Source organism: Xenorhabdus griffiniae, from assembly GCF_037265215.1.
GTDB classification, from domain to species: domain Bacteria; phylum Pseudomonadota; class Gammaproteobacteria; order Enterobacterales; family Enterobacteriaceae; genus Xenorhabdus; species Xenorhabdus griffiniae.
Genome location: NZ_CP147737.1, coordinates 3,526,866 through 3,584,536 on the forward strand (window position 1 = coordinate 3,526,866; position 57,671 = coordinate 3,584,536).

At 43.7% G+C, this 57,671-nt stretch carries 51 protein-coding genes, 1 other RNA gene and 1 pseudogene (2 of these 53 cut by a window edge); 25 read left to right on the plus strand and 28 right to left on the minus strand.

Annotated elements, in window-relative coordinates:
* The 4 genes from WDV75_RS15785 to WDV75_RS15800 form a co-directional block, all read left to right on the plus strand.
* Positions 1-1,307 carry the 3' end of a toxin VasX gene (locus WDV75_RS15785; protein WP_273570434.1) on the plus strand. 1,822 nt of this gene lie to the left of the window's left edge, so only the last 1,307 of its 3,129 coding nucleotides appear in the window; its start codon lies beyond the left edge, outside the window; its stop codon occupies positions 1,305-1,307.
* The gene (locus WDV75_RS15790) at positions 1,308-1,616 is read left to right on the plus strand and encodes a hypothetical protein (protein WP_338860108.1); all 309 of its coding nucleotides are present in this window, start codon (positions 1,308-1,310) and stop codon (positions 1,614-1,616) included. It begins immediately after the preceding gene.
* Between the two features lie 49 nt (positions 1,617-1,665).
* Positions 1,666-2,328, plus strand: coding sequence for a hypothetical protein (locus WDV75_RS15795; RefSeq protein WP_338860110.1), 663 nt, complete (start codon positions 1,666-1,668; stop codon positions 2,326-2,328).
* Between the two features lie 153 nt (positions 2,329-2,481).
* Entirely contained in the window at positions 2,482-3,420 is a 939-nt protein-coding gene (locus WDV75_RS15800) for a hypothetical protein (protein WP_273570856.1), read from the plus strand.
* A 328-nt stretch (positions 3,421-3,748) separates the two neighbouring features.
* Here WDV75_RS15800 and gcvP read toward each other — a convergent pair whose 3' ends face one another.
* The 7 genes from gcvP to WDV75_RS15835 all read right to left on the minus strand — a co-directional run bounded on the left by gcvP (position 3,749) and on the right by WDV75_RS15835 (position 13,092).
* Positions 3,749-6,625: an aminomethyl-transferring glycine dehydrogenase gene (gcvP, locus tag WDV75_RS15805; RefSeq protein ID WP_273570854.1), complete on the minus strand. Its 2,877-nt coding sequence runs from the start codon at positions 6,623-6,625 to the stop codon at positions 3,749-3,751.
* Positions 6,626-6,768: 143 nt separating this feature from the next.
* Positions 6,769-7,161 carry a glycine cleavage system protein GcvH gene (gene gcvH / locus WDV75_RS15810; protein ID WP_273570853.1) on the minus strand — a complete coding sequence of 131 codons (393 nt, stop codon included), beginning with the start codon at positions 7,159-7,161 and terminating at the stop codon, positions 6,769-6,771.
* 22 nt (positions 7,162-7,183) lie between these two features.
* Positions 7,184-8,281, minus strand: a complete 1,098-nt coding sequence (gene gcvT / locus WDV75_RS15815; protein WP_189760608.1) for a glycine cleavage system aminomethyltransferase GcvT — start codon at positions 8,279-8,281, stop codon at positions 7,184-7,186.
* A gap of 373 nt (positions 8,282-8,654) precedes the next feature.
* Entirely contained in the window at positions 8,655-9,887 is a 1,233-nt protein-coding gene (ubiI, locus tag WDV75_RS15820) for an FAD-dependent 2-octaprenylphenol hydroxylase (protein ID WP_273570850.1), read from the minus strand.
* 13 nt (positions 9,888-9,900) lie between these two features.
* Positions 9,901-11,091 (minus strand): 2-octaprenyl-6-methoxyphenyl hydroxylase, encoded by a 1,191-nt coding sequence (gene ubiH / locus WDV75_RS15825; protein ID WP_273570848.1) that lies wholly within the window; start codon positions 11,089-11,091, stop codon positions 9,901-9,903.
* A 24-nt stretch (positions 11,092-11,115) separates the two neighbouring features.
* Positions 11,116-12,420: a Xaa-Pro aminopeptidase gene (gene pepP, locus WDV75_RS15830; RefSeq protein ID WP_273570847.1), complete on the minus strand. Its 1,305-nt coding sequence runs from the start codon at positions 12,418-12,420 to the stop codon at positions 11,116-11,118.
* 84 nt (positions 12,421-12,504) lie between these two features.
* Positions 12,505-13,092, minus strand: a complete 588-nt coding sequence (locus WDV75_RS15835; RefSeq protein ID WP_273570845.1) for a YecA family protein — start codon at positions 13,090-13,092, stop codon at positions 12,505-12,507.
* Between the two features lie 423 nt (positions 13,093-13,515).
* Between WDV75_RS15835 and zapA the strand changes: the two genes are divergently transcribed.
* The 3 genes from zapA (at position 13,516) to WDV75_RS15850 (ending at position 14,799) form a co-directional block, all read left to right on the plus strand.
* Positions 13,516-13,821, plus strand: a complete 306-nt coding sequence (gene zapA / locus WDV75_RS15840; protein WP_189760613.1) for a cell division protein ZapA — start codon at positions 13,516-13,518, stop codon at positions 13,819-13,821.
* Positions 13,822-13,966: 145 nt separating this feature from the next.
* A non-coding RNA gene (gene ssrS, locus WDV75_RS15845) (6S RNA) lies at positions 13,967-14,149 on the plus strand.
* A gap of 53 nt (positions 14,150-14,202) precedes the next feature.
* Positions 14,203-14,799 (plus strand): 5-formyltetrahydrofolate cyclo-ligase, encoded by a 597-nt coding sequence (locus tag WDV75_RS15850; protein ID WP_273570842.1) that lies wholly within the window; start codon positions 14,203-14,205, stop codon positions 14,797-14,799.
* Positions 14,800-14,897: 98 nt separating this feature from the next.
* Here the strand turns inward: WDV75_RS15850 and serA are convergent, their stop codons facing one another.
* Both serA and rpiA read right to left on the minus strand, forming a co-directional pair.
* The gene (serA, locus tag WDV75_RS15855) at positions 14,898-16,139 is read right to left on the minus strand and encodes a phosphoglycerate dehydrogenase (RefSeq protein ID WP_273570840.1); all 1,242 of its coding nucleotides are present in this window, start codon (positions 16,137-16,139) and stop codon (positions 14,898-14,900) included.
* A 270-nt stretch (positions 16,140-16,409) separates the two neighbouring features.
* Complete coding sequence (rpiA, locus tag WDV75_RS15860) at positions 16,410-17,069, minus strand: ribose-5-phosphate isomerase RpiA (RefSeq protein ID WP_273570838.1); 660 nt, start codon at positions 17,067-17,069, stop codon at positions 16,410-16,412.
* Between the two features lie 163 nt (positions 17,070-17,232).
* On the opposite strand from rpiA, the gene WDV75_RS15865 reads away from it, so the two are divergent.
* Positions 17,233-18,138, plus strand: coding sequence for a LysR family transcriptional regulator ArgP (locus WDV75_RS15865; protein WP_273570837.1), 906 nt, complete (start codon positions 17,233-17,235; stop codon positions 18,136-18,138).
* Here WDV75_RS15865 and WDV75_RS15870 read toward each other — a convergent pair.
* The 5 genes from WDV75_RS15870 to acnB form a co-directional block, all read right to left on the minus strand.
* On the minus strand, positions 18,135-18,869 hold the full coding sequence (locus WDV75_RS15870) for an oxidative stress defense protein (protein WP_273570835.1): 735 nt from the start codon (positions 18,867-18,869) through the stop codon (positions 18,135-18,137). The genes WDV75_RS15865 and WDV75_RS15870 overlap by 4 nt on opposite strands.
* Before the next feature lie 69 nt (positions 18,870-18,938).
* Entirely contained in the window at positions 18,939-19,355 is a 417-nt protein-coding gene (locus WDV75_RS15875; protein WP_273570833.1) for a LysE family transporter, read from the minus strand.
* A gap of 138 nt (positions 19,356-19,493) precedes the next feature.
* Positions 19,494-20,366, minus strand: a complete 873-nt coding sequence (mscS, locus tag WDV75_RS15880; protein WP_273570832.1) for a small-conductance mechanosensitive channel MscS — start codon at positions 20,364-20,366, stop codon at positions 19,494-19,496.
* Positions 20,367-20,534: 168 nt separating this feature from the next.
* Positions 20,535-20,906 carry a YacL family protein gene (locus WDV75_RS15885; protein ID WP_189761029.1) on the minus strand — a complete coding sequence of 124 codons (372 nt, stop codon included), beginning with the start codon at positions 20,904-20,906 and terminating at the stop codon, positions 20,535-20,537.
* 298 nt (positions 20,907-21,204) lie between these two features.
* Entirely contained in the window at positions 21,205-23,802 is a 2,598-nt protein-coding gene (gene acnB / locus WDV75_RS15890; protein WP_273570831.1) for a bifunctional aconitate hydratase 2/2-methylisocitrate dehydratase, read from the minus strand.
* Between the two features lie 303 nt (positions 23,803-24,105).
* Between acnB and WDV75_RS15895 the strand changes: the two genes are divergently transcribed.
* Positions 24,106-24,789 carry a GNAT family N-acetyltransferase gene (locus WDV75_RS15895; protein ID WP_273570830.1) on the plus strand — a complete coding sequence of 228 codons (684 nt, stop codon included), beginning with the start codon at positions 24,106-24,108 and terminating at the stop codon, positions 24,787-24,789.
* Between the two features lie 162 nt (positions 24,790-24,951).
* Here the strand turns inward: WDV75_RS15895 and lpdA are convergent, their stop codons facing one another.
* The 6 genes from lpdA to ampD form a co-directional block, all read right to left on the minus strand.
* Positions 24,952-26,379 (minus strand): dihydrolipoyl dehydrogenase, encoded by a 1,428-nt coding sequence (lpdA, locus tag WDV75_RS15900; RefSeq protein WP_189761024.1) that lies wholly within the window; start codon positions 26,377-26,379, stop codon positions 24,952-24,954.
* A gap of 203 nt (positions 26,380-26,582) precedes the next feature.
* Complete coding sequence (gene aceF, locus WDV75_RS15905) at positions 26,583-28,427, minus strand: pyruvate dehydrogenase complex dihydrolipoyllysine-residue acetyltransferase (RefSeq protein ID WP_273570827.1); 1,845 nt, start codon at positions 28,425-28,427, stop codon at positions 26,583-26,585.
* 13 nt (positions 28,428-28,440) lie between these two features.
* Complete coding sequence (gene aceE, locus WDV75_RS15910; protein ID WP_273570825.1) at positions 28,441-31,104, minus strand: pyruvate dehydrogenase (acetyl-transferring), homodimeric type; 2,664 nt, start codon at positions 31,102-31,104, stop codon at positions 28,441-28,443.
* A gap of 238 nt (positions 31,105-31,342) precedes the next feature.
* Positions 31,343-32,107, minus strand: coding sequence for a pyruvate dehydrogenase complex transcriptional repressor PdhR (gene pdhR / locus WDV75_RS15915; RefSeq protein WP_099131626.1), 765 nt, complete (start codon positions 32,105-32,107; stop codon positions 31,343-31,345).
* Between the two features lie 361 nt (positions 32,108-32,468).
* Positions 32,469-33,323, minus strand: a complete 855-nt coding sequence (gene ampE / locus WDV75_RS15920; protein ID WP_273570821.1) for a beta-lactamase regulator AmpE — start codon at positions 33,321-33,323, stop codon at positions 32,469-32,471.
* Positions 33,320-33,871, minus strand: a complete 552-nt coding sequence (gene ampD, locus WDV75_RS15925; protein WP_273570819.1) for a 1,6-anhydro-N-acetylmuramyl-L-alanine amidase AmpD — start codon at positions 33,869-33,871, stop codon at positions 33,320-33,322. The genes ampE and ampD overlap by 4 nt, the downstream gene beginning before the upstream one ends.
* 337 nt (positions 33,872-34,208) lie before the next feature.
* Between ampD and ppdD the strand changes: the two genes are divergently transcribed.
* From ppdD to yacG, 6 genes are all read left to right on the plus strand, one after another.
* Entirely contained in the window at positions 34,209-34,631 is a 423-nt protein-coding gene (gene ppdD, locus WDV75_RS15930) for a prepilin peptidase-dependent pilin (RefSeq protein WP_273570817.1), read from the plus strand.
* Between the two features lie 179 nt (positions 34,632-34,810).
* The gene (gspE, locus tag WDV75_RS15935) at positions 34,811-36,310 is read left to right on the plus strand and encodes a type II secretion system protein GspE (protein WP_273570816.1); all 1,500 of its coding nucleotides are present in this window, start codon (positions 34,811-34,813) and stop codon (positions 36,308-36,310) included.
* Between the two features lie 50 nt (positions 36,311-36,360).
* Positions 36,361-37,506 (plus strand): protein transport protein HofC, encoded by a 1,146-nt coding sequence (gene hofC / locus WDV75_RS15940; RefSeq protein WP_338861208.1) that lies wholly within the window; start codon positions 36,361-36,363, stop codon positions 37,504-37,506.
* A gap of 132 nt (positions 37,507-37,638) precedes the next feature.
* Positions 37,639-38,262: a dephospho-CoA kinase gene (gene coaE, locus WDV75_RS15945; protein WP_273570812.1), complete on the plus strand. Its 624-nt coding sequence runs from the start codon at positions 37,639-37,641 to the stop codon at positions 38,260-38,262.
* Positions 38,255-39,013, plus strand: a complete 759-nt coding sequence (gene zapD / locus WDV75_RS15950; protein WP_273570810.1) for a cell division protein ZapD — start codon at positions 38,255-38,257, stop codon at positions 39,011-39,013. Before coaE ends, zapD begins: the two co-directional genes overlap by 8 nt.
* Before the next feature lie 186 nt (positions 39,014-39,199).
* Positions 39,200-39,406 carry a DNA gyrase inhibitor YacG gene (gene yacG, locus WDV75_RS15955; RefSeq protein WP_189760658.1) on the plus strand — a complete coding sequence of 69 codons (207 nt, stop codon included), beginning with the start codon at positions 39,200-39,202 and terminating at the stop codon, positions 39,404-39,406.
* A gap of 205 nt (positions 39,407-39,611) precedes the next feature.
* On the opposite strand, the gene mutT is transcribed toward yacG, so the two are convergent.
* Positions 39,612-40,016: an 8-oxo-dGTP diphosphatase MutT gene (gene mutT, locus WDV75_RS15960; protein ID WP_273570807.1), complete on the minus strand. Its 405-nt coding sequence runs from the start codon at positions 40,014-40,016 to the stop codon at positions 39,612-39,614.
* Between the two features lie 230 nt (positions 40,017-40,246).
* On the opposite strand from mutT, the gene WDV75_RS15965 reads away from it, so the two are divergent.
* From WDV75_RS15965 to WDV75_RS15980, 4 genes are all read left to right on the plus strand, one after another.
* On the plus strand, positions 40,247-41,824 hold the full coding sequence (locus tag WDV75_RS15965) for an ATP-binding cassette domain-containing protein (RefSeq protein WP_273570805.1): 1,578 nt from the start codon (positions 40,247-40,249) through the stop codon (positions 41,822-41,824).
* 88 nt (positions 41,825-41,912) lie between these two features.
* On the plus strand, positions 41,913-42,080 hold the full coding sequence (locus WDV75_RS15970) for a hypothetical protein (protein ID WP_338860121.1): 168 nt from the start codon (positions 41,913-41,915) through the stop codon (positions 42,078-42,080).
* A gap of 11 nt (positions 42,081-42,091) precedes the next feature.
* Positions 42,092-46,711: an RHS repeat-associated core domain-containing protein gene (locus tag WDV75_RS15975; protein WP_338860123.1), complete on the plus strand. Its 4,620-nt coding sequence runs from the start codon at positions 42,092-42,094 to the stop codon at positions 46,709-46,711.
* A 14-nt stretch (positions 46,712-46,725) separates the two neighbouring features.
* Positions 46,726-47,262, plus strand: a complete 537-nt coding sequence (locus WDV75_RS15980; protein ID WP_273570429.1) for a hypothetical protein — start codon at positions 46,726-46,728, stop codon at positions 47,260-47,262.
* A gap of 69 nt (positions 47,263-47,331) precedes the next feature.
* Here WDV75_RS15980 and WDV75_RS15985 read toward each other — a convergent pair whose 3' ends face one another.
* A complete protein-coding gene (locus WDV75_RS15985) occupies positions 47,332-47,652 on the minus strand; it encodes a SymE family type I addiction module toxin (protein ID WP_273570428.1) in 321 nt (106 codons plus the stop codon).
* A gap of 97 nt (positions 47,653-47,749) precedes the next feature.
* A complete protein-coding gene (locus WDV75_RS15990) occupies positions 47,750-47,998 on the minus strand; it encodes a helix-turn-helix domain-containing protein (RefSeq protein ID WP_273570427.1) in 249 nt (82 codons plus the stop codon).
* Positions 47,999-48,151: 153 nt separating this feature from the next.
* On the opposite strand from WDV75_RS15990, the pseudogene WDV75_RS15995 reads away from it, so the two are divergent.
* Together WDV75_RS15995 and WDV75_RS16000 are read left to right on the plus strand one after the other, a co-directional pair.
* Positions 48,152-48,874, plus strand: a pseudogene (locus WDV75_RS15995) (RHS repeat-associated core domain-containing protein); the annotation flags it as partial.
* Complete coding sequence (locus tag WDV75_RS16000) at positions 48,871-49,287, plus strand: hypothetical protein (RefSeq protein ID WP_273570426.1); 417 nt, start codon at positions 48,871-48,873, stop codon at positions 49,285-49,287. The pseudogene WDV75_RS15995 and the gene WDV75_RS16000, both read left to right, overlap by 4 nt.
* Positions 49,288-49,354: 67 nt before the next feature.
* On the opposite strand, the gene WDV75_RS22180 is transcribed toward WDV75_RS16000, so the two are convergent.
* On the minus strand, positions 49,355-49,699 hold the full coding sequence (locus tag WDV75_RS22180; protein ID WP_422399069.1) for a SymE family type I addiction module toxin: 345 nt from the start codon (positions 49,697-49,699) through the stop codon (positions 49,355-49,357).
* Positions 49,700-50,131: 432 nt separating this feature from the next.
* On the opposite strand from WDV75_RS22180, the gene WDV75_RS16010 reads away from it, so the two are divergent.
* The 3 genes from WDV75_RS16010 to WDV75_RS16020 all read left to right on the plus strand — a co-directional run bounded on the left by WDV75_RS16010 (position 50,132) and on the right by WDV75_RS16020 (position 51,608).
* Positions 50,132-50,389: a hypothetical protein gene (locus tag WDV75_RS16010; protein ID WP_273570425.1), complete on the plus strand. Its 258-nt coding sequence runs from the start codon at positions 50,132-50,134 to the stop codon at positions 50,387-50,389.
* A 206-nt stretch (positions 50,390-50,595) separates the two neighbouring features.
* Entirely contained in the window at positions 50,596-50,925 is a 330-nt protein-coding gene (locus tag WDV75_RS16015) for a hypothetical protein (protein ID WP_338860127.1), read from the plus strand.
* Between the two features lie 104 nt (positions 50,926-51,029).
* Positions 51,030-51,608 carry a DUF4291 domain-containing protein gene (locus WDV75_RS16020; protein ID WP_273570423.1) on the plus strand — a complete coding sequence of 193 codons (579 nt, stop codon included), beginning with the start codon at positions 51,030-51,032 and terminating at the stop codon, positions 51,606-51,608.
* A 404-nt stretch (positions 51,609-52,012) separates the two neighbouring features.
* On the opposite strand, the gene secA is transcribed toward WDV75_RS16020, so the two are convergent.
* Positions 52,013-54,721: a preprotein translocase subunit SecA gene (gene secA / locus WDV75_RS16025; RefSeq protein ID WP_273570422.1), complete on the minus strand. Its 2,709-nt coding sequence runs from the start codon at positions 54,719-54,721 to the stop codon at positions 52,013-52,015.
* 87 nt (positions 54,722-54,808) lie between these two features.
* Positions 54,809-55,351: a secA translation cis-regulator SecM gene (gene secM / locus WDV75_RS16030; RefSeq protein ID WP_273570421.1), complete on the minus strand. Its 543-nt coding sequence runs from the start codon at positions 55,349-55,351 to the stop codon at positions 54,809-54,811.
* A 37-nt stretch (positions 55,352-55,388) separates the two neighbouring features.
* On the opposite strand from secM, the gene WDV75_RS16035 reads away from it, so the two are divergent.
* Entirely contained in the window at positions 55,389-55,925 is a 537-nt protein-coding gene (locus WDV75_RS16035) for a DUF721 domain-containing protein (RefSeq protein ID WP_189758518.1), read from the plus strand.
* Between the two features lie 104 nt (positions 55,926-56,029).
* On the opposite strand, the gene lpxC is transcribed toward WDV75_RS16035, so the two are convergent.
* Both lpxC and ftsZ read right to left on the minus strand, forming a co-directional pair.
* Positions 56,030-56,947, minus strand: coding sequence for a UDP-3-O-acyl-N-acetylglucosamine deacetylase (gene lpxC, locus WDV75_RS16040; RefSeq protein WP_189758519.1), 918 nt, complete (start codon positions 56,945-56,947; stop codon positions 56,030-56,032).
* 99 nt (positions 56,948-57,046) lie between these two features.
* A protein-coding gene (ftsZ, locus tag WDV75_RS16045; protein WP_189758520.1) for a cell division protein FtsZ crosses the window boundary here: on the minus strand, positions 57,047-57,671 show its 3' portion. 539 nt of this gene lie beyond the right edge of the window; only the last 625 of its 1,164 coding nucleotides appear in the window; its start codon lies beyond the right edge, outside the window; it ends in the stop codon at positions 57,047-57,049.

Consider the following 57,671-nt stretch of genomic DNA (forward strand, 5'->3'; position numbering starts at 1 on the left):
CAAATCGGATTAAAAATTACACTGGAAATTTGAAACTAAAAATACCGACCATTAAGGTTAACCGCCCCAAATTCAATATTAAGTTTCTGCAACATTATGACAAACCTCTTGGTATTGTACTGGATAGCAGTCTAAGTGGATTTGATCTGATCATGAAAAGTCATACATTCTATACCTTATTGACACAATCTGGTTTTGATAGAAATGATCCATGGAAAGCGAATCGAAAAATTGTGTACTTAGCTTTTACCTACCTAAATACAATACTGGGTATGGCAATTGCGGCACGAAGTTTTTCTGAATTTATTGGTAAGGGATTTGCAAAAGCAGAAGCACTAGCGAGAAAAATCAATCATCCAGCGGCAGAAGCACTATTAGGCGCTGCATCACGCAGGCTTATGTTAAATAGTTCTCATATAAAACTGCTGGCAAAGGGTGCGGTCGGGGTAACTGGAGTTTTAAGTGGGGCGCTTTCTTACTACGATGCTTATTATGCTAGCGCTTTAGGTAGTCATAAGGAAGCATATGCACATGTTGCTATTGGTACTGGCACGTTAATGATAACTGCTGGATTTTTGGGGCCATCATTTTTGGGGACAGGTGCTGGAGCAGCCGGAGCAGGAGCATTTTTTACCGGTATGATATGGGCTGGAATTCTAGGTATGCTAGCAAGCATTGTCTATTTATTTTTCTTTGGCAAGAGTCAATTGGAATATTTATTAATGAATTGCTTTTGGGGAAATGGGAATAAATATTCATTTTTGGAAATGGGCTTAAAAAGACCTAATGATATAGCCGATCAGTTTAAAGAAACTTACCAAATGAGTGATAAAGTAATTAATGCATTTAAAGTAGAACATCAAGAATTTTTGAATTTTTTTACTAGACCAATATTAAAAAAAGGAAGTAATAAAAAAGGAAAGATGGTTTATCATTTTATGTTACCAAATTTTCAATGGGAAAGATCAGAGTTGGTTTATCATGTATTACCATCATCTGCTGTTACTTCCAGAAATGATCACACCATTTATTTAAATGAGCGTTATTATGCCAACGCTAAGCAGAGATTTGATAAGTTAATGGAAAAAACCCTCTCTGAGATAATTTATAAAAATGAAAATCCTATTGATGAAAATGGAATGCTTACTCTGACATTAGAAATAGAAGAAATATATGCTCAATATTTCACAATTTTTTGGTACTACATGCCTAAAGAAAATGATATTTCACCCTTGCGTTATCAGTGGGGAGAAGAGCCAACAGTTGAGAATGCAATTTATGGATATTTTGATGAGAAGGTTCGTTAAATGATAAATTTAATAAAAAAATGGTTAACTAAAAAAACTGAAACTAAAGTAAATCATGATGCCAGAATTAGCAGACTATCAACAGTGTGTGATCCTATTTTGGATGAAGACATCGGCATACTAGATAAAGGGCAAATAAAAACAGAGGGTTTTATTGATTTAATTGATGATAAAAAATGTGAAATCCGATATGGTAGAGGTAGTTTTCGTGAAAAAGTTTTTCTTTCTTCTTTAGCTAGTTTTTTATTGGTTTTTTGGTTTTTTGTTTTTTTGTTTTTTTGTTTTTTTGTTTTTTTGTTTTTTTGTTGATAATTATATTACTGAATGGAAAGTTAATGAAGGTTTTTATTTAAGAGGTGTGAGTTATGCTAAAAGAGATTATGGTGAGAAATTTTATTTAAAACCTGACATTCCAGATTATGTTAAAAAATATGAATATATTGCCGATGCAAAGAGTATTTCTTTTCCTCAATATTTGAGGATACGTTATACAGATAGTGGTTTTTATAGTAAATCGACTATTCGAAAGGATTTATTACTAGATAGTGGTTTTTTTCTGTTTTTTGTTACAATTATTTTAACTCATCTAGGATTATTATTTTCAATACATAAAATACCCCCTCTTATTATTGATAGGAAAAAACAACTTTTTTATACCTGGCGAAAGGGGAAAATGTATGTTGCGCGTTATTCACAAGTCGATGTTGTCCATCTCTATGATGTTCTTTATCTAAGGGTATATGGATTAGACGAGAATAACAAGTTGGTTATTTATTCTTTTGAACCTGAAATTCCCTATTTACCGGATGATATAATCAGTAAGAAATATTTATTGGCTTTTGTTGCAAAATATCTGATACAAGGAAAAAAATCTGTTAGCTCAGTAGACTTTGAGCGTCGACCATTAATATTTCCCTTACGTAAAAATCCCAAACCAGCAGATTGGGAGACTCAGATTACGGCTATTTTAGCTGAATTGGATAGGCTTGGGCCACCGAAAGGAGCTACTGATCCGAAATAATATCTGAAAAAATATTAATATAGTAAATTATATTTTTATTCCATAAAAAATGGCATCGAATAATATTATAATCATCTCGATGCTATTTCTTAATTTTCAAATATTATATTGTAAATTGTTACTTTATTAGATTGTTATATGAGATTATTTTTTATGAAAAAGGATAACATAATTAGATTATCACGATTGTCGGCTGTTTGCGATCCATTCCTAGATGAAGACATCGGCATACTAGATAAAGAGCAAATAAAAACAGAGGGTTTTATTGATTTAATTGATGATAAAAAATGTGAAATCCGATATGGAAGCAGTAATTATCGCGAAAAGATTTTACTTGCTTCTTTAGCCGGTTTTTTATTGGGATTTTGTTTTTTTATTGATGATTTCATTAATACATGGAAAGTCAATGAGGGATTTTACTTAAGAGCCGTTAATTATGCTAAGAGAGATTATGGAGATAAATTTTATTTAAATCCTAACCGTCCTGATTATGTTGAAAAATATAAATATATTGCTGATGCAAAGAATATTTCTTTTTCTCAATATTTTCATATTCGTTATATGGACAATGGTTTTTATGAAAAATCCAGAGTGCGAAAAAACTTATTACTAGATGGTGGTTTTTTCCTCTTTTCTATTACAATGATTTTAATTCATTTATGGGTATGGTCTTTAATTCGTAAACTATCTCCTCTTGTAATTGATCGGGAAAAGCAACTGTTTTATACCTGGCATAGGGGAAAAATGTATGTTGCACGTTACTCACAAGTCGATGTTGTTAATCTCTATGATGTTCTGTATTTAAGAGTTTATGGATTTGACAAAAATAATAAACTAATGATTTATGCTTTTGAACCCCGTATTCCTAACCTGATAGATGACATAATCAGCAAAAAGTATTTATTGGCTTTTGTTGCAAAATATCTGATACAAGGGAAAAACTCCGTCAGTTCAGTAAATTTTGAACGACCTTCATCAATATTTTTTTCACATAAAAATCCCAAACCAGCAGATTGGGAGACTCAGATTACGGCTATTTTAGCTGAATTGGATAGGCTTGGCCCACCGAAAGGAGCTACTGATTCGAAATAATAGCCAGAAAAAATATTAATATAGTAAATTATATTTTTCATTCCATAAAAACAGCATCGAAGAATGTTCAAATCATCTCGATGCTAATTTTAAATTTATATTGTGAATAACTAACCTCAACTTTATTTAAGAATAGAAATATCATAGTCGCGTAGATTTAATTTTTTCAACTTGAAGATATAAGTAATTAATCTTGATACTCCCTCCAACAAAAAGTAATATCCAATGATAGCACTGGAAATAAAGGCATTTAGATTTATATATAAAAAAGCAGTGTCAGAAATATTTCTGACACTGCTTTCGTTGAGTCTCGTTAATTTATTTATAACTAACGATAATCTTCAATTGGCGCACAAGAGCAATGTAAATTACGATCACCGTAAACATCATCAAGACGTTTAACTGTCGGCCAATATTTATTGGCTTTCGTTTCCGCCGTTGGGAAAACGGCAACTTCACGGCTATATGCATGATCCCAATCAGAAACCAGTTCAGCCTGAACGTGTGGCGCATTAACCAATGGATTGTCTTCCAAAGGCCATTCTCCACTTGCCACTTTGCTGATCTCTTGCCGAATTGCCAGCATTGCATCAATAAAGCGATCAATTTCAACTTTACTCTCTGATTCCGTTGGTTCAACCATCAGAGTTCCCGCAACCGGGAATGACATGGTTGGTGCATGGAAACCATAGTCAATCAAACGCTTGGCGATATCCATCTCGCTGATGCCGAATTCTTCTTTCAGTGGACGAATGTCCAGAATACATTCGTGAGCAACATAGCCATTACGTCCGGTATAGAGGATCTCATAAGCCCCTTTCAGGCGGCTTGCAATGTAGTTGGCATTCAAGATCGCAACCTGGCTGGCTTGTTTCAGCCCTTGTGCTCCCATCATGCGAATATACATCCAGCTAATCGGCAGGATAGAGGCACTACCAAACGGTGCTGCGGATACCGCACCTAATGTCGTAACTTCATCCATTTCCACTACGGAATGGCCCGGCACAAATGGCGCAAGATGTTTTTTCACGCCAATTGGCCCCATGCCTGGACCACCGCCGCCGTGTGGGATACAGAAGGTTTTATGCAAGTTCAGATGCGAAACATCTGCGCCAATAAAGCCCGGTGTAGTAATACCCACTTGTGCGTTCATGTTCGCGCCATCAAGGTAAACCTGACCACCGTTTTGGTGAATAATTTCGCAAATCTCACGGATGGTTTCTTCATAAACACCGTGAGTTGATGGGTAAGTCACCATGATACAAGCAAGATTGTCACTGTGTTTTTCTGCTTTTTCACGCAAATCAGCCAGATCGATGTTGCCTTCTTTATCACAGTTCACAACAATCACCGTCATACCCGCCATATGAGCAGATGCCGGGTTTGTACCATGCGCAGAGCTTGGAATTAAGCAAATATGGCGATGTTGTTCTCCACGGCTGGCGTAATAGCGACGAATTGCCAGCAGGCCCGCATATTCTCCTTGTGCGCCAGAATTAGGCTGCATACAGAATGCGTCATATCCGGTCAGCAATACCAGCCAATGGGAAAGCTGGCTGATCATCTGGTGATAACCCTGGGCTTGTTCTGGCGGGCAGAAAGGATGCATATCGGTAAATTCAGGCCAGGTAATCGGCATGATCTCCGCTGCTGCATTCAGCTTCATGGTGCATGAACCCAACGGGATCATGGCTTGATTCAGCGCCAGATCTTTACGCTCCAGACTGTGCATATAACGCATCATGTCGGTTTCACTGTGGTAACGACGGAAATTATCATGTGTTAAAATGTCGTCATTACGCAACATGGCGGCTGGAATAGATTGGCTGCCTGTCGCAACTTCACGATCAAGAGCATCAATATCCAGGACTGAATCAGAACCTGTTATCACTTGATACAGGGTTAATAGATCATCACGGCTGGTTTTTTCACTCAAGGATACACCGACAGCACCAAGAATATCAGTACGTAAGTTAATCTGTGCCTTAGCCGCTCTTGCCAGTACCTGAGCCTTATCTGACACCTCAATCGCTAATGTATCAAACCATGTCTTATGACGTAGTGTGATACCCGCCTTTTGCAAACCAACAGCCAGAATATCTGTCAATCGGTAAATACGGTTGGCAATGCGCTTCAAACCTTCAGAACCGTGATAAACAGCGTACATTCCCGCAATATTGGCCAGTAAAACTTGCGAGGTACAAATATTGGAATTCGCTTTTTCACGGCGAATATGCTGTTCGCGGGTTTGCATCGCCATACGCAATGCTCTGTTACCCGCAGCATCACGGGAAACACCGATAATACGGCCCGGCATAGAACGTTTGAATTCATCTCTGCACGCAAAGAAGGCGGCATGAGGGCCGCCATATCCCATCGGTACACCAAAACGCTGTGCAGAACCAAATACAATATCAGCACCTTGTTTACCCGGCGCGGTCAATATGACCAATGCCATGAAATCCGCGGCAACGCTGACAATGATTTTACGCTCTTTCAGTTTTGCAATCAGGTCACTGTAATCATGGACTTCACCCGTCGTTCCCGTTTGTTGCAGCAGGACACCAAAGATCCCTTCCAGTTCCAGTGCTTTTTCTGCTTTATCAACAATGACTTCAAATCCAAATGTTTCAGCACGGGTACGCACTACATCCAACGTTTGTGGGTGAATATCATCTGCCACAAAGAAACGTTCAGCGCTTTTCAGCTTGCTGATCCGCTTTGCCATTGCCATCGCTTCTGCGGCAGCTGTTGCTTCATCCAGTAGTGAAGCTGAAGCAAGATCTAAGCCTGTCAGGTCAATGGTGACTTGCTGAAAGTTCAACAAGGCTTCTAAGCGGCCTTGAGAAACTTCCGGTTGATAAGGGGTATATGCGGTATACCAGCCCGGATTTTCCAGCAAATTACGCAAAATCACGGGAGGAAGAATGGCGGGTGAGTAACCCATACCAATATACGATTGATAGCGCTGATTCTGATTTGCTATCGCTTTCAATTCAGCCAATGCCTGTTGTTCAGTCACTCCCTCACCAAGCGCAGGAGGCTCTGATAATGCGATATCACGGGGAACGATTTTATCGGTCAGATCATCAAGAGAATTTGCACCTATTATCGCCAGCATCTCTGTTTGCTGTTCAGCTGAAGAACCAATGTGGCGACGAATGAATTCACCTTGGTGTTCAAGTTGGATTAATGTCTGAGTCATTGATGATAATTTCCTGAAACTAGCTATGCCTTTTATCTTTCAAGTTACCGTCTTGTTGTCTATCACTTGAAATCTATTGGCTATAAAAAAACAGCACAAAAAAACGCCCCATTCACAATGTGATATGGGGCGATTCAAAATAATTACTCGTCTTCTTCCAAGAGTGACCGATAACTTTCGGCATCAAGCAAATTAGCGAGTTCACTCTCATCAGCTATTTTAACGCGGAACAACCAACCTTCGTTATAGGGTTCACTGTTCACCAACTCGGGAGAATTTTCCAGATCAGGGTTAACCGCAATAATCTTACCACTCACCGGTGCGTAGATATCAGAAGCCGCTTTGACTGACTCTACAACAGCACAATCATCGCCACTATTTACTTCTGTGCCTATTTCCGGCAAATCAACAAATACCATATCGCCCAATAACTTCTGGGCATGTTCGGTAATACCTACGGTATATTCACCATTGCCTTCCGAGCGAACCCACTCATGTGATTCTGTATATTTCAATTCTACTGGTACATGACTCATCGTTGCCTTCTCCTTGTTTTTATCACTCTACAAGTGGTTTTCCCATCCGCACAAAACCCGGTTTAACAACCTGTACGGGCATTTCTCGATTACGGATCTGGACAACCGCCTGTTCACCAATACCTTGCGGTACACGTGCAAGGGCTATACTAAATCCTAAGGTTGGGGAGAATGTTCCACTGGTAATCACGCCTGAACGCATTTCACCGGAATCATCAGTGAAGTTGACCGTTAAGCCACCACGTAATACTCCCTTTTCACGCATGACCAGTCCAACCAACTGATCAGTACCCGTTTCGCGTTGTCTTTCCAATGCTTCACGACCAATGAAGTGGCGATCTTCCGGTTTCCAAGCAATTGTCCATCCCATGTTGGCGGCCAGAGGTGAAACAGTTTCATCCATTTCTTGACCATAAAGGTTCATGCCCGCTTCAAGACGCAATGTGTCACGCGCTCCCAATCCAGTCGGTTTCACGCCTACTGCTAACAACTGTTGCCAAAAATCTGCCGCTTGTTCTTTAGGCAGTGCAATTTCATAACCTGCTTCACCGGTATAACCCGTCGTTGCAATAAATAGATTTCCCGATTGGACGCCAAAGAAAGGTTTCATACCCGTTACCGCTTGCTTCTGCGCATCACTTAACAATGATTGCACTTTGGCTTGCGCGTTTGGCCCCTGGACAGCAATCAGAGCCAAATCATCACGTACGGTAACTTCAACGTCATATTTCTCAGCATGTTGGTAAATCCATGCCAGGTCTTTCTCGCGGGTCGCCGAATTCACAACCATGCGATAAGCATTATCAGTGAAAAAATAGACAATGAGATCATCAATGACGCCGCCAGATGCATTTAGCATTGCGGTATATAATGCCTTGCCCTGTTCGGTGAGTTTGGCAATGTCATTGGCCAGAAGATAGCGGAGAAAATCACGGCAATCTGGACCGTGTAGATCCACAATTGTCATATGGGAAACGTCGAACATACCAGCATCAGCACGCACTGTATGATGTTCGTCAATTTGTGAACCATAGTGCAGGGGCATCATCCAGCCATGAAAATCTACCATGCGTGCTCCGCATGCCAGATGTTGATCATATAGTGGGGTGTGTTTTGACATTATTTCCCTCTTTACATTCTTGACATGAAAACATTCGTGACCTGAAAAAACATACGGCGCATTAACCGGCAGGTGTTGGATCATGAAGCAAAGAAGCGGTTAATCACGCAAACGATACCTTGGGATCAGAAGTTATCACTGAAATAGGAAATGAACCATAAAATAAATTAGCTGCATTGCCGCAGCAATCCGAAATGGCACGGATTGCCATGCAGAATTTTTGTCTGATTTATTGCACAAAAATACTCAAAATTTTTAACAAATAGCCAAAAAACAATCTTTTTAGGTTGAAAAAAGGCTAAAGTGTGAAGTAAATCGACTTAACACACTTTAGCCTGATATGAGAAAAACTAATTCTAATTCATAGGCTGAATTAGATTTTTTCAACCGAAGCGGTTTGGGCGATCAGCCAATCAGGAAGGTCATTAAGACCCATGGCATGACGAAGCAATTGCGGCTTCATTCCCGGTAAGTGATCAGCCAGTGTTAATCCAATTCCACGCAATAATTTTTTAGCGGGGTTATTGCCATCAAATAGCTGACGAAAACCCTGCATACCTGCAAGCATGACCGCAGCACTGTGTTTACGGCGACGTTCATAACGTCCCAAATAGAGATATTGACCGATGTCTTTTCCTTGCTGGTTTAAGCGGCTCAATTCACCTATCAGTTCTGCCACATCCATAAATCCAAGATTAACACCCTGACCAGCCAGTGGGTGGATAGTGTGTGCCGCGTCGCCTAATAGCGCCAATCGGTGAGCAGCAAAATTGCGGGCATAACGCCCCGTTAATGGGATAGTTTGTCGATCACTGACCAGTTCACATTGACCAAGACGCATATCAAATGTCGCGCTTAATTGCCGATTAAACAGTGTCGGTTCCATAGATTTGCGCTGTTGCGCAGATTCAGCCGGCTGTGACCACACAATCGAACATAAGTGAGGATCTGGCAGTGGCAGGAAAGCCAGTATTCCATCACCGTGGAAAACTTGGCGTGCAACACCTTCATGAGGCTGCTCAGTCCGAATTGTCGCGACCAAGGCATGGTGTTCATAATCCCAGAAAGTCAGCGGAATATCCGCATGTTGACGCAACCAAGAGTGGGCACCGTCTGCACCAATGACCAGGCGTGAAGTCAGCATTCTTCCATCGGATAATGTGATAAAGGCTTCGTTTTCTCCCCAGGCAACGTTCTTAAGGGAAGATGGGGTGAAGATCATGACATCTGGCAAATTTTCCGCACGTTGCCAGAGCGCTTGCCGGATCACATGGTTTTCGATGATATGCCCCAGATGAGTCAAGCCATTTTCCGCCGCATTAAACTCAATACGCCCGAAACTGTCCCGATCCCAAACGTCCATTCCCTGATATGAACTGGCTCGCATTGCAAGAATATCTTGCCAGACACCAAGGTGGGTGAGTAATCGTTCACTGGCTGCATTGATGGCTGAAACACGTAACGCATATTCATCATTGATACCAAATGGCTTTGTCGGTGGGTGCTCTTCTACCATCGCGATGCGCAAGCCACTACCTTGTAAACCACAAGCCAGCGCAAGGCCAACCATTCCGCCCCCTGCGATCACCACATCAAATGATTGCATTTTTTCTTTCCTCTTAATCTGCCAATGGTGACTGTGCAACCCAACCTAATGTTTGGCGGGCAAAAAGATCCCGCATTGGGGATAATCTTTCCATGGTCTTCAAGCCAAGATTACGCCCTATTTTTAACGGTAAGTAGTCATTAGCGAATAACCTGACCAGCCCATCCGTGAGTCCAATGGTCGTTTCACGATCTGCCTGACGCTGTTGCTGATACTGTGCCAGTACCTGATAGGAGCCAATATCCTGTCCAGAAGTGGCCGCTATTGAAATGACTTGTGCCAAAGCCATCACATCACGCATCCCTAAGTTAAAGCCCTGTCCAGCGATCGGATGCAAAGTTTGGGATGCATTACCTACCAGCGCCAGACGGTGGCTAATTTGCCTGCTGGCTGTCGATAATGCTAAGGGATAACTATGTCGTTGACCGGTTTCCAGCATTTTCCCCAAACGCCAGCCAAATGCTTTTTGCAGCTGTTGGAGAAATTCATGCTGGCTCCAGTTATTGACGTCTGACTGTTTTTCCAGTGGGTGACACCATACCAGTGAACTACGCCCTTCCGACATAGGTAACAACGCCAATGGGCCATATTGGGTAAAACGCTCGAATGCCCTTCCTCGAGGATGTTCAGAAGTCAGGACATTAGCAATAATGGCTGTCTGCTCATAAGATCGCCGTTTGAACGGTATATTACACGCCTGGGCTATTGCCGAGTGACTACCATCCGCAGCGACCAGTAATTCTCCTGTCAGCTTTTCGCCATTATTCAGCGAAACCACTACAGAATTTTCCAAACGCTCAATGGAATTCACTTTAGCCGGACAGTAAAGTTTAATATTTGGAGATTGTTTTAATAACTCAAAAAGATGAATTCCAGCATCATGCAATTCAATCACATTGCCTAATGCCGAGATATCATAGTCGCTGGCGCGAATGTTGGTGAAACCGCTATTACCACGGTCGCTAACATGAACGTGAGTTATTGGGGTAACACAATGTTGCAGTGCAGGCCAAATACCGACCTGTTGCAAGCGCTGACATGTACCATAAGCCAAGGCTATAGCCCTTGCATCAAAACCAGGATGCTCCCTGGTTGGTTCTGCTGCTTCAATCAAGGAGACTTGTAATTGCCCCCGACTCAGCGAGGCAATAGTCAGAGCCAATGTCGCTCCCGTCATGCCTCCGCCCACAATAATCACGTTCATTATCACTTCCTGATTACTTTAACCTTACTGTGCCATCAGAGCTTCTATCTCATCGGGATCTTTCACGACAGATTCAGTCAGGTTTTCATTTCCTGTTTCCGTTATCACAATGTCATCTTCAATACGAATACCGATACCACGGTATTCCGGCGGGACATCCGCATCGGGTGCAATGTAAAGCCCCGGCTCTACAGTCAGCACCATGCCAGGTTGCAAAATACGATCGCGATCAACACCGTAATCGCCGACATCGTGCACATCCAGCCCCAACCAATGACTCAAACCATGCATGAAAAATTGACGGTAAGCATTGGTTTCGATCAATTGTTCGACTTCACCATGCATAATGCCTAATCTTACCAATCCTTTCACCATGACACGTACAACCTGCCCCGTGACCTCGCTGATAGTGACACCAGGTCTGTACAATTCCAGGGAAAGGTTAATGGCTTCCAAAACAATGTCGTAGATTTCACGTTGAGGGCGCGTAAATTTGCCATTTACCGGAAATGTCCGTGTAATGTCGCCGGCATATCCCTCATACTCACACCCCGCATCGATTAACACTAAATCGCCATCTTTCATGCGACGTTCATTTTCAGTGTAATGCAGAATACAAGCGTTATCTCCCGCGCCAACTATCGTGTTATAAGCAGGATAACGCGCCCCCTGACGGGTGAATTCGTGGTGAATTTCGGCTTCCAGCTGGTATTCAAACATACCAGGATGGCAAGCCTGCATCGCCCTGATATGCGCCTGAGCACTGATTTCCCCCGCTTTGCGCATGATTTCTAATTCAACGTCTGACTTAAACAGACGCATTTCATGCAGCCACGGGCGCCAATCTGCCATGATCATTGGTGCCTTGAAGTTACGGCGGCTGTTTTTACGCAATTTATCCAACGCACTAAAGACGATGTTATCGGCGTACTCAAATTCGCCCTGGGCGTGATAGACCACTTCCAAGCCATTCAATAATAAATAGAGTTGTTCATCGAGATCATCAAATGGTAAGGCGCGATCCACCCCCAATTTTTCCAATGCAGCTTCTTGTCCAAGACGACGACCAAACCAAATTTCCGCAGTCAAATCGCGAACACGATTAAACAACACACTGTGATTGTGGGTTTCATCGCTTTTAATCAGTATTAGAACCGCTTCCGGTTCACTGAAACCGGTCAGATACAGAAAATCACTGTGCTGACGGTAGGGATATTCACTATCTGAATTACGTGTCGCAGGCAACGCCGAAAATATAATGGCCGCACTGGCCGGTGCCATTTTTGACAATAATGCCTGTCGACGGGATAAATATTCTTGTTTAGTCATACCCTCTCCTGCAAAATTCCATATTATTAGTTGGGATACCCCTCATCTTTCAAAGCTTGAAATTTATAGGGTGAATACCGCCAATCAGTGCAATGTTGGTTTTTCATTTTTTGCACTGTCCGCGGTTTTAGGTGTCGCAAACGCGATATAACAGAGTTGAACCGCAACACGTACATATTCTAGAACTTCTTCAAGGGCTTGAGAGAGTTCTTCCTGATCTTCGTCTTCATCATAGCCCAACATGCCAATGTTACGTAAATCGGTGATAACTTCCTGAATTTCTGGCTTTTCTGTTAATTTGGGATTGGCTACACCCAAGCCGAGCAGAAAGTGGTTAACCCATCCCGCCAATGCTTCTGCACATTCAAAAACCCCCGCCTCTTCATCAGGCAGCAACAGATTGAACGAGAAACTACTGTCATCCAGCAATTCAAACGTCGTTTCGTACAATTCCCTAAGCGGCAAAGCCAAAACCTGAGAAAATGCCAGGCCATCATTCGCAAGATCATGCACCAGTGTCTGCCAGCTACTATCGTGATTACCGCCATGATTTCCACCACATAGTAACCCACTGATTAAGCCATGCATTTCTGCTGCTGTCAGGGCGATGGACTGTTGATGCAAAATTTCATCAAATGATTGATAATTAGGTAATGAGTTTTGTATAGACATGTATATTGATCATCGTTGGCGATATAAGTTCATGCTATGCTACCATCAAGGGGAGTCGCTATACCAGACAGCACACACCGATATATCCCCAACCGATTTCGAGATGCCGCGTGATAGCAAGGGCACAAATCCCCAAAACATAGGTACTTTATATCTATAACTAATTGACTGGGATAAGTGAACATTGCCCAAAAGCAGCAACTTGAAGAGGAAGGGGAAAAGAGGGGCTTTTGGTATTGTACGGTAATGATTGGTGTCGGCCTTGTTTTATACCATAATTTACTTTATACCCCATCGATTTCAAATTACAGCTCTGGCAACAAAGCCGCAATTTGAGAGATAAGGGATATATATACCAATCTAACTTCAAGATGCGTATATCAACATCAAGGTATCGGCACAATAATAAATCAGGAAGGTGTCATGTCTGCACAACCAGTAGATATTCAGATTTTTGGGCGGTCATTACGTGTCAATTGTCCAACAGAGCAGGTTGAAGCGTTGCAAGCTGCTGCTGAGGAACTTGAAGAGCGTTTGCATAACCTTAAAGAACGCACCAGAGTCACTAACACTGAGCAACTGGTTTTTATTGTGGCACTGAATGTCTGTCACGAGTTGGCACAGGAGAAGATGAAAACCCGTGATTATGCTTACAATATGGAACAAAAAATAAAAATGCTCCAGCAATCCATTGAAAAGGCACTGTTAGAGCAAGGTAAAGTTACCTGATACTCCATCCATCAGCTGAATCTTATTGATAAATCAGGCAGTAGTCACTATAGATTAATATAAGCAGTTGCTTTCTTCGTTTAGTTCCATACAATAGGCTTCATAGCGTTGCTTAAAGCCTATTTAGGTGATTTAAGCAGCAAAAATTTCTCTGAGGTGTTCGTGAGCAGGGAAGTCCCCTGAGCCGATATTTCATCTCTATAGAATGTGGTGCTACGTTTCTTGTGAGCATGCTTGGCTAGCCAAGAAGCCTAATAGCAACGACGCTGCGTTCACCTTGAACCAAGGGTTCAAGGGTTACCACCTGTAACGGCATCTTGGAGAACCCCCGCTTTTTATCTGTTTTGTATCCTTTTCTGCGTTAATTAACAGGCAGGTATCATGCAATCAGATTCTTCTCTTACTCTGCGTCAATCCATTAGAAAAAAAATTCGGCAGCTACGTCAAAATCTATCCCCTGAACAACAATCGCAATTTGCCCAGCAAGCCATTAAACAGGCTATGATTCACCCTAAGATCCAGCAAGCTGATAAAATTGCCCTCTATCTCTCCTTTGACGGGGAATTAGATACACGTCCGCTGATTCAACAACTTTGGCAGCAAAACAAACAGGTCTATTTGCCAATATTGCATCCTTTCAACCGGAATCACCTGCTGTTTCTCCGTTATTGCGCTGATACGCCTCTTATTCATAACCGCTTTAATATCGAAGAGCCTCAGTTGGATGTCCGGCAGGTTTTACCCATCGCTGAACTTGATGTCATGTTTATTCCTCTGGTCGCTTTCGATTGCACAGGGCAACGCTTAGGGATGGGCGGTGGTTTCTACGACAGAACCCTCGCGAAATGGCAACAACAGAATTTTTATCCGATTGGATTAGCCCACAATTTTCAGTTAGTTGAGAATCTACCTAGCGAGAGTTGGGATATTCCTCTGCCAGAGATCATTACACCAGACAAAGTATGGCAATGGATATAAATGAAGACGCTATTCAGTGAGTAACAGGGGCTATTGTGCTTTCAATAACCCCTTATTTTTAATGCGTCTTGCCTTTCTTTTAACCAGCCATTATAGCCTTAGTAAAGCAAGCGAGAACGGATCGTGCCCGGTAAGGCTCTCAGTTTCTGCAAAACCAATTCAGCCTGAGCTGAATTCTGCGTCGTAATATCAATCACCACATAACCAATACCACTGTCAGTCCGCAGATATTGGGCATCAATATTGATTTCTTGTTCAGTGAATACTTGGTTAATACTGGTCAAGATACCGGGGCGGTTTTCATGGATATGCAGTAATCGGTTAGTATCCTTGGCATGAACAGGGAGCGAGACTTCAGGAAAATTAACCGCTGATAAGGTAGAACCATTGTCAGAATATTTGACCAGTTTCCCAGAAACTTCATAACCGATATTTTGCTGGGCTTCTTGTGTCGATCCCCCAATATGTGGTGTCAACAATACGTTATCAAACTGGCTTAATGGGGAGATAAAAGGATCATTATTTGTTGCGGGTTCATGAGGAAAAACATCAATCGCCGCACCAGAAAGATGCCCTGTTTCCAACGCGTTGCTGAGTGCATCAATATCGACCACTGTGCCGCGTGATGCATTGATCAAAATTGAACCTGGTTTCATCAATTCCAGTTCTGCTGCACCAATCATATTTTTGGTTGAGGCGGTTTCAGGAACATGCAGGCTCACGACATCACTCATATTCAGCAATTCAGACAAATGATGAACTTGCTGTGCATTACCTAAGGGCAATTTATTTTCAATATCATAGAAATAGACATTCAGGCCAATATTTTCAGCCAAAATGCCAAGCTGTGTACCAATATGCCCGTAACCAATAATGCCTAATTTTTTCCCGCGCGCTTCGTAGCAGCCTTTTGCCTGCTTATCCCATATCCCATTATGGGCTTTGGCATTCGCTTCAGGAATACGACGTAACAGCAACAGCAACTCACCCAATACCATTTCAGCGACCGAACGCGTATTGGAAAAAGGCGCATTAAATACCGGAATACCACGTTTTGCCGCGGCTTTCAGGTCAACCTGGTTAGTACCAATACAAAAACACCCAACAGCAACCAGCTTTTCCGCTGCGGCGAAAATCTCTTCGGTCAATTGGGTGCGGGAACGAATGCCGACAAATCGGGCATCACGGATCGCTGCTTTCAATTCTTCAGGTTCTAATGCCCCTTTGTGATATTCAATATTGCTGTACCCTGCCGCTTTTAGGCTATCTACTGCACTTTGGTGAACACCTTCCAGCAGCAGAAATTTAATTTTGTCCTTTTCTAAAGATACCTTAACCATTTGCCCGCCCTAGTTGTACTTACTTTCATAATGCATATCGACGCCACCAAAATAACAAAAAAAACGGTAACGGCAATACAATCGATTGCTTATATTACAGAATAAGCAACAGTAAATAAGTTGTTATGCAAAGTAAAATAATTCGTTACGGGGAATGATCAGCATTTTGAGGTTTTTTTAGACGAAAAAGTGATATATCTCACTAAATTTTCTATTTTGAATAAATATAAAAATATTTTTAGGGCAGGTTATTCTGCCCTCAATAAATGATTATTCAGTGAGCGTCTTAACGCCATCCGCAGTACCTACCAGTACCACATTAGCGCCTCGATTAGCAAAAAGCCCCACCGTTACCACGCCTGCTATCCCATTGATTTTATCTTCTAACGCAGTGGGATCGACAATCGAAAGATTGTGAACATCCAGAATATGGTTACCATTGTCTGTCACAACGTTTTCACGATAAACCGGTGTTCCGCCCAATTTCACCAGCTCACGAGCCACATAAGCCCGTGCCATTGGGATGACTTCAACTGGCAGAGGAAACTTGCCTAATACATCGACTTGCTTAGACGAATCAATAATACAGATAAATTTCTTCGCAACCGCCGCGATGATTTTTTCCCTGGTTAACGCTGCGCCGCCACCTTTGATCATCTGCATTTGACCATTAATTTCATCAGCACCATCAACATAAATATCCAACGTGTCGACGTCATTGCAGTCAAACACAGGGATACCGAGAGCTTTTAGTCTCTCAGTCGATGCGTCTGAACTCGATACGGCACCTTCAATTTTATCTTTGATGGTGCCTAACGCATCAATAAAATGCGCTGCGGTAGAACCTGTACCAACACCAACAATTGTGCCTGGTTTAACATATTCCAATGCTGCCCAACCTACTGCTTTTTTCAGTTCGTCCTGAGTCATATTGATCACAGCCTATAATCAGTTACAAGGAAAAATCTGACGGCTAGTATAAACAATATTGGCTCACCTCATGAAAAAATATGGCATAGTGCTGGTTAGGCCACATAATGGTTTTTATTGAGCTGTAACACAAAAAGTGCAAACACGGAGAATCTTATTTTCAATGAAACGTCCTGATTACCGGTCATTGCAAGCATTAGATGCAGTGATCAAAGAGCGTGGTTTCGAGCGGGCAGCGCAAAAACTTTGTATTACTCAATCAGCGGTATCTCAGAGAATCAAGCAATTAGAAAATATGTTTGGTCAGCCACTATTGGTACGCACTGTTCCTCCCCACCCTACAGAGCAAGGGCAAAAGCTGCTTGCGCTATTACATCAGGTGGAACTGCTGGAAGCACAATGGCTTGGTGATGAAAATAGCAATGAGATCCCGTTACTGCTTTCCCTTGCTGTTAATGCGGACAGCCTGGCGACGTGGCTTTTACCGGCTCTCCATCCTGTTTTATCCGATTTACCCATTCGGCTAAATATTCAGGTGGAAGATGAAACCCGAACTCAAGAGCGATTGCGGCGTGGTGAAGTTGTCGGGGCGATTAGTATTCAATCCCAACCTCTGCCAAGTTGTTTAGTTGATAAATTAGGTGCCTTGGATTACCTGTTTGTCGCCTCTCCAGAGTTTGCAAACCGTTTTTTCCCGAATGGCGTCACGCGTTCGGCATTACTGAAAGCCCCTGCGGTTGCATTCGACCATTTAGATGATATGCATCAAGCATTTTTACAACAGAACTTCGATTTATCACCGGGAAGTGTGCCCTGTCATATCGTGAATTCTTCCGAAGCATTTGTTCAACTGGCAAAACAAGGTTCGACTTGTTGCATGATCCCACATTTGCAAATCAACAAGGAACTAAAAGCTGGTGAATTAATCGATCTAACACCAGGTCTATGCCAACGCCGTATGCTTTATTGGCATCGTTTTGCGCCTGAAAGTGGAACGATGAGAAAAGTTACTGACGCCCTGCTAAAACGAGGACGCCAGATGTTACGTCAGGAAGATGAAATTCATTAACGCTGTAATTCAAAAACAGCATCGACGTGATCTAAAAACTCAATACTCTGTGGTTCGTAAGTTTCACTGGCAGAGCCAGAAGCGGGTGCTGCCAACAGATCTGTCTGATATTTCAGACGGTTCATTGGGATAGGCACTGCTTCAGGCGCACGGTAACTAATGCTATATACAGGGCCTAACTTACTGTTGAACCCTTTTGCCAATGTAGTTGCCTGTTGAATAGCATTCTCGATGGCTTTTTGTCTGGCTTCATCACGATAACGTTGCGGATTGCTGACACCAAACTGAACCGAGTTAATTTCATTCAATCCTGCTTTCAGGGCACCATCCAATAAGACATTCAGTTGCTCCAGCTTGTGAACTTTCACTTCAACTGAACGCGACGCCCGATAACCTGTAATACTCGATTTTCCACTCTTTTGATCATATTGATATTCTGGTTGGGTACGCAAGTTAGCCGCATCAATGTCTTTCTTTTCGATGCCACTGTTTTTCAGAAAATCAAAATATTTCGCAACACGTTCATCGACTTTTTTCTTTGCTTCTGCTGCACTTTTTTGCGTTTCACTCACATGGATTACCAAAGTAGCCATATCTGGCGTCGCTTTAACTATCGCGTTACCAGAGGTGGAAATATGTGGAATAGAGAGTGAGTCAGCGGCAGAAGCTGCCATGAAAGACAGGCTTCCTAAAGCCATCATTGCAGCCAATACCAGTGATTTACGTTTCACAAGGCCTCCTAAAGTTACATGAGTAAGGTGCTTTCAGAAACATTAGCACACTATCTATAGAGAAGTAATCTATGGAGAAATATTATAATTAATAAAAAATCTATATCCTTGCTGAATTAAGTTCCAGGCGATATACCACATCACACAGCCAACGAAGATATTGATGATCCGTTGTGCTCTGGGCCGATTAAGCACAGGTGCAAACCACGCAGACAAGAATGACAAGGCAAAAAACCAGCTGATCGAAGCCATTACCGCTCCGGTGGTAAACCACGGCCGAAGCTCGGCTGACAATTGTCCCAGCAAAGCACTGCCACCAAATATCCCCGCGATGATGAGCAAAGAATCACTGGTGGAGCATAATGTTGCGCTCATTAAATGGAACTGCTTCCTGCTCCCTTGCTGCATAACAAATACATTTTGTGGCCCAAGTGGAAGGATCATTGCAGCACTAAGAAAAAACCCCTGAATAAATGTTGAGAACATGCAAAGATTCCTAATAATTATTCAATTAGTTGCGATATCAATGCATATTAAACAAGATAATGCATTAGTAAAAATGAATGATTCTAATACATCATTAGGAAAAGTGATGTGGGAAATGCCCACATCACGATATCTTGATTATTCGTCTACCTTCTTCTGTAAGGCACTATTTTGCTGATGCAGATAAACATCCATTTGCGGGAAAGGAATGCCGATATTGTGTTTATCTAAGGCACGCTTAAAGTTTTCCATCAAATCCCAATAGACATTCCAGGCATCACCATTGGTGGTCCACACACGTACAACAAAGTTCAATGACGAAGGCGCCATTTCATGCAGGCGGATGGTGACACCTTTTTCATGTTGGATGCGTTTATCTTCTTGAATCACATCACCCAATACTCTTTTGACTTCATCAATATCTGCATCATATGCAACCCCCACCATAATCTGGGTACGACGGTCAGGTTCACGGGTGGTATTAATAATATTGTCTGCAATAATTTTACCGTTGGGGATCACAACGATACGGCCATCTGCCGTGCGCAGTGTTGTCGAGAAAATCTGTACTTGCATGACAGTTCCCTCCACCGCACCAATGCTAACATATTCGCCAGTACGAAGCGGGCGAAAAACTACCAACAAAACACCGGCAGCAAAATTAGACAGTGAACCTTGTAAGGCCAGACCTACCGCCAAACCTGCGGCACCGATAACTGCAATCACGGATGCAGTCTGAATACCTAATTTCCCAAGAACAGCAATAATCGTAAATGCTATGATGGCGTAACGAATAATCGCGGAGAGGAAATCAGAAATGGTGGTATCAATGCCACGCAGTGACATAACACGCTTAACTGCTTTATTAACCAACTTGGCAACAAATAAACCAACGATAAGAATCAAAATGGCAGATACAATGTTTACCGCATACTGGATCAGTAGATCCTGATTGTTGGTAAACCAGTTTGCCGCTTTATCAATCTCATGTGACAGATTGATCTTTTCCATACAAAGCCCACCGTTATTGTTGGAACCTATCGCCATTCAGTGCCGTTATGCACAACGAACGCCACTAGCAGGTGTAGGCTCCTGTTCAAAAAAAGCTACTATCACAACACAAGAATGTAATGGAATATAGATTATGGCAGAAAGCCTTTATTGCTTGAACACGAATACTTACATTTTATTTTTTTGCAAAATGAATTCTCTGTAATCAGCTAGCATACCGATAAAATCGTCTGTCCCACAAAAAGCCAGACTCTCGTCATCGTAGTAACTCATTCCTTCTTCTATAACCTCTGTATCAAATTGAAGTTGATTAGCCCTGATCATGATCTCATCTTCACTCATCAATAGCGTATATTCATGACCAGCCAACTGCCACTGGCGTTCACTCCCTTTAATCTCTTGCAAAGCCACAATGATTTTATCCAATACCCGCAAATCGCCTTTCACTTCTTCATTCAACCAATGACCGATGACTTCATGATCCATTGAAAAAGATGTTGTTACCTGGCCGGTAATATCCTGCATAAATTCATATTCCATCATATACCCCCTCACCTACTATTTTTACAGATGCCAAATAATTTCATTGGGATTTTATACCAATCTAACTTCAAGATGTGTGTGATTTCTCTCCCCGCGAAGCTGGGAAAAATCAGGTTTCATATCGTGTTGTAAATTGCAACTTGAAGCTTAATGTGTATAAGCAGTTCTGCGGCCTCCACCTCTGAAGCAGTCCACAAACTGAAATAAAAACTACTACGAAATTGTTATAAAACGGTAGGCAGAAAAACAAAAAAAGGGGAAGCATTTGCCTCCCCATGCATTGCAATATACGTTTTTATACTGCGGTTTGGAAGATCACATCTTCCGCTTTTTCTGTGTATTGATTCAATTGATCAAAATTGAGGTAGCGATAAGTATCGGCTGCGGTTTCATCGACTTTATCTATGAACTGCAAATACTCTTCTGGCGTTGGCAAACGCCCCAACAGTGAAGCTACAGCCGCCAACTCCGCTGAAGCAAGGTAAACATTTGCACCGGAACCCAGGCGGTTAGGGAAGTTACGGGTAGAAGTGGATACCACTGTTGCCCCATCCGCCACCCGCGCCTGATTCCCCATGCACAATGAACAACCCGGGATCTCAATACGCGCCCCGCTCTTGCCGAAAATGCTGTAATAACCTTCTTCCGTCAATTGGGCGGCGTCCATCTTAGTCGGAGGAGCAACCCATAAGCGAGTCGGTAACTGACCTTTATGCTGATCCAGCAATTTACCCGCCGCACGGAAATGACCAATATTAGTCATGCAAGAACCAATGAAAACTTCGTCAATTTTGCTGTTAGCCACTTCAGATAACAGACGTGCATCATCAGGATCATTAGGTGCGCATAAAATAGGCTCTTTAATGTCTGCCAGATCGATCTCAATCACGGCTGCATATTCAGCATCTGCGTCCGCTGCCAACAATTGCGGATCTTTCAGCCAGTTTTCCATGCCAATAATACGGCGTTCCAATGTCCGGCGATCACCATAACCTTCCGCAATCATCCATTTCAGCAAGACGACGTTAGACTGCAAGTATTCAATGATTGGCGCCTTATCCAGCTTGATGGTACATCCTGCCGCAGAACGTTCCGCAGAGGCATCAGCCAACTCAAATGCCTGCTCGACTTTGAGCTCAGGCAAACCTTCAATTTCAAGAATACGGCCAGAGAAGATGTTTTTCTTGCCTTTCTTCTCAACAGTCAGCAAACCTTGTTGAATTGCATAATAAGGAATGGCATGAACCAGATCACGCAAGGTTATTCCTGGTTGCATTTTCCCTTTAAAACGAACCAGTACGGATTCTGGCATATCCAACGGCATGACACCCGTAGCCGCAGCAAATGCCACCAGACCTGAACCAGCCGGGAAAGAAATGCCAATGGGGAAACGGGTATGGGAATCTCCGCCTGTACCTACCGTATCTGGCAATAACATACGGTTCAACCATGAGTGAATAATGCCATCTCCCGGACGCAACGATACGCCACCACGGTTCATAATGAAATCAGGCAAAGTATGGTGCGTCGTCACATCAACCGGTTTTGGATAGGCGGCAGTATGACAGAATGATTGCATGACCAGATCCGCAGAGAAACCCAGGCAGGCCAAATCTTTCAATTCATCCCGCGTCATTGGCCCTGTCGTATCCTGGGAACCGACAGAAGTCATCTTAGGTTCACAATATTCTCCTGGGCGAATGCCACTTTTACCGCAGGCACGGCCTACCATTTTCTGTGCCAATGAGAAGCCTCGATCACTTTTCGCAACCGCTTTTGCCTGACGGAATACGTCACTGTGTGGTAAACCCAATGATTCACGCGCCTTGCCAGTCAAACCACGACCGATAATCAATGGAATACGGCCACCGGCACGTACTTCATCAATCAATACATCGGTTTTCAGGGTAAAAGTAGCCAATAACTCATTGGTTTCGTGATGGCGGATTTCACCTTTATAGGGATAGATATCAATCACATCTCCCATATTTAGCTTGGCAACATCCACTTCAATGGGCAACGCCCCCGCATCTTCCATGGTGTTAAAGAAAATGGGGGCAATTTTTCCACCCAAGACCACACCTGCACCACGTTTATTAGGGACAAACGGAATATCCTCTCCCATAAACCACAATACGGAGTTCGTTGCCGATTTACGGGAAGATCCCGTACCAACAACATCGCCAACGTAGGCCAATGGATAACCTTTCTTGCTCAGGGCTTCGATTTGCTTAATCGGGCCTACAACACCAGCTTGATCAGGCTCAATACCTTCACGGGCATTTTTGAGCATTGCCAATGCATGTAGAGGGATATCAGGACGTGACCACGCATCTGGGGCAGGAGAAAGATCATCGGTGTTGGTTTCACCGGTAACCTTAAAGACGGTAACAGTGATTTTTTCTGCTAATTCAGGACGCCCAAGGAACCATTCTGCATCAGCCCACGACTGCATGATTTGTTTGGCATGGACATTACCTGCTTTGGCTTTGTCTTCCACATCATAAAAACTGTCGAACATCAGCAAAGTATGAGAAAGTGCTTTCGCCGCAATTGGAGCCAGCTTTTCATCATCCAGGGCATCAATTAAAGCGTGGATATTATACCCACCCTGCATGGTTCCCAATAATTCAATGGCTTTTTCCTGTGTCACCAAAGGAGAAGTCGTTTCTCCCTTAGCTACGGCAGCAAGGAAACCGGCTTTAACATAAGCAGCTTCATCTACACCAGGGGGGACACGATTGGTCAGTAGATCTAGTAGGAAATCTTCTTCACCTTTAGGTGGATTCTTCAGTAATTCAACCAGCGCTGCTGCTTGAGCTGCGTCTAACGGCTTAGGGACGATGCCTTGAGCTGCACGCTCGGCTACGTGCTTGCGGTATTCTTCTAGCACGACTTTCTCCTCGCTCTCATTGTCATTTTATATACCCGGCTGTCAGCACCCGCTAACGATCATTGAAAATGATCATCTAAAAACAATTACTAAGGGTGCAAGGTCAGAGGATTTTGCTCGCATAACATCAGAATTATGCTCAGCTTCGGGTGTTTAGCATACCAAAGTTTGAATAGCATGTTAATTCATTCACATAAAATCAACATTGAACCAATAACAAAATTCTGGATAAATGAGTCTGGAGGGTGTATTCAATGGAACGTGGTACAAAAATCTTTCAATATCACTAAAAAGGATATCATCATGCCCAATAGCGAAGAACATAACGCGATATCAGCAGCAAGTCATTATCCTACAAGCCTTATAGCGGAAAAATTCTACCCTGAATATCAAGCTAAAATTAAGGAGGTCAATAAACATGATATGCTATCTGAACTTGACGCACTCCAGGAGAATGAATCCAGATGGTTTTATAGACCTATAATGGGAGTGTTTAACAATAGACATATTACATTCATTAGTACATGTAATTCCATAAGAAACACTTTTGATTCTAGATATGTTACCGGTGGTATACACGGCTATCGTCATTTTATCTGTTCATGTTCAGTTACAGGTAAGGTCGTTGGGATCATCATACTTAATCCCGCCAGACCTAATGTATCTGATAATGAAGTTGACCAAATCGCATTTATAGTCACCTATCCTAACGGTTATGGCTATGGTGGCCTGCTGATTCAGCATGTAGTCAATATATCTCTCGGATTAGGCCATAAAGGTATATTAGAAGTTAGAGCAGAGCCTGATGCCGAAATTTTTTACCAAAAATTAGGTTTTGAATATATGAATAACAGTAACTTTTTAGGTTTAAAACAGATGAAGTTAAATCCTGATGCTAGTGATAAGTGGCGTAAAATTAATGGAAAATATCAAATCAAAAGAACTCCTCGTCCACATAGTACAAATTGGCAATGCCATTTACTGTAGATTCAATTTATCATCTTTCGGTTATTAGAAAATAAGTCGTAGGAAACCATTATCGTCTGAGGAAATACCTTTAATATGCCAGATCCATTACAAATAAAAACGGCTTTCATATTAGGAAAGCCGTTTAAAATTTCTATTTAACCCACTACAAAGTTTAAAGAATTATTTCTTTTTCTTTGCTTTAGGGTTTGGCAAGTCAGTGATGCTGCCTTCGTAAATTTCCGCAGCCATACCAATTGATTCGTACAGCGTTGGGTGAGCGTGGATAGTCAGCGCGATATCTTCTGCATCACAACCCATTTCGATAGCCAAACCGATTTCACCCAGCAGTTCACCGCCGTTAGTACCAACAATAGCACCACCGATAATGCGGTTAGTTTCTTTATCGAAAATCAGCTTGGTCATACCATCTGAACAGTCAGATGCAATTGCACGACCAGATGCTGCCCATGGGAAAGTCGCGGTTTCGTAGCTGATGCCTTTTTCTTTTGCTTCTTTCTCTGTCAGGCCAACCCATGCCACTTCTGGCTCAGTGTAAGCAATGGATGGAATAACTTTTGGATCGAAGTAATGTTTCTTACCAGAAATAACTTCAGCAGCAACGTGGCCTTCGTGGACACCTTTGTGCGCCAGCATTGGCTGACCAACGATATCACCGATAGCAAAGATATGAGGCACGTTAGTACGCATTTGTTTATCCACACGGATAAAGCCACGATCATCAACTTCAACGCCCGCTTTGCCAGCATCGATCAATTTACCGTTTGGTACACGGCCGATGGCAACCAGAACCGCATCATAACGCTGTGGCTCTGCCGGTGCTTTCTTACCTTCCATTGTTACGTAGATGCCATCTTCTTTCGCTTCTACTGCGGTCACTTTCGTTTCCAGCATCAAGTTGAACTTCTTGCTGATGCGTTTAGTGAACACTTTAACAACGTCTTTATCCGCCGCAGGGATCACCTGGTCGAACATTTCTACCACATCGATCTGAGAACCCAGCGCGTGGTAAACAGTACCCATTTCCAGACCGATAATACCACCGCCCATCACTAACAGGCGTCCTGGAACGGTTTTCAGTTCCAGTGCATCGGTAGAATCCCATACACGAGGATCATCATGTGGAATGAATGGTAGCTGAATTGGGCGTGAACCCGCTGCGATAATGGCATTCTCAAAATTAATTGTTGTTGCGCCGTTTTCGCCTTCTACCACCAGAGTGTTAGCGCCGGTGAATTTACCAACACCGTTAACAACGTTAACTTTACGGCCCTTAGCCATGCCGCCCAGACCACCTGTCAACTGAGAAATAACTTTTTCTTTCCAGAGACGGATCTTATCGATATCAGTTTGCGGTTCACCAAACACGATACCATGCTGTGCCAGTGCTTTTGCTTCTTCAATCACTTTGGCAACATGCAGCAGAGCTTTGGATGGGATACAACCAACATTCAGGCAAACACCACCCAAAGTAGAGTAACGTTCAACCAGAACAGTATCCAATCCTAAGTCCGCACAACGGAAAGCAGCAGAATACCCTGCTGGGCCTGCTCCAAGCACCACTACCTGGGCTTTAATTTCAGTACTCATCATGACCTCTTAATTGTTTGTCCGGCGGGTCAGACGAAAAAAAACCATATTCCACCGGGACGTACACACCGCGAGCAGTTTACAGAATTGTAAATAACCTGAAAAGCGCGTTAACGTGACAGAAATCCCAACCTGCCAGATGCAAGACGAAAAACTCTGTCACGGTAGTAATCATCAGGCCAGTATATTTACTGGCCTTTGCATTACATCACCAAACGGCGGATGTCGCTCATCAATTGATTAATATAAGTGATGAAACGTGCACCATCTGCCCCGTCGATCACACGGTGGTCGAAAGACAGAGACATAGGCAGAATCAGGCGCGGAACGAATTCTTTACCATTCCAGACTGGTTTCATGGAAGAACGAGACAGCCCCATGATTGCCACTTCTGGCGCATTCACAATTGGTGCAAAACCGGTAGTACCGATACCACCCAAGCTGGAAATGGTGAAGCAACCACCCTGCATGTCGGAAGCGGTCAGTTTACCAGCACGTGCTTTCTTGGAAACTTCAGCCAGTTCTCTGGACAGTTCCATGATGCCTTTCTTGTTGACGTCCTTGAATACAGGAACAACCAGGCCGTTAGGTGTGTCAACCGCGATACCGATGTTGACATATTTTTTCAGGATCAGCTTCTGGCCATCTTCAGAAATGGAGCTGTTAAAGCGAGGCATTGCTTCCAGCGCCTTCGCAGCAGCTTTCATGACGAACACCAGCGGAGTGATTTTCACGCCCAGCTGTTTCTTCTCAGCTTCTTTGTTCTGTTGCTTACGGAACTCTTCAACTTCAGTGATATCCGCTTCATCGAACAGGTTAACGTGAGGGATCATAACCCAGTTACGGCTGAGGTTAGCACCAGAAATTTTCTGGATGCGGCTCATTTCAACTTCTTCGATTTCACCGAATTTGCTGAAATCAACTTTTGGCCAAGGCAACATACCTGGCAGACCGCCACCCGCAGCAGCTGGCGCTGCTTCTGCACGTTTAATCGCCTCTTTCACATAAGCCTGAACGTCTTCGCGCAGGATGCGACCCTTACGGCCAGTTCCTTTTACTTTAGCCAGATTTACGCCAAATTCACGAGCCAGACGACGAATCACTGGAGTCGCGTGAACGTAAGCGTCATTTTCGGCAAACTCATTTTTGCTTTCTGCTGGTTTGCTTGCTGCTGGCGCTGGTGCTGCTTTCGCAGGTTCAGCCGCAGGAGCCGGAGCCGCTACTGGCGCAGGGGCTGCACCCGCAACTTCAAATACCATGATCAGAGAACCGGTTTTAACTTTATCGCCAGTAGCGATTTTGATCTCTTTCACTGTACCCGCGAATGGTGCAGGAACTTCCATTGACGCCTTGTCACCTTCAACTGTGATCAGTGACTGCTCTTCAGCAATGGTATCGCCCACTTTTACCATGATTTCGGTTACTTCAACTTCGTCACCACCGATATCAGGTACGTTCACTTCTTTTGCTGCAGAAGCCACAGGCGCTGCTGCTGGAGCCGCTACCGGTGCGGGCGCTGCGCCAGAACCTGCCACTTCAAATACCATGATCAGAGAACCGGTTTTAACTTTATCGCCAGTAGCGATTTTGATCTCTTTCACCGTACCTGCGAATGGTGCAGGAACTTCCATTGACGCCTTGTCACCTTCAACCGTGATCAGTGATTGCTCTTCAGTAACCGTATCACCTACTTTTACCATGATTTCGGTCACTTCAACTTCGTCACCACCGATATCTGGCACATTCACTTCTTTACTTTCTACTGCTGCTGGTGCGGCCGCGACTGGCTGTGCAGGTGCAGCTTCTGCTGCACCATTTGCGGATTCAAAAACCATAATCAGTTTGCCAGTTTCAACTTTATCGCCAACCGCAACTTTGATTTCTTTAACTACACCCGCCTGTGGAGAAGGGACTTCCATAGACGCTTTGTCACCTTCAACCGTGATCAGTGACTGTTCTGCTTCTACTGTGTCACCAACTTTCACCAGAATCTCGGTAACTTCAACTTCATCTGCACCAATATCAGGTACGTTAATTTCGATAGACATTAATCTTTACCTCTTATGCCAGACGTGGGTTAACTTTTTCTGGGTTGATGTTGTATTTCTTGATAGCTTCTTCAACAACTTTCACATCAACTTCGCCACGTTTAGCCAGTTCACCCAGAGCTGCAACAACCACATAAGAAGCATCAACTTCAAAGTGATGACGCAGGTTTTCACGGCTGTCAGAACGACCAAAACCGTCAGTACCCAATACACGATAGTCGCTTGCAGGAACGAAGTTACGTACTTGCTCTGCAAACAGTTTCATATAGTCAGTAGAAGCAACAGCCGGAGCATCGTTCATGATCTGAGCAATATAAGGAACACGAGGTTCTTCTGATGGGTGCAGCATGTTCCAACGCTCACAATCCTGACCATCACGAGCCAGTTCAGTGAAGGAGGTTACGCTGTATACATCGGAACCGATGCCGTATTCAGCAGACAGGATCTTCGCTGCTTCACGAACGTGACGCAGGATAGAACCAGAGCCCAGCAACTGAACTTTACCTTTCGCACCGTCCAGGCTTTCCAGCTTGTAGATACCTTTACGGATGCCTTCTTCAGCACCTTCCGGCATGGCTGGCATGTGATAGTTTTCGTTCAGAGTGGTGATGTAGTAGTAGATGTTCTCTTGTTTCTCACCATACATACGCTCCAAACCATCTTGCATGATAACAGCAACTTCAAAAGCGAATGCTGGATCGTAAGAGATACAGTTAGGAATAGTCAGGGACTGAATATGGCTGTGACCATCTTCATGCTGCAAACCTTCCCCGTTCAGCGTTGTACGGCCAGAAGTACCACCAACCAGGAAGCCACGAGCTTGCTGGTCACCTGCCGCCCAGCACAGATCACCGATACGCTGGAATCCGAACATGGAATAGTAGATGTAGAATGGGATCATTGGCAGGTTGTTGGTGCTGTAAGAAGTTGCAGCAGCCAGCCAAGATGAAGCAGCACCCAGTTCGTTGATACCTTCTTGCAGGATCTGACCTTTTGCGTCTTCTTTATAGTATGCAACTTGCTCACGGTCTTGCGGAGTATACTGCTGACCATTAGGGCTGTAGATACCGATTTGACGGAACAGACCTTCCATACCGAAAGTACGTGCTTCGTCAGCAATAATTGGAACCAGACGATCTTTGATTGACTTGTTCTTCAGCATGACGTTCAGTGCACGAACGAAAGCGATAGTGGTAGAAATTTCTTTGGATTGTTCTTCCAGCAGCGAGCTGAATTCTTCCAGTGCTGGGATTTCCAATTTCTCGTCAAAGTTAACGCGACGGCTTGGTACATAACCACCCAGTGCGTTACGACGCTCATGCAGATATTTAGATTCTTCAGAATCTTTGTCGAAAGTGACGTATGGCAAGTTTTCGATCTGCTCATCAGCGACAGGCACATTGAAACGATCACGGAACTGACGAACGCCTTCCATGTTCATTTTCTTAACCTGGTGAGCAATGTTCTTACCTTCAGCGGTATCACCCATACCGTAACCTTTAATGGTCTGAGCCAAGATTACAGTTGGTTTGCCAGTGGTATCCTGTGCTTTTTTCAGTGCAGCGTAAACTTTCTTCGGATCGTGACCACCACGGTTCAAAGCCCAAATTTCGTCATCAGTCATATCTTTGACTAATGCAGCAGTTTCTGGGTAACGACCGAAGAAGTGTTCACGAACATAAGCGCCATCTTTAGACTTAAATGTCTGATAGTCACCGTCCAACGTTTCGTTCATCAGTTGAACCAGTTTACCGCTGGTATCTTTACGCAGCAGTTCGTCCCAACGCTCACCCCACAGGACTTTCAGTACCTGCCAGCCAGCGCCGTCGAAGATACCTTCCAGTTCGTTAACAATTTTGCCGTTACCGGTTACTGGGCCATCCAGACGCTGCAAGTTACAGTTGATGATAAATACCAGGTTATCCAGTTTTTCACGAGTTGCGATAGTGATCGCACCTTTAGATTCTGGCTCATCCATTTCACCGTCGCCCAGGAAAGCGTAAACGGTTTGTTTAGAGGTATCTTTCAGACCACGATTTTCCAGATATTTAAGGAACTTAGCCTGATAAATAGCGGAAATTGGCCCCAGACCCATTGAAACAGTTGGGAACTGCCAGAAGTCAGGCATCAATTTTGGATGTGGGTAAGAAGACAAGCCATTACCGCCGATTTCTTGACGGAAATTGTTCATCTGCTCTTCAGTCAGACGGCCTTCAAGGAAGGCACGGGCGTAAACGCCTGGAGAAATGTGGCCCTGGAAGTATACCAAGTCACCACCATCGTTTTCGTTACGAGCACGGAAGAAGTGGTTAAAACAAACTTCATAAACAGTTGCGGAAGACTGGAATGAAGCCATGTGACCACCCAATTCCAGATCTTTTTTAGATGCACGCAGAACAGTCATCACCGCATTCCAGCGAATAGCAGAGCGGATTCGGCGCTCTAAATCCAGGTTGCCAGGGTAAGCAGGCTCATCCTCAACAGGAATAGTGTTGATGTAATCACGGCTTGCAGTACCTGCAGCAACGTTAACGCCACCTTTACGAGCTTCACTCAAAACCTGATCAATCAGGAACTGAGCGCGCTCAACACCTTCTTCACGGATGACCGATTCGATCGCCTGTAACCAATCGCGAGTTTCGATCGGATCCACGTCATTTTTCAAAATATCTGACATGGTGTATTCCTTATCTGTTATCTATTTCTAATGGTTATTGGAGCCTATCTTCTGGTCATACCTTTTGACGAAACTGCCTGTTATGACCGGAAGATAGGCCCTGCTATATATTGCCGCTAAAACTCTTGATAAAGAGTTGACAACTGTACAAACGCAGCAGTCAAGATCTGTACAGTTAAGTTAGAACCTACCCCATTCGGGAATGTGATTTGTCTACGACGCCCTAAGGGACAGGCTCTTATTCCTGATGTTGTTGGAGCCGCCTCAATGAACGCTCACGACGAGTACGCTCACGAGTCAGATCCAATAAAACTTCTTCAATAAAAGCCAAATGGCGATGAGAAGCCTCACGGGCTTTTTCCGGTTCTCTCGCCATGATAGAACGAAAAATTTCAGCTCTATGGTCACTAACCGCTGCCAACATCTCTTTACGGGTATAAATGACTTCAAAATTGCGCCTGATATTTTGTTCTAACATTGGGATCATACAGCGCAATAAATGCAGCAATACCACATTATGGGCAGCTTCCGTGACAACAAGTTGGTATTGCAAGACAGCATCAGATTCCGCATTCACATCACCACTTTGTTGCGCTTCTTGAATGGCAAGATGGCTTTGCTCAATGCGTTGGAAATCCTCATCAGTTCCTCTAAGCGCTGCATAATAAGCAGCAATCCCCTCTAACGCATGGCGTGCTTCAAGGAGATCGAACTGGGATTCTTGATTCTCTGCAATAAGTTGGGCAAGTGGGTCGCTGAAACTTTGCCACAGATTGTTCTGTACGAAAGTTCCGCCCCCTTGACGACGGAAAAGAAAGCCTTTGGCTTCCAATTTTTGAATGGCTTCGCGCAATGAAGGACGTGATACTTCAAACTGCTTTGCCAGCTCACGCTCAGGCAGCAGTTTTTCTCCCGGGCGTAGCGAGCCTTCGAGAATGAGCTGTTCAAGACGTTGCTCAATCACATCTGATAACTTTGGTTGGCGAATCTTGCTATAGGCCATATCTGCGGTAAGCCATTCAATAAGTAAATGTTGCTTTGGACTATGCCTTATTCAACTAAGCCTTACTGACTAAATCTTAGCCATTAAACCCTAGTTAGCAGGTCAAAGTCAATTGGTAATACCAATTTAGAATACAGGGTCTTAAAGTAACAAAGTATTCACTAGCTGTCTATAAAGACCTTGGGCTAAATCATAAAAATCTGCAAATTTTAACAAAAGATTTTAAATCTTATTAGAAAATTATAACCAAAGAGGATTGTGAGATGAGAATTATTAGGGAGATTTAACGTTTTTTAAACGTATATACCAAAAAGATAAAGGGCATACAGTTACTCAAACAGCCCTCTATCTTTCTTGTTTATCAAACTAAGGCTCCATAAATCGTCAATAGTGCGACAATAATTACGATAGTAAAGGTCGCTTTTTTCGCTAACGTTACAGCAGCGACAGGCGTTTCTATCGGGTCAAGATGGGGTTCTTTACTTAATGCGAATTGCGCTAATTGACTAACGACCTTGTATTGTGATGAGCGAAAATCAGTGAGTGATGCAATCCAGGCTGGCAAAGCTTTCTCTCCATGTCCTAACAAAGCATAGGCAATACCAGCCAAACGTGCAGGAAGCCAATCCAGCCAATGCAGTATGCCGTCAACACCAGATTGTGCTCTCTGCACCGCCGTCGCGTGCTGGGCCAACCAACGTTGATAAGCTCTGAGGCAACCATATCCCATCAAAACCGCCGGACCAAATTTACCCAATACAGCCAGCCAAAAAATAGGGGCAAGATAATAACGGAAATTTATCCAAATCAATGAATTTTGTATCTCACGTAATCGCTCTTCTTTTGTGGTGTCAGGTAATGTGCCCTGAATCATCGTCAGACGAGCAAGATACTTTTTCTGCTGTCCAACATCATCCTGACGCACTGCCTGGAGATATCCACGGTAATCATGCCGCAATCTGCCTGCACCAATACATAACAGACTAATTATGATACCCAGCACAATCGCGAGAATACCAAAAACAACAGAGCTAGAAATATCAATCAACTTCCATGTCAATAAAGCGACCAGAAAGGTCATTCCCAAGCTACCCCATAGTGAATGTGACTTGAGTCTGGCAAAAGCTGGGGCTAAATAGCGTTCCAGTTGCCAGTGATCCCTCATCTTAAAAACACGTTCCCATGCCAGTATTAACAATAGAATAAAGAGAGTCATCCAACTCGCTCCTTCAATAATTGACGGTAATGTTCCCAATAAAAATAAGGCCCAGGATCAGTTTTCCTTCCCGGCGCGATATCGCTGTGTCCTGTAATATTGTCACGAATATCAGGATATTGGCTAATAAGCAGCTCAGTAACTTCCACTAATTGAGTGTACTGAATTTCAGTAAACTCCTCATAATCTGTGCCTTCCAGTTCAATGCCTATCGAAAAATCATTACATTTCTCACGGTCACAGTAGCAGGAAACGCCAGCATGCCAAGCTCTTTTATTGAAAGGAACATATTGTACAATCTCACCATCACGCCGGATTAAGCAGTGGGCAGAAACACGTAAATGCTTAATTTCATCAAAAAAAGGATCAGCTTTAGGATCTAAAGTTCCCATAAATAATTGATCAATATAAGGGCCACCAAACTTGCCAGGAGGTAAACTGATGTTATGAATAACCAATAATGCTGGTGTTTCTCCTTCTGGGCGCAGATCACAGTGCGGGGAAACAACCTTTCTCGCACCATCAATCCACCCTTCATGCAGCTTCATTCTTTTACCTCCCCCTTAATATTTAATATCACTTTGCCAAAATCACCATTCCAATCTGGCCAATATCAATCAGCTTCATTAAACGTAATACTCTGGCTTAAAGTGTAACCAGTTAGCATGTTAGCACCTTTAATCGGCCAATATATCAGGTGATTTCTTACTTTACGGACAGACTCGAAAAATTTGTGCAAAAAAATGTAACATAAAATTATTTTTTCGAGCCAGCTTCATGATTTTTATTAACCATATTTTATTTTTCTCTTTTTTCTCCATGATTATTGGCGCCGATACCCAACAGATTGCAACTTAAAGTTTAATGCGTATATAAGGAGAAAAAATGAAACAACAAGGATTTACATTAATTGAAGTGATGGTTGTTATGGCTATCGTGTCTATTCTTGGCGCAATTGCCATTCCCAGCTATCAGGGATATATCCAAAAAGCCGCATTAACCGATATGCTACAAGCTATTGTGCCTTATAAATCTGGTGTGGAACTGTGTCGCTTCGAAGCTGAAAATTACAAAGATTGCCACTCTGGTCATCCCTCCATTCCATCAGGCCACAATAGCCGCTATATCAGCACCATATCAGTAAAAGAGGGAGAGATAACAATAGTGGGCCAGCAAAACCTGAATGGACTCCATGCCACATTAAAACCTATTCAAGATACAAAGACTGGTTTCGTTCAATGGAAAGCGATTTGTGAATCTGAAAATGAATCGTTAAAACTAAAATGCCAGGAAACCTTGAAATTTTAACTTCCCACTTTCATTCCTGACAAGATTTAAATTGAAGAGAAAACAATTAAGTCACGCCAATAAATAGGTTTTCATAATACTGAGAGTATCAGATGTTGGAGTTCCTTACCCCGCGCGGAGCGCGGGGTAAGGAATACTCCTATCATTTTGAAACGCTATTTATTAAAGGAATAAAGATAATGACAAATAAGGATTACTGCTTAATGGAAAAAGAAATAAAAGAACTGTGTCAACGATATCAGGCCATTATCATAAAAAAAGATATCCATACAATCACAATTGCCTGTAGTAAATCACCTAATGAGGATTTCACTGCCGCACTAAGATTTATTTCAGGCTTAATCGTTAATGTCGATATTTGGCCACAAGCAAAAATAGAATCGATGTTGACAGAAGAAAATTCATTAATATCAGCAAAAAATTACTGCTCAGAAAATGATGAAGAGGAACCATACCGTATAGATCGCCTTGATAGCAGTTATGTTCATTATCATGATGCAAGACAAACCAATAATTTCCATGATGATGAAATAGGCACACCAGTTATCCAATTAATTAACCAGACGATATTAACTTCAATACAAAAAAGAGCTTCAGATATTCACTTTGAGCCATCTCAGCGTGGCTATCAAATACGTATTCGAGTTGATGGTACATTGCATACCATGCAAGCGCCACCCTCTCAAATGAATGCGAGTATTCCTGCTCGTTTAAAAATCATGGCAAAACTCAATATCGCTGAAAAACGCCAGCCACAAGATGGGCAATTTGACTGGAGTGACAACAAAAACAGTTATGCAATTCGTATATCAACACTACCCACATTATATGGGGAAAAAATAGTCCTGCGTATTTTAAATACCATCCATCAGCTATCTCTGGAACAATTGGGATTGCCTGAACCACAATTACAACTTTTAAAACAGAAACTCCATTTACCACAAGGGATGATTTTAGTCACTGGACCGACCGGCAGCGGGAAGACTGTCACACTGTATAGCTGCCTGCAATATTTAAACCAGGCTCAAAAGAATATCTGTAGTGTTGAAGATCCTGTCGAAATTCCTTTAAATGGCATCAACCAAACGCCTGTTAATAACAAGATTGGTCTCGATTTTGCCAAAGTCCTCAGAGCATTATTACGACAAGATCCCGATATCATTATGGTTGGTGAGATCCGTGACAATGAAACCGCTGAAATATCAATGAAAGCAGCTCAAACAGGCCACTTGGTTTTATCAACTCTGCATACCAATTCCACTATTGATACGTTATCTCGCCTGCATAATTTGGGAATTTCTGGCTATACCACCGCCTCATGTGTGAAATTGATTATTGCACAGCGACTGGTTCGTAAGCTTTGTCCCCATTGCCGACAACAAGACAGTATACCTACAGTGATCCCTAATATTACTGGTTCAACATCTATAAAAAAATGGAATGCGGTCGGTTGTGATCACTGTTTTTCTGGCTATTACGGCAGAACAGCCATATATGAATTTCTCGAAATCAAACCTGAACTCCAGCAAGCCTTGTCTGAGTGTTCTAATGCCAGCCTCTCACATTTACTTGCCTCACAACAAAATGTAACACTTTTTTCAGCAGGACTGGCATTAGCAGAAACAGGAATAACCACGCTTGAAGAAATTTATCAGATTACAGGCCATGAGACAGTATGAAAATAGAATATATTTACCAATGGCAGGCAATTAACAAGCACGGAAAAGCCATGACAGGGGAGAGTATTGGGCACAGTAAAAAAAGTGTATTTCAATACCTAAGCCATCTTGATCTTCAACCCTATTCCATTGAGTGTAAAAAAATTATTTATTACAGCAAAAAAGAAATTGCCTATCGCCTGCATTTTATTCACCAGCTAAGCACATTACTGACTTCGGGCATCCCTTTACTCAAGGGACTGACTATTTTACGTCAAGAGTGCAAATATGCTCTCTGGCGATGCGTATTGGCAGATATAATTCAGAAAATTCGTCAAGGAGAGGCATTCTCCACAACACTTAAACACTATCCGAAGTTATTTTCTCCCTTGTTTTGCCAACTTATCGCAGTCGGAGAACAAACCGGCCAGCTTGAAAACTGCTGCCAATTAATCATTGATCGATTGGAACAACAGAATAGGTTAAGGAAGAAAATTCAAAAAGCTTATCACTATCCCTTGATAGTCGCTTTTGTGAGCTTTTTGGTTATTATTCTGATGTTGATTTTTGTTCTGCCAGAATTTCGGCAAGTCTATTCTTCGCTAAATGCTACCCTACCCTTGTTAACCCAATGGGTTCTATCCGGTTCTGATTTATTGATCCACCATGGCGTACCAATACTATTAGTAATATTTATATTATTAACCAGTTATCTATGGCTACGTCACCGTTTTCCCATTTTTAAAGCAAAAGAAAAAATGCTCTTTCTGAGGCTCCCTATTTTCAGACAACTCATAATTTATCAACAGACTAATCAAATATTTCATATTCTGTTTATGACACAGAAAGCAGGGTTAACTCTAATGACAGGGCTTGAATGTGCTCTCAGTGCAACCCAGCATCCTGTTTTTATCGCTGGTGTGAAAAACTTGCACAGACAAATTCAACAAGGCACTCCCATGAGTAACGCATTAAAGCAAACAGCCTATTTCCCTGCGTTATGCCAACAATTTGTCATGATAGGCGAAGAATCTGGAGAATTAGAATTATTTCTATTCAATCTCGCAGAGTGGTATCAAGAAAAATCAATCAACCTTGCTGATAGTTTGGTTCAATCATTAGAACCTTTGTTAATGTTAATAATGGCCTTAATTGTCGGTTTATTATTACTGGCTATGTATCTGCCTATTTTTCAATTAGGTGCAATATTAACTTAACAAGGTTTTTACATGTTTCGTTATCTTTTTCCAAAGCTGCAAAAGCAGGAGTTGTACGCGTTTGTTTATAGCCCATTAGCTTCCCTTGAGTTACAATTTGATTATGCTATCAGAGATATTTAAAGGGATAGAATGACTTATATTGTTGCACTTACGGGTGGAATTGGTAGCGGTAAAACGACTATCTCTAATGTATTTTCATCCCTTGGTGTCCCGCTTGTTGATGCAGATATTATCGCCAGAGAAGTTGTCGCTCCTGGCACTCCCGCACTACAAGCCATTATAGCGCACTTTGGGGTCGATATATTATTGCCCAATGGCAGCCTTAATCGCGCAATGTTGCGCCAAAAAATTTTTGCTGCCCCAGAAGAGAAACTGTGGCTCAATGCACTTTTACATCCACTAATCCAAACAGAAACACAGCGGCAATTAAACCAAGTGACAGCCCCGTATGTCATCTGGGTCGTTCCTTTGCTCATTGAAAACAATTTAATGCATTTGGCAGATCGTGTTTTAGTTGTTGATATCCCAGTTGAAGTACAGATTACCCGAACCATGGCTCGTGATGGAATAAACCGTGAGCAAGTAGAAAATATTCTGGCTGCACAAGCCAGCCGTCAGGACAGACTGGAAAAAGCAGATGATGTCATCGTTAACCACAACAGTGAACAGGATATTACCTCTCGTGTGGCCGAACTACATCAACAGTATTTAAAACAAGCAAAATCAGTCAGACAGGAAAACCGTAATGAGTGATGCACCATCCACTATTATTTTTGAACATCCACTCAATGAAAAAATGCGTTCATGGTTGAGGATTGAGTCTTCACTGCAACAGTTGGAAAAACAACGTCATCTGAATTCTCAGGCGAGTAGCCTTTCGTTTTTCCGTACAATTGCTGAATTAATTGAGATCATGGAACGCGGTGAAGTCCGCTCTGAGTTATTGAAAGAGTTGGATCGCCAACAGGCGAAATTAAAACAATGGCTCGGCGCCCCGAATGCCGATACGGCTATGATCCATAGTTTGACAGAGCAACTTAAAGAACGCAGTATTGCCTTGAGCCAAGCGCCACGGCTTAATCAATTTATCAAAGAAGATCGTATTATCAGCATGGTACGTCAACGTCTCAACATCCCTGGAGGATGTTGTAGTTTTGACTTGCCAACATTGCACCTGTGGCTGCATTTACCACAATCTGTCAGGGATAAATCCGTCACAGCCTGGTTGGACAGCCTTCGTCCGTTACAGCAAGCCCTGGAAAGCATTCTGGAACTCATACGCCACTCCGCCGCTTTCACCCCCAAAATCAGCCATAACGGATTTTATCAGGGGAATGCCGATGAAGCCGATTTATTGAGATTAAAATTGGATGTGGTGCCAGATACATTGGTTTACCCACAAGTCTCCGGCTACAAGACACGTTTCGCCATCCGTTTTTTACCAATGGATAGTGAGCATGGTGTTGTACCTGCCCATTTGTCATTTGAATTGGCCTGCTGTTAACATGGGCCCAATAAATTTCGAGTTGCAGCACGACATTAAGGGGATAAATTCCCAATAGCATGACTCATTCTGTATTTATATCACTTTGCATTTATAAGTACGTAACTGAAACAATGTGAGTTAAGAAAAAAAGCTGCAATGTGAAAATGGAAGGTATGACCTTCAAATTAAGCGGGAGAAAGTATTATGTCTGAAGTATTGACTGTCGAATGCCCAACGTGTGGCAACACGGTAGTATGGGGCGAAATTAGCCCATATCGCCCATTTTGCAGTAAACGTTGCCAATTAATCGACTTGGGTGAATGGGCCAGTGAAGAAAAACGAATAGCAAGCCAAAGTGACAGTGCAGAAAATGATAGCTGGAGCGAACAGCCTGAACAATATACGCATTAAACTTCAAGTTGTAATTTACAACACGCTATGAAACCTGATTTCTCCCCCGCTTCGCGGGGAGAAATCACACGCATCTTGAAGTTAGGTTGGTATATTAGGTTGGTATATAAGTAATACCACGTAACGTTACGTTATCGCGGTGCCCGTTTTATTTAGCGCCGCTTATATTGAATGATTTAACTTACCCTAATTAATTAAAAATCCTTTAGCATGAGCCATTTCCGGTTAAAAAACCAACAATACTGCGGTTTGCTGGAGGAAATTCATCAGCAATTAATTCTGATTGTAAAACCCAACGGGAAGGTTGCCCTTCTTTACCAAACGGCTCATCTTCCCATTCATCAACCAGGAAAAAATCAAGGGTGATACTTCTATCAGGAAACTCGTGTTTGATGGTGTCAATTAATTCACAATGCGTTACTGTGATCCCAACTTCTTCCTTTAATTCTCTAACCAATGCTTGTTCAGATGTTTCCCCCTGTTCAAGTTTTCCTCCGGGAAACTCCCAAAAACCGCCCATATGTGAATCAGCCCTACGCTGAGTGATAAAAATTTCATCATTGCTATTTTTAATAATACCTGCTGCAATATGCAGATGTTTTTTTTCCATAATCGCTTTTCTTACCGTCTATTCTTCAACTTAAGTAACTCTCCATTGCAGGTTACATTAGAATGAGTTTAAGCCGCAAATTTGTATTTCATGCAAAGTGATATCGCTTTTTATTACCAATTACCTCTCTGGAAAAAACAAATCATGTGAAAACAAGCTGTAAACAGTGTCTGAAATTAACCTACAAATAGCTTGAAATGACTATTTTAAACATTAAGGAAGCACGGTTTATGCTAAATGATGTTCAATCATTGATTGAAGCACGGCAAATCGCCTATCAATTTTCTGGTGAAACAAGCCCCCTATTTTCTGGTATCGACATATTTTTAAACGCAGGACAACATGCATTAGTTGGGCGCAATGGTATTGGTAAATCCTGGTTGGCAGCAATACTGGCACAGCAGATCCTTCCCACAGAAGGTAGTGTAAAACACTTTTGTGAGGTAGGTTATTTATCACAAGGTTTAACACCTTTTTCCGGTAATGCCGCAGATCTGCTGGGATTAACCAAAATCATGAATGCCAATGAACGTGTCCTGGCAGGAGTTGGTGATGAAACAGATTTTGATGTTATGGAAGGAAACTGGGACTGGCAATTTCAAACTGAGTCTTTATTGGCAGAAGGTGAACTCAAACCAAGCGTATTAAATCAACCTTTTAGCTCCTTGAGCGGAGGAGAACAAACACGGATCAAGTTACTGGCGCTGAAATGTCAAGGTGCAGGTTTTATGATTCTGGATGAACCAAGCAATCACCTTGACCGACAAGGCCGCCTTTGGCTGGCTCAGTGGTTAAGTGCTTTTGATGGCGGAGTTCTGTTGATTACCCATGATACCCAACTATTACAGCATGTATCGGTTGTTTACGAACTCAGCGGATTAGGGTTATCCCGCAGTATCGGAGGATGGGAAACCTGGCTGGAAAGTAAAGAGCAACTACGGCTGGGTATTCAACGTGAGGTGGATCAAACCAGAAAAAACCTAAAACAAGCCTTACGTGATAAGCAAAAAGATCGTGAGAAAACCAGCAAAAGGCAAAGTCAAGGTAAGCAACGGCGGGAAAATGCCAATCAGGCTAAAATCCTTCTTGATCACGCATTAGGACGCTCAGAAGCAACATTATCACGGATAGCAAAACAGAATGAAGAGCGATTACAACGCAGCTCTTCATTAGCCGCAGAAGCCAGAACAAAACTCGAAATTATCGATCCACTGTCAATCGCTGTTGCAACTCCACAAGCAGCAACTTCTCCGTTACTTTACCTTCAGGATGTCATTCTGCCCTTTGGCTCCGACACTCCCATCAGTTTAACCATTAATAATGGTGATCGCCTCGCTATTACAGGTAAAAATGGCAGCGGAAAATCCACCTTATTAAAGGTAATGGCAGGTTTACTAGAGCCGAAACAGGGTATCTGTCGTATCACTCTTTCACACAGTCTGATGGATCAACATTTTTCGTTCCTGTATAAAAACCAATCCGCGTTACATAACTTCCAATTACAATCACCAGGCTGGACAGAAGATCGTTACCGTACTCGGTTAGCACAATTGCGTATTCGCGGTGAGGAGGCTTTGAAACCTATCAGTCATCTCAGTGGAGGAGAACAACTTAAAGTCGCGCTGGCTTGCCTGTTTTGCGGGCCATATGCACCTGCCCTGCTGTTATTGGATGAACCAGATAATCATCTGGATATTGAATCACGTGAGCTGCTGCAAAAAGCACTACATGATTTTTGCCTTATTCAAAACAGGAAGCCCTCTATTTTCAGCTTATGGTCAAACGGGAAAAATAGGTGCGCTGAATAAGCGTACCTTGCCTGCCGAATATGACGATGTCCCTGTTAAGCCCATTGCCATTTTATATTCCATCGGCCTGACTTCAAGGAGACAGACAGTGTCAGAAAAAGAGAAAAAATCCCTCACCATATTGCAGGAAGGAAAAACGCGGTTAGAACAGGGACAGGAAGTAATAACCAAACAGGAGGAGCATACTAAAACGGTACGGGCTGGTAACAAACTGGTGTTGCGCCACGGGGATAAATTTGGGATGAACGGGGAATAAAGCAGGAAACCATGGTAGAAAACAACGGAACCAGAACAGACAGCAAGGCGGCTACTCAGGCAGAAGAATCGACCAGCCCGAAAGCGCCTGATACCCCTAATGAACCGCCCAAACCGAACTCCCCGTTACCACAAAAGGTACGGGATGACAGCCCGACAGGGGAAGGCAATACCATCGGTAAAATTGTCGGTCAGGCACCACAGGCAGCCAATCCACCGCATGAAGCTAATGCGGTAATACTTCCGGAAACCAAAGAAGAAAAAGGGCTTTGGTCGCAGATAAGAGATTACTTTGACACGGGTATGATAAATTCTGTGAATGCCGATGCAGAAGAACGCGCCGCTATATTGGCTATGACCGGTCAGACAAAAGCCGCAGAAAACTTACAGGCTGTGACAGAGAACGCCCGGCAGAATGCTGATAAATTTCGTGCGACTGATATGGCTATTGGCGCAGCGAAACGTGTCAATAACATGGCTGTCGATGCCGCAGAAGCGGTAACAAAACTTCAGGGGAATGCCTCTGCACTGGAAGCACAGGCTCGTGCGGCTGAACTGGAAGCTCTGGGACAAAAACGCGCGGCCGAAGGTTTACGTAACACGAGTGTTGCCATCGCTCAAAATACTCAAGAATTTAATCTGGATGCCAAACGAAAGCGTTTTGATAATCCGATGCAGGAAGGCGGAGCAATGGCAGTAGATACCGGTATGACGGTATCTTTAGCAGGCGAAATACCCAATATACTTAAAAGCATTAGCGCCTTTTTTACCCTCGGCAAAACGGCCGCTAAGGGGGCTGCCAAACAAGAAGCCAAAGGCGTCGCGAAAGCGAAAACTCAGGCAGCAGGAAAAACTAAAGATGGGAGCGGGGCTCGCATTAAGAGGGCGTCGAAAACAGACGCTAAAACTATCGATAAACCCGAAAACCACGCCCCGGATCAGGCCAAAAATACGTCCAGCGACAAACAAGGCAATAACCCGGAAAAAACCACGGGGGGCGGTGACCCGGTCGATATGGCCACCGGTGACTTCCTGCAGGTCTGGCCGGTCATAACAATCCCCGGCCTGTTGCCCCTCACCCTGACCCGGACCTACCGCTCCACCGCCAATCCTCAGGGGCTATTCGGACCTAAATGGGCCGATGACTGGTCGCGTCAACTGGAGATGAGTGACGGCAGGGTACTTTACACGGATGCCGCCGGTGTAGTTTACGACTACCCCACACCGGATAACACCGTCTCGTCCCGAAATAAGCACCTGCCCCACTGCCTGCTGACCGGTGAGCGGGACGGCGCACTGAGCCTGACGGACAGCCGAACCCAGCTCACCCATCATTTCAACGCCATAACGGGCAATATCCGCCGTTTGTCTGCCATTACCGACCGCCGCCAAAACACCATTTATTTCCATTACGACAAACAGGATCGGTTAACGGCAGTCGTGCGTAATGACGGTATCCGGCTGGTACTGGACTATCAGGACGGGCAACTGCAAGCGATTGATCTGATTGATGGTGACCACCAACAGCGCTGGGTCACCTGCGGCTATGATGCACACGGCTATCTGGCAGAGTGCAATGCCTTCCAGCATAACCACCTGTGGCATGAATACAACGCACAGGGCTGGATGACCCGCTGGCACGACACCGACCAGACCGACCTGTCGGTGACCTACGATGAGCGTGGACGCGTGCTCAGCACCGCCTCGCCCAGTGGTTACTGGTGTGACCGTTTTCGCTATGACGAGGGCACCCGCACCACCACCTATCTGGATGCGGAAGGCGGCGAAAGCCGGTTCATCTATAACCCGGACGGGCAGGTTATCCGGGAGATTGACCCGCTGGGGCGCGTCACCCGCCGCCAGTGGCAAAACAGCCAGAAAATATGGGAAGAAGATCCCGCCGGCCATGTCACTACCTTTGCCTACAATCCCGACGGTGCCCTGACCGAAATGGTTCTGCCTACCGGTGACATTTTTGCCTATGGCTATGACGAACACGGGCAGCTTATTGAAAGTGTCCTGCCAACGGGTGAACGCTGGCGCTATCACTATGATGAGCAGGGTAACCTCACCGAACTGACCAATCCACTGGGGCACAAGGAGGCGTACCACTACGGCACCCACGGTGAACTATGCCGGCGCCTCCTCCCCGATGGCCGCGAGTGGCACTATACCTACGACCAACAGCTGCGCCTGGCGAACATCATGACCCCGGACGGCGAGACGACTGAACTGGCACTGGACATGCTGGGACGCCTGCGTGGGATCACGAATGCCCTGAAACAACAGACCCGCTACCGCTACAGCGACGACCATGCCGGTCTTAATGGCAGCCTGACCGACATCACCCTGCCCGATGGCGTCACCCAGTATCTTGAATATGACAGCGAACGACGTGTGGTAGCGGTGACTGACGGCGAAGAGCGCACCACGCGCTACACATACGGCGCGTTTGATCTGCTAACACAGGTGACCCGTCCCGATGGCACGACGCTGCACTTTGGCTATGACCGTCTGACCCGCCTGCAATCGGTCACGGCGTCCACCGGCGAAACTTACCGTTATGAGCGGGATGCGGCCGGCCAGATTATCCGCGAAACCGATTTTACCGGCCGCACCCTGGAATATCAGTACGATAAACTGGGACGTCGCACCCAGGTGCAATACCCCGATGGTCAGCAACTGCGCTGGCACTATTCCGCGGCGGGGTTGCTGGTCAGACAGGAAAGCGGGCAGCCAGAAGAAAATCAGTGGGTACTGAAAGCAACCACCACGTACGAATACAACAAACGCCATCAACTGGTGAAAGCCGCCAATGCCGATGCCGTGGTGGAATATGAGTATGACAAGACCACGGGCCTGCCGATTTGTGAGCGTATCAATGGGCGGGAAATCACCCGCGAATGGGACAGCCTGACCGGGCGGCTGATCAGTGAAAGCCTGGAGGGGCACACCCTGCACTTTGGCTATCACCCGTTATCAGGCGCGCTGAATCATTTTCAGTTTAACCAACATGCCCCACTGACACTCCGGCACGATGCACTGGGACGGGAAACGGTACGCGAAAGTGCCCGCGGATTTATCCTTGCCAGCCGTTATACCGCAACGGGTTTACTGGCCCATCAGTCAGCCGGGCGGGACAGTGCCTTTTTCCAAGAGGCGCTGTCACAAAACGATCCGCATTTTCCTCCCCAGGCGACCGCCGTCAACCGGAGCTGGCAATACGACCGGGCGCATAATGTCCGGGTTATTGACGACAATTGGGGGCAAACCCGCTACCGTTATAATACCAACGACCAGATAGTACACACGCTGTTCGAGGGGTTACGCCCCCATGAAGAGCAATTCAGTTACGATGCCAACGGCAACCTGCGCCAACATTTGCCTGTTGATGCGCAGGGCGCAATGGAACAGTTTACACAACACCAGCAGGCTGGCCGGGTGGTACAACGGGGGGATTCGCGTTATCACTATGATGATAACGGCAGACTTATCGAAAAAATCGAACAGTATGACGGCTTCCGCCCCCAGGTCTGGCGTTACCGCTGGGATACCCAAAACCAGCTTACCCACTTAGAAACCCCGGATGGCTCGCGCTGGCAGTATTGCTACGACCCGTTTGGTAGGCGAATTCGCAAAATCAAAGAACGCGATGGAAAACTGACCGCCGCTAATTTGCAACTGTGGCTGGCGGGCAAGCCGGATTTGCCGGATAATCCCAAGGCGCTGGGCGGTTATGATTACCTGTGGAGCGGTGACCAGCTGATTGAGGAAGTGCCGTTTCAGCGTGACGGCACCCGGCTGGAAGAGAAGCGCGTGCGCTGGCTGTATGAGCCGGGCAGCCTGACGCCAGCGGCGCGTTTTGAGCGCGGCAAACTGCATTATGCTATCCATGATCATCAGGGCACCGTACGGGAACTGCTGGATGAACAAGGGGAGATGATCTGGGGCCAGCACCTGACCACCTGGGGCCACGCCGAAAAACGCGGCGGCGTCCCGTCCCATCACCCGGATTACCATGTTCAGTGTCACTTCCGGTTTTTAGGGCAATATTTTGATGAGGAGTCGGGTCTTTTTTACAATCGGCACCGCTACTACTCGCCGGAGACTGCGCAGTACATCAGCCCTGATCCCATTGGGCTGAAAGGCGGCCTTAATCCTTACGGGTATGTGCATAACCCCTCTAATTGGATCGACCCCTATGGGTTGACAGGTGGATTTGGCAATAAAGGAGATAATGGGGATACCGTCACAGTGTTTAGAGTTCAAGGAGGAATACCTCCCAATGCAAGTCATCACCGAATAAGAATAGATGATGCAGGAAACCCTAAAATTCAAAATGCCACTTTAAATATTAGTATTGGTGATACTAAACATGCTGAGCACTTTAAGAATATTAGGGGAGGAGATGCTGAAATCGTTTCATTCGAAATACCTAAATGGCTTAACGAATTTATTAAGGAAAATGCCATTCCGCAAAAAGGTTATAAGACAAATCCATTAAATCAGAAGGGAATGGCACCTAAAATAGTAGATCCAACAACTCCCGGTGACTCATACGAATTCCCTAAAGTGTGGACTAAGTGGCTAGAAGAAAATGCTGTTCCCGGCTCTGGAAAAGTAAAAAAATAAATTAAGGTGGTTATATGTTTGAGGAAGATGATGATTTATTAGCCGATGATAATGTTGTTGTTGCAATAAAGAACGATAACATTATTACTTGGTATCAAGCAGACAGAGAGATATGGGTGCTAGATAGACAAAAATGGCATAAGGATTTTGTTGACAATGGCATAGCTTGTCCAGAAGACAGTGCTGATGATCGATTCGGTATTTTAATTGTTAATGATTGCACTAAAGAAAAATTTCTTGAAAATATTTTTCCTTTTAAGGTTGATAATAAAAAACTAAAGGAATTTAAAGAAAAAATACAAGACTCTTCTTCTTGGTGGGACTCTCACGAGCTATTTCCAATGGCATTCATTGATTTTGATTCAAAAAAATTAAGTGCATGCTATCCATGCCCAGGAAAAATACCTGTAGAAAGATATGTTCCAGATGGTTGGAATGGTGAGTTCGTTGATTTTATGCGTAAATTTGATGAAAGTATTTTGCCTAAGGATGAAAAGTATTGGGTCATTGATGATATTGACTATTTAGAAAAACTTTCTTCCTTATTTTAATAAAATAGCCGGAAAGATCCCCGTGATCTTCCGGCTTTGTTCTTTTCAAGAGCCGCTCACTCCCTGCCCTTAGTTGCTGTTGTAGTCGCCAAGCAGTTCCCGCATTCTCAGCTTAATTTCACTGATTTGCTCTCGCTGGCGCTGGTATTGCTGTTTGAGGCTGTAAGTCTCGTTACTGTCAGGAATGAGCACTAAACAACCGTCCATAATCTTAACGGTCAGTGTGCCGCCAATCTCAAACCCGGCCTGCTTAAGCCACTGCCCTTTCAGGTGTATCGCAGGTGGGGCATTGGCCTTGTCATTTTGCGGCACGTATCCCACGGTGTAATAACGTTCGGTTTTTGCCGCTTTATTTACGGCACGGTTTTGCCTAGAATGCGCCTTAGCCATAGTAACTACTCCTATAGTTGCTTGTGGTTAGCGGCTAGGTCGTGCTCCTACACGGCCGAACCGCGTTAAAAACATTCTCTCTACTTAGCTGCCAGTTCTATTTACTCCGACTGAATCGGTTGGCGTCATGCTTTAAAATCAATGACTCCAGAAGAACCCGCGCCACTTCCTTCTCTTCAGGGGAAAATTGGCTAACCGCTTCAAACTGTAAAAGCAGTTCTTCATCCGGCCCTCGTTCACCTTCATCAAAAATCAGCGTATCTGCTCTCACAGAAAGAGCACGGGACAGCTTACGTATCACATCCAGCGTAGGCTGTACTTCACCTGATTCATAGCGGCGTACCATTGTGATAGCGTGCCACTCCCCACAGCCCCAAAATGCACGTCGGGGTCAAAAAAGTTGGCAGAGCAAAATGGCCGCCGTTCGCTTCTTTGCAAGCCTTGCCCTGTGCGGGCTGGCGAAGCCGTGTGGGTATGACTGCCTCGGAGATGATGCCCCACCGTACGGGAACTGCTGGATGAACAAGGGGAGATGGTCTGGGGCCAGCACCTGACCACCTGGGGCCACGCCGAAAAACGCGGCGGCGTGCCGTCTCATCACCCGGATCACCATGTTCAGTGTCACTTCCGGTTTTTAGGCCAGTATTTTGATGAGGAGTCGGGCCTTTTTTACAATCGGCACCGTTATTACTCGCCGGAGACTGCTCAGTACATATCGAGTGATCCCATCGGATTGCTGGGTGGATATAATCCTTATGGATACGTGCATAATCCGACTGGTTGGGTAGACCCGTTTGGGTTGGCTGGGGCACAGGGGAATAAAGGGGATTATCTTATAACGTATCGCGGAGATACACGAAGCTTCACTGAAATTTTTGAAAAAGGATTTGAGACACTTGGCCCAAGCAAAGATTTGCTTAAGCATGCATGGGATAATAAAAATCCTCCAAGTGATTTTGTCAGCACTACTCTTGTTCCGAAAGAAACCATTAAATTTGCGACAAAATATGGAGAAAAAAGTGGCTATATGTACACCATGAAAACTAACCATGGTATAGATGTAAATAAAGTTTTAGGCAAGGATAGTCCTTATCCAACTGAAGTAGAGATTGCAATGCCTGGAGGTGTCAAATCTGAAGATATATTAGGTGCCAGAGCAGTTAATGCCGATGGAGAAATGTGGGACTATACTATTTTAAATCCAAAGAGGTATGGAAAATGACAGATGTCGATAAAAGAAAAATCAACATAATAATAAATGGGAAAAAAGAAGAAGCTGAATTACATTTGATTACTTCTCCTGATAGGCATTGTTGTTTAAGAATATTTCATAATAACAATCAATTGGCAGAATCAAATGACACTGATTATTTTTCATGCCTTATAGATTTAAGAAACCAATTAAAAGATATAGTTTTTCTTTGTAAAGGTGCAAAAATAAATGTATATCCATCGGCTATGTCGAGGGATATGTCAGATGGAATAGTGGCTTATGAAAATACATTAGGTCAACATGCCTCATCTGAAGATACGGTTCATATATTTTATTTTGAAGATCAAGATGTTGATGTTACTCCAGAAGAACAAAGAGAATTCCATTTTAAATGGATTGAATCATTACGACAAAATAATTAATTTATGAGTTTAGAGAAAGCCGGAAAGATCCCCGTGATCTTCCGGCTTTCTTCTTTTTAAGAGCGGTTTACCCCCTGCCCTTAGCGGCTTTTGTCGCCGCCAAGCAGTTCCCGCATCTTGAGCTTAATCTCACTGAGCTGGTCTTGCTGGCGCTGGTACTATTGCTTAATGGTGCGGGTGTCTCGCTGTCAGGGATGAGCACCAGACAGCCGTCCATAATTTTAACGGTCAGTGTGCCGCCAATATCGAATCCAGCCTGTTTAAGCCATCTTCCCGCTAAATTTATCGCGGGTCCCTGCCAAAAAGCGGAACACCGTGCCTCCGTCCCAACCTCGCTGCACTGGCTGCGCGCGGCTCGCAGTCGCTGTGCTCCTTGCTCGTTCCCGTGAAAAACCGCACAAAAACAGGCTATTCAGTTAATAACAAGGGAAAAGGGGCGCTATACTGCATAACGGCTGACAGCGGAAACAGGGCAAAAGTACACCGGGCAAACAGGTTAAACAGCCCCAAAATGCCTATCGACGTTTTAGGTTCGCGGGGATGGGCGGAACAGGTAAAAAACGGCTCTTTAACAATCTGATAGTCAAGAAAAAAATCACTTAAAACAGTATGACCGCACCGGAATCATCCCTAAGATCCGCTAGGGATGCTGGAGCTTTTGAGACCTATTATCGTTCAATGTCTTTTGAACATTATGAACATTTGCTTCAGACAAGGCAGTTGAAACCAACTTCGGAAACATTTTTATCCCCAACCTAAGGCTTTTCTGAAAGCTATACAGGTACACTTGTTCGTTTTGACTTAAATCCTGGTAAATAGGTTTTCATAATACTGAGAGTATCAGATGTTGGAGTTCCTTACCCCGCGCGCCGCGCGGGGTAAGGAACACTCCTATTATTTTGAAACGCCATTTACAACAAAAGTTCTGGAACAAATTGGAGTAAGAGACACGTCCAAAATCACGATGAAGGAATATCCTGATGTGCCAGTAATTAGCAAAGGATGGAATAAATATAATGCTTATTTTAAAGCAGAAGGTGAACAAATAAATGTAGGACTTGGTAAAGGTAAAGCTCTAGATGTATTTAATGAAAATATATAAAAATTTGAAAGAATAAAAGATATAAAAAAGGTTGATTAATATGCAGAGTAAAAAAATAGAACTCATAGATTCATTTATGGGAAAAGAGATCGACAAAGAAACTCTTGTCCAACGGTATATCGATTTTTTTGGAAAAATAGATATTTGCCATGATATTGAATTATCAATAAAAAAAAGATGCTGATGCTATTGATAGTTTTCTATATTTGGCTGCAATCGTAGGATATGAATATAAATGCATTCACATATTGAACGAATTAATATTAGCACAGTGGCATTATAAACACGAAGATTTAGCAAGGCTATTGCATAAATATAGAAAACCTTCTAGTGTTGATGCGTTATATAAGGTATCAACATTTGAATTGGAATATCTAGATTTTGATGACAGTTATGCTTTAGCTGTAAAATGCATTTGGGGATTGGGTGATATAGGTACACCTGAAGCGCTGGAAAAGTTAAAAATACTTTCAATATCAGATAATAAAATAATTAAAGAAAATGCACTTAATCAATTGAAAAGATATTTAAAATAATCGGTGAGATAGTCAAAATAACAGCCGAAAAGGTTTCCATGATCTTCCGGTTTTGTTATATCCACCTTAACATAGCATAATAAATGACAATTAAGTAGCAAAAAATGACCATATTTACATATAAAAACAACCCAATAAAAGCATTTTACACTCCACAATCAGTTAGAGTATATCAGGCGTATTCTACTGTCATTGCTAACAGCGCCGTTAAAAATAACACTTTCGTTTCTCCACCTTTTAGTATGACGCGCATGACATGGATTAAACCCTCATTCTTATGGATGATGTATCGTTCTGGCTGGGGAATGAAAGATCGTGGTCAGGAACGTATTCTGGCTATTGATATCACGCATGAGGGATTTAGAGAAATTCTTCAACAAGGTGTTATTAGTCATTATGACCCTGATTTGTTTCATTCTCAGGAAGAATGGAAAAAAGAAGTTCAACAAAGTGATGTGGTTATTCAATGGGACCCTGAACGAGACATTAATTTAAATAAATTAGAACAGAGAACCATACAGATTGGTCTGCGTAATCAGGCTGTGGAACATTATGTCAACCAATGGATTATCAACATCGAGGATATAACGAGTAAAGCACATCGTATTCATGAGTTGGTAAAAATGAATAAACTGGATATGGCTTACGATTTATTACCGGAAGAAAGAATTTATTTGGGATAATTCAGCATCTCATGTCAATAATCCAAAGGAAATAACATGACAATAGGATATCACCCCAGCAACCGTTCACCTTGAATAATTTAAAATATAAATAGGTTTTCATAATACTGAGAGTATCAGATGTTGGGGTTCCTTACCCCGCGCGGCGCGTAGGGTAAGGAATACTCCTATCATTTTGAAACGCTATTTATTCAGGGTGAAAAAAGAGAATTGATTATATCAATCGCCTTTTAAGATGCGTCTTATATCTCCTCGCGCAGCGAGGAGATATAAACAATCACATTGATTTGCAAGCCGGAATGATCTCCATTATCATCCAGCTTTTGGTTTTCAATAAATTAACTCGTGCCAATAGTAACTGGATTCGCTATTGGCACGACTTTCTGCTGATAAACTTACTCTACTTATAAACGACCGTGGCAATGCTTATATTTTTTGCCAGAACCACATGGGCAAGGATCATTGCGTCCAACTTTACGCTCTCCCGTCGCCATTTGAGCTTCGGCTTTTGACATCAACGCACCCTGTTCAACTTCATGGCTCAAATGTTGTTGTTTTGCCAAACGCTCAGCTTCTTCACGACGCTGCTGTTCAAGCGCCTCAACTTCTTCCGGCATTCTAACCTGAACTTTACTCAAGGTACTGATCACTTCATATTTCAGTGATTCCAGCATATTGGCAAACATGGCAAAAGATTCGCGTTTATACTCCTGTTTTGGATCTTTTTGAGCGTAACCACGCAAGTGAATGCCCTGACGGAGGTAATCCATCGCCGCCAAATGCTCTTTCCACAATGTATCCAGGGTTTGCAACATGATGCCTTTTTCAAAGTTACGCATCATTTCTGCACCGACAATTTCTTCTTTTTGCTTATAAATTTCGATCGCGTTTTCAAGAATACGTTCACGCAATGTTTCTTCGTGCAGTTCAGGCTCTTTATCCAACCACTCTTTGATTGGCAAATTCAAATCGAAATCGTTGATTAAACGTTCTTGTAATCCTTCAATATCCCACATTTCTTCCAGTGATTGCGGTGGAATATGAGCATCAATAGTTACCTTGAAGACATCTTCGCGGATGCTGGTGATAGTTTCACTGACATCGCTCACATCGAGCAAGTCGTTACGTTGAGCATAAATCGCCCGACGCTGATCGTTCGCAACATCATCATATTCCAGCAATTGTTTACGAATATCAAAGTTACGGCTCTCAACTTTACGCTGAGCATTCGCAATCGCTTTAGTCACCCATGGGTGTTCGATCGCTTCTCCTGGCTGCATACCAAGTTTACGCATCATACCGGTCACACGATCGGAAGCAAAAATGCGCATCAAGGAATCTTCCATTGAGAGGTAGAAACGTGAAGAACCCGCATCCCCCTGACGGCCCGCACGACCACGTAACTGGTTGTCTATGCGGCGTGATTCATGACGTTCCGTACCAATAATATGCAGGCCACCTGCTGCCAATACTGCATCATGACGCTCTTGCCATTCTGCCTTGATTTTATCAATCTGTGCTTCAGTTGGTTCTTCCAATTTAGCAATTTCCGCCTGCCAACTGCCCCCTAACATGATATCTGTACCACGTCCTGCCATGTTGGTTGCAATAGTCACTGTGCCAGCCTGACCAGCCTGCGCAATGATATCGGCTTCCAATGCGTGGAATTTTGCGTTCAGGACGTTATGTGCAATACCCGCTTTCGTTAATGCGTTAGACACAAGTTCCGATTTCTCAATCGAGATTGTCCCCACCAAAACAGGCTGACCACTGCTTGTCCGCGCTTTGATGTCTTCAATGATCGCCTCAATTTTTTCCGCTTCTGTCATATAGACCAGATCCGGTAAATCCTGACGGATCATTGGGCGATTGGTTGGAATAACAATGGTATCTAATTTATAAATGGATCTGAATTCGAAGGCTTCCGTATCGGCTGTTCCTGTCATCCCTGCCAGTTTTTCGTATATACGGAAATAGTTCTGGAATGTGATTGAAGCCAGCGTCTGGTTTTCATTTTGAATCTCGACACCTTCTTTCGCTTCCACAGCCTGGTGCAAACCATCAGACCAACGACGCCCTTGCATGGTACGCCCAGTATGTTCATCAACGATGATAACCTCACCCTCTTTCACGATGTAATCAACATCGCGGGTAAACAAGGCGTGAGCGCGCAGAGCGGCCGTCACATGGTGCATCAGCATGATATTGGTTGGTGAATACAAAGATTCACCTTCATCCATCAATTTAGCATCCACCAATAACTCTTCAATCAATACCAGACCACGCTCTGTCAGGTTAACTTGACGTGTTTTTTCATCAACAGAGAAATGTCCTTCTCCTTGGAAAGTATCTGAGTCCTCTTTTTCCTGACGAACCAGTTTCGGGATTAGCTTGTCTACTTTGATATAAAGCTCAGAGCTGTCTTCCGCAGGTCCTGAAATAATCAGTGGGGTACGGGCTTCGTCGATCAAAATCGAGTCAACTTCATCCACCAGCGCATAGTGCAATTTGCGTTGGACTCGTTCTTCTGGACTAAATGCCATATTGTCACGCAAATAGTCAAAGCCAAACTCATTATTAGTACCGTAAGTGATATCCGCAGCATAAGCTTCACGTTTTGCCGGTGATGGCATACCCGGTAAGTTAATACCGACACTTAAGCCAAGGAATTCAAATAGTGGGCGGTTATTTTCAGCATCGCGCTGTGCCAGGTAATCGTTCACGGTAACAATGTGGACACCTTTGCCACTGAGGGCATTAAGATAAGCTGGCAATGTTGCAGTCAGTGTCTTACCTTCACCCGTGCGCATCTCTGCTATGCAGCGTTCATTCAAGACCATCCCGCCCAATAACTGCACATCAAAGTGACGCATACCAAATACACGTTTACTGGCTTCACGCACAGTAGCAAACGCTGCTGGCAGAATTTTATCCAGCGATTCTCCCTCTTTTAAACGGGTACGAAATTGCGCCGTTTTCGCTTTCAATTCTTCATCAGAGAGTTTTTCAAAGTCCGGTTCCATGCGGTTGATTTCATCAACTACTTTGCGTAAACGACGCAAGGTACGGTCATTACGGCTACCAAAAATTTTTGTCAGTAATTTAATCAGCATAATTAGTACATCTCAGATAGGGCTATGTTGTAGCCAATCAATCATTCCTTAAAAATTGCCTTATTAAACTTAAATAAGACAGCACGATTAAAGCAAAAAGAGATGATTGGACGTTGGCCCTGCCCTAATTCCCTGAACTTTAGCGACCCAGAGAGCTGGAGTATGAGTAGCAGGAGCCATCGCAACATCTGAGACAATTTCTTCAAATGGCGTTGGTGCTTGTGTCAGCATGGCATACAACGTATCCAGCATAAGTCGTTGCATGGAGGGAGAAGAGATCCGGATACTTTCTTTTGCGCCTTCGTACTTAATCGGTTCTACAATCGAAAAAGCAAAAGAAAGTTGACGGATAACATTGCGAACGGCATGTTGCTGCCAATAATTTAAATAGTTAGCGGGTTGGCGCTGGACACTTTTTAATTGGAGTAAGTGTAATTTAAATAAGTGCTCAAAGGAGGAAAATGCCTGGTGGCGGCTTCCTTGGGCAGAAGAAGTATTTGTATGATGCAGGCTTTCTGCCACTCCAGCGAAAACAGTAGGAACACCAATTCCTGTAGCAACCATGCCCAGTAAAAGGTGAGACCAAAAATAACGCCTACCAAATTGTCGCCAAAGATTTAAAATACTCATTAATCCTTCATTAATAAATACTGGAACTGCCTCTATTATGCGAGATAGCCGCCCACAATCACTGGATAAGCTGTTTGAAGACGCGGCAACTGTCGGAAAAAGCCCACTTCAGATCATCCAACAACATGCCATCGCATTACTGAAACTCAACCGTGCCGTTCTCAGTTTGCTTCCTGCACAATTGCATCCATGGTGCAGGGTTGCTAATTATCGCAAACAAATTCTGGTACTGGAAGCAGGAAATGCCAGTTGGATGACCCGGCTGCGTTATGAAATTCCTGTCTTGCTGTCTACATTGAGAAGCGAAATTCTACCATCTTTATCTTCAATCGACATCAGGATTAACCCATCATTAATGGTTAAGCGTGATAATAATGAACAAAGATTCTCAAAATCATCAACCAAAACATCCAGTAATGATAATCAGGAATTACCAAAGCGCCAGCTCAGTCATGAAAGTGCAAAAACATTAATGATGTTAGCTGAAAATAGCCCTGAAAAATTGAAAAAGAGACTAGAGCGGTTGGCTGCGCTGGCCGGAGAGGGTACCAGTACAGCCAAAAAGAAGCGTTAGCGCCGAATAAAAAACATCAGCGAAAGAAGCGTGATAGATAACATAACCCATTGGTGCATCATAGGAATGTTCTCAACATTCTTTATCAATACCCATGTCAGCCATTAGGCCAACACCAGTGATGGCGCGCGGAAGGCCAATGGCATTTCAGCTTCATCTTCAAATGTGACAAATTCCCAAGCGCTTTCCTGTGCTAAAACAGTTTGCAGTAACTTGTTGTTTAGTGCATGGCCTGATTTAAACGCAGTAAAGGCACCAATGATATTATACCCACACATGAATAGATCGCCGATAGCATCCAACATCTTATGGCGGACGAATTCATCTTTAAAACGCAAACCATCTTCATTGAGTACACGGTAATCATCAACGACAATCGCACAATCAAAGCTGCCACCGAGGCACAAACCTTTAGATTGCAAATACTCAATATCACGCATAAATCCGAAAGTACGCGCACGACTAATCTGACGAACAAATGAATCCGCAGAGAACTCCAGGCCATAGCGCTGGGTACTCGCATCAATCGCCGGATGGTTAAAGTCGATGGTAAAATCCAAACTGAAACCATGATAAGGTGCTAATTCAGCCCATTTATCACCATCTTCCACACGGACGCTTTCTTTTATTCGCACGAATTTCTTCGCTACATTCAGCTCTTCAATACCCGCATCCAATAACAGGAAAACAAACGGGCTAGCGCTGCCATCCATAATCGGGATCTCTGGTGCATCGACTTCAATAACAATATTATCGATCCCTAAACCTGCCAGCGCTGCATTCAAATGTTCAACCGTTGAAATACGCACATTATGCTCATTCACCAGACAAGTACAGAGCATAGTATCACGCACAGATTTGGCATCTGCCGGAAAATCAACCGGAGGATTCAAGTCAGTACGACGATAGATGACCCCGGTATTAGCCGGCGCTGGACGCATTGTCAGCGTGACTTTTTTACCGGTGTGCAAACCGACGCCGGTCGCTTGAACAATACGTTTTAGTGTCCTTTGTTTGATCATCGTTTATATCTCGCAATGTTACTTATCCCGCCAATCACTATAATGTATGACTGGCAGGATAGTTTAACACAAAAAGCGGAGAAACCAATTTTTTAGCAATTAATCAGCCTGCTTACGCAAAAATGCAGGAATGTCCAGATAATCAGGCTCTTTGCTTGTATGTGCATTTTGGTCATTGACGACTTTTGCTACCGTTTTGTTCTCATCAGGCAATGAAGAGATTCCGCCAGATATCTGCTGGTAACGACGCTCCATCGGGTTTGTCTGAGGAGCTTTGTTATTGGTCACCAAGGTGATTTCTGGACGTTTATCCATGCCAATACCTGTTGCCACAACGGTTACACGCAACTCATCATTCATATCTGGATCCAGTGATGTACCGATAACCACCGTTGCATTATCAGAAGCGAATGCACGGATTGTGTTACCAACGGTTTCAAACTCATCCAAACGCAGGTCAAAGCCCGCTGTGATGTTAACCAAAACGCCACGTGCGCCAGAAAGATCAATATCTTCCAGCAATGGGCTGGAGATAGCCATCTCTGCGGCTTCTTCCGCACGATCTTCACCTTGTGCGATACCTGATCCCATCATGGCGTAACCCATTTCCGACATCACGGTACGAACGTCAGCGAAGTCAACGTTCATCAGACCTGGGCGAGTAATCAGTTCGGCAATACCCTGAACCGCACCTTTCAGAACATCATTCGCTGCACCGAATGCA

What these genes read in the sequence shown, in the direction of transcription:
- coaE (WP_273570812.1), top strand. Translation starts at nt 37,639, where the DNA reads ATGACTTATATTGTTGCACTTACGGGTGGAATTGGTAGCGGTAAAACG.
- aceF (WP_273570827.1), bottom strand. Translation starts at nt 28,427, where the DNA reads ATGTCTATCGAAATTAACGTACCTGATATTGGTGCAGATGAAGTTGAA.
- WDV75_RS15985 (WP_273570428.1), bottom strand. Translation starts at nt 47,652, where the DNA reads ATGGCTAAGGCGCATTCTAGGCAAAACCGTGCCGTAAATAAAGCGGCA.
- gspE (WP_273570816.1), top strand. Translation starts at nt 34,811, where the DNA reads ATGACAAATAAGGATTACTGCTTAATGGAAAAAGAAATAAAAGAACTG.
- WDV75_RS15835 (WP_273570845.1), bottom strand. Translation starts at nt 13,092, where the DNA reads ATGTCTATACAAAACTCATTACCTAATTATCAATCATTTGATGAAATT.
- lpdA (WP_189761024.1), bottom strand. Translation starts at nt 26,379, where the DNA reads ATGAGTACTGAAATTAAAGCCCAGGTAGTGGTGCTTGGAGCAGGCCCA.
- WDV75_RS15790 (WP_338860108.1), top strand. Translation starts at nt 1,308, where the DNA reads ATGATAAATTTAATAAAAAAATGGTTAACTAAAAAAACTGAAACTAAA.
- WDV75_RS15965 (WP_273570805.1), top strand. Translation starts at nt 40,247, where the DNA reads ATGCTAAATGATGTTCAATCATTGATTGAAGCACGGCAAATCGCCTAT.
- gcvH (WP_273570853.1), bottom strand. Translation starts at nt 7,161, where the DNA reads ATGAGTCATGTACCAGTAGAATTGAAATATACAGAATCACATGAGTGG.
- ubiH (WP_273570848.1), bottom strand. Translation starts at nt 11,091, where the DNA reads ATGAACGTGATTATTGTGGGCGGAGGCATGACGGGAGCGACATTGGCT.
- WDV75_RS15980 (WP_273570429.1), top strand. Translation starts at nt 46,726, where the DNA reads ATGTTTGAGGAAGATGATGATTTATTAGCCGATGATAATGTTGTTGTT.
- yacG (WP_189760658.1), top strand. Translation starts at nt 39,200, where the DNA reads ATGTCTGAAGTATTGACTGTCGAATGCCCAACGTGTGGCAACACGGTA.
- mutT (WP_273570807.1), bottom strand. Translation starts at nt 40,016, where the DNA reads ATGGAAAAAAAACATCTGCATATTGCAGCAGGTATTATTAAAAATAGC.
- secA (WP_273570422.1), bottom strand. Translation starts at nt 54,721, where the DNA reads ATGCTGATTAAATTACTGACAAAAATTTTTGGTAGCCGTAATGACCGT.
- hofC (WP_338861208.1), top strand. Translation starts at nt 36,361, where the DNA reads ATGACAGGGGAGAGTATTGGGCACAGTAAAAAAAGTGTATTTCAATAC.
- ampD (WP_273570819.1), bottom strand. Translation starts at nt 33,871, where the DNA reads ATGAAGCTGCATGAAGGGTGGATTGATGGTGCGAGAAAGGTTGTTTCC.
- WDV75_RS15875 (WP_273570833.1), bottom strand. Translation starts at nt 19,355, where the DNA reads ATGTTCTCAACATTTATTCAGGGGTTTTTTCTTAGTGCTGCAATGATC.
- secM (WP_273570421.1), bottom strand. Translation starts at nt 55,351, where the DNA reads ATGAGTATTTTAAATCTTTGGCGACAATTTGGTAGGCGTTATTTTTGG.
- mscS (WP_273570832.1), bottom strand. Translation starts at nt 20,366, where the DNA reads ATGGAAAAGATCAATCTGTCACATGAGATTGATAAAGCGGCAAACTGG.
- WDV75_RS15800 (WP_273570856.1), top strand. Translation starts at nt 2,482, where the DNA reads ATGAAAAAGGATAACATAATTAGATTATCACGATTGTCGGCTGTTTGC.
- gcvP (WP_273570854.1), bottom strand. Translation starts at nt 6,625, where the DNA reads ATGACTCAGACATTAATCCAACTTGAACACCAAGGTGAATTCATTCGT.
- WDV75_RS16035 (WP_189758518.1), top strand. Translation starts at nt 55,389, where the DNA reads ATGCGAGATAGCCGCCCACAATCACTGGATAAGCTGTTTGAAGACGCG.
- ppdD (WP_273570817.1), top strand. Translation starts at nt 34,209, where the DNA reads ATGAAACAACAAGGATTTACATTAATTGAAGTGATGGTTGTTATGGCT.
- lpxC (WP_189758519.1), bottom strand. Translation starts at nt 56,947, where the DNA reads ATGATCAAACAAAGGACACTAAAACGTATTGTTCAAGCGACCGGCGTC.
- WDV75_RS16020 (WP_273570423.1), top strand. Translation starts at nt 51,030, where the DNA reads ATGACCATATTTACATATAAAAACAACCCAATAAAAGCATTTTACACT.
- WDV75_RS15895 (WP_273570830.1), top strand. Translation starts at nt 24,106, where the DNA reads ATGCCCAATAGCGAAGAACATAACGCGATATCAGCAGCAAGTCATTAT.
- aceE (WP_273570825.1), bottom strand. Translation starts at nt 31,104, where the DNA reads ATGTCAGATATTTTGAAAAATGACGTGGATCCGATCGAAACTCGCGAT.
- WDV75_RS16010 (WP_273570425.1), top strand. Translation starts at nt 50,132, where the DNA reads ATGTTGGAGTTCCTTACCCCGCGCGCCGCGCGGGGTAAGGAACACTCC.
- WDV75_RS15865 (WP_273570837.1), top strand. Translation starts at nt 17,233, where the DNA reads ATGAAACGTCCTGATTACCGGTCATTGCAAGCATTAGATGCAGTGATC.
- serA (WP_273570840.1), bottom strand. Translation starts at nt 16,139, where the DNA reads ATGGTTAAGGTATCTTTAGAAAAGGACAAAATTAAATTTCTGCTGCTG.
- rpiA (WP_273570838.1), bottom strand. Translation starts at nt 17,069, where the DNA reads ATGACTCAGGACGAACTGAAAAAAGCAGTAGGTTGGGCAGCATTGGAA.
- WDV75_RS15990 (WP_273570427.1), bottom strand. Translation starts at nt 47,998, where the DNA reads ATGGTACGCCGCTATGAATCAGGTGAAGTACAGCCTACGCTGGATGTG.
- zapA (WP_189760613.1), top strand. Translation starts at nt 13,516, where the DNA reads ATGTCTGCACAACCAGTAGATATTCAGATTTTTGGGCGGTCATTACGT.
- ubiI (WP_273570850.1), bottom strand. Translation starts at nt 9,887, where the DNA reads ATGCAATCATTTGATGTGGTGATCGCAGGGGGCGGAATGGTTGGCCTT.
- WDV75_RS15885 (WP_189761029.1), bottom strand. Translation starts at nt 20,906, where the DNA reads ATGGAATATGAATTTATGCAGGATATTACCGGCCAGGTAACAACATCT.
- WDV75_RS15975 (WP_338860123.1), top strand. Translation starts at nt 42,092, where the DNA reads ATGGTAGAAAACAACGGAACCAGAACAGACAGCAAGGCGGCTACTCAG.
- pepP (WP_273570847.1), bottom strand. Translation starts at nt 12,420, where the DNA reads ATGACTAAACAAGAATATTTATCCCGTCGACAGGCATTATTGTCAAAA.
- zapD (WP_273570810.1), top strand. Translation starts at nt 38,255, where the DNA reads ATGAGTGATGCACCATCCACTATTATTTTTGAACATCCACTCAATGAA.
- pdhR (WP_099131626.1), bottom strand. Translation starts at nt 32,107, where the DNA reads ATGGCCTATAGCAAGATTCGCCAACCAAAGTTATCAGATGTGATTGAG.
- WDV75_RS15850 (WP_273570842.1), top strand. Translation starts at nt 14,203, where the DNA reads ATGCAATCAGATTCTTCTCTTACTCTGCGTCAATCCATTAGAAAAAAA.
- WDV75_RS16000 (WP_273570426.1), top strand. Translation starts at nt 48,871, where the DNA reads ATGACAGATGTCGATAAAAGAAAAATCAACATAATAATAAATGGGAAA.
- gcvT (WP_189760608.1), bottom strand. Translation starts at nt 8,281, where the DNA reads ATGTCAAAACACACCCCACTATATGATCAACATCTGGCATGCGGAGCA.
- ampE (WP_273570821.1), bottom strand. Translation starts at nt 33,323, where the DNA reads ATGACTCTCTTTATTCTATTGTTAATACTGGCATGGGAACGTGTTTTT.